General features: G+C 60.9%; 48 protein-coding genes (1 of these 48 only partly in view). 26 read left to right on the top strand and 22 right to left on the bottom strand.

The window, feature by feature from the left end; all coding sequences use genetic code 11:
• A protein-coding gene (locus tag ACIOMR_RS21160; RefSeq protein ID WP_003218992.1) for a PA1571 family protein crosses the window boundary here: on the bottom strand, window positions 1-137 show its 5' portion. Its footprint begins 37 nt before the window's first position; only the first 137 of its 174 coding nucleotides appear in the window; its start codon is at window positions 135-137; its stop codon lies beyond the left edge, outside the window.
• Window positions 138-353: 216 nt separating this feature from the next.
• Between ACIOMR_RS21160 and ACIOMR_RS21155 the strand changes: the two genes are divergently transcribed.
• Entirely contained in the window at window positions 354-2,162 is a 1,809-nt protein-coding gene (locus ACIOMR_RS21155; protein WP_401196195.1) for an ABC transporter transmembrane domain-containing protein, read from the top strand.
• Between the two features lie 62 nt (window positions 2,163-2,224).
• Here the strand turns inward: ACIOMR_RS21155 and ACIOMR_RS21150 are convergent, their stop codons facing one another.
• The gene (locus ACIOMR_RS21150) at window positions 2,225-4,153 is read right to left on the bottom strand and encodes a transglycosylase SLT domain-containing protein (RefSeq protein WP_076017232.1); all 1,929 of its coding nucleotides are present in this window, start codon (window positions 4,151-4,153) and stop codon (window positions 2,225-2,227) included.
• A gap of 212 nt (window positions 4,154-4,365) precedes the next feature.
• On the opposite strand from ACIOMR_RS21150, the gene ACIOMR_RS21145 reads away from it, so the two are divergent.
• Window positions 4,366-6,285 (top strand): ATP-binding cassette domain-containing protein, encoded by a 1,920-nt coding sequence (locus tag ACIOMR_RS21145; protein ID WP_401196192.1) that lies wholly within the window; start codon window positions 4,366-4,368, stop codon window positions 6,283-6,285.
• 116 nt (window positions 6,286-6,401) lie between these two features.
• On the opposite strand, the gene ACIOMR_RS21140 is transcribed toward ACIOMR_RS21145, so the two are convergent.
• The gene (locus tag ACIOMR_RS21140; RefSeq protein ID WP_003218985.1) at window positions 6,402-6,839 is read right to left on the bottom strand and encodes a universal stress protein; all 438 of its coding nucleotides are present in this window, start codon (window positions 6,837-6,839) and stop codon (window positions 6,402-6,404) included.
• 104 nt (window positions 6,840-6,943) lie between these two features.
• Here ACIOMR_RS21140 and ACIOMR_RS21135 point away from each other — a divergent pair, with 104 nt between their 5' ends.
• The 7 genes from ACIOMR_RS21135 to ACIOMR_RS21105 all read left to right on the top strand — a co-directional run bounded on the left by ACIOMR_RS21135 (window position 6,944) and on the right by ACIOMR_RS21105 (window position 15,327).
• Window positions 6,944-7,381, top strand: coding sequence for a hypothetical protein (locus ACIOMR_RS21135; RefSeq protein WP_003218981.1), 438 nt, complete (start codon window positions 6,944-6,946; stop codon window positions 7,379-7,381).
• Between the two features lie 452 nt (window positions 7,382-7,833).
• Complete coding sequence (fadB, locus tag ACIOMR_RS21130) at window positions 7,834-9,981, top strand: fatty acid oxidation complex subunit alpha FadB (protein ID WP_003218979.1); 2,148 nt, start codon at window positions 7,834-7,836, stop codon at window positions 9,979-9,981.
• 29 nt (window positions 9,982-10,010) lie between these two features.
• Window positions 10,011-11,186 (top strand): acetyl-CoA C-acyltransferase FadA, encoded by a 1,176-nt coding sequence (gene fadA, locus ACIOMR_RS21125; RefSeq protein WP_003218978.1) that lies wholly within the window; start codon window positions 10,011-10,013, stop codon window positions 11,184-11,186.
• A 97-nt stretch (window positions 11,187-11,283) separates the two neighbouring features.
• The gene (locus tag ACIOMR_RS21120) at window positions 11,284-11,520 is read left to right on the top strand and encodes a DUF1653 domain-containing protein (protein ID WP_008437597.1); all 237 of its coding nucleotides are present in this window, start codon (window positions 11,284-11,286) and stop codon (window positions 11,518-11,520) included.
• 114 nt (window positions 11,521-11,634) lie between these two features.
• Window positions 11,635-14,256, top strand: coding sequence for a type I DNA topoisomerase (topA, locus tag ACIOMR_RS21115; protein WP_003218973.1), 2,622 nt, complete (start codon window positions 11,635-11,637; stop codon window positions 14,254-14,256).
• A 127-nt stretch (window positions 14,257-14,383) separates the two neighbouring features.
• A complete protein-coding gene (locus tag ACIOMR_RS21110) occupies window positions 14,384-14,905 on the top strand; it encodes a DUF6586 family protein (RefSeq protein ID WP_003218971.1) in 522 nt (173 codons plus the stop codon).
• A gap of 188 nt (window positions 14,906-15,093) precedes the next feature.
• The gene (locus ACIOMR_RS21105) at window positions 15,094-15,327 is read left to right on the top strand and encodes a hypothetical protein (RefSeq protein WP_003218969.1); all 234 of its coding nucleotides are present in this window, start codon (window positions 15,094-15,096) and stop codon (window positions 15,325-15,327) included.
• Between the two features lie 112 nt (window positions 15,328-15,439).
• Here ACIOMR_RS21105 and sulA read toward each other — a convergent pair whose 3' ends face one another.
• Together sulA and lexA are read right to left on the bottom strand one after the other, a co-directional pair.
• A complete protein-coding gene (gene sulA / locus ACIOMR_RS21100) occupies window positions 15,440-15,913 on the bottom strand; it encodes an SOS-induced cell division inhibitor SulA (protein ID WP_003218967.1) in 474 nt (157 codons plus the stop codon).
• A 10-nt stretch (window positions 15,914-15,923) separates the two neighbouring features.
• The gene (gene lexA / locus ACIOMR_RS21095) at window positions 15,924-16,532 is read right to left on the bottom strand and encodes a transcriptional repressor LexA (RefSeq protein ID WP_003172575.1); all 609 of its coding nucleotides are present in this window, start codon (window positions 16,530-16,532) and stop codon (window positions 15,924-15,926) included.
• 262 nt (window positions 16,533-16,794) lie between these two features.
• Here lexA and psrA point away from each other — a divergent pair, with 262 nt between their 5' ends.
• Both psrA and nagZ read left to right on the top strand, forming a co-directional pair.
• Complete coding sequence (gene psrA / locus ACIOMR_RS21090) at window positions 16,795-17,502, top strand: transcriptional regulator PsrA (RefSeq protein WP_003218964.1); 708 nt, start codon at window positions 16,795-16,797, stop codon at window positions 17,500-17,502.
• 170 nt (window positions 17,503-17,672) lie between these two features.
• Window positions 17,673-18,683, top strand: a complete 1,011-nt coding sequence (nagZ, locus tag ACIOMR_RS21085; protein ID WP_003218962.1) for a beta-N-acetylhexosaminidase — start codon at window positions 17,673-17,675, stop codon at window positions 18,681-18,683.
• Between the two features lie 112 nt (window positions 18,684-18,795).
• On the opposite strand, the gene ACIOMR_RS21080 is transcribed toward nagZ, so the two are convergent.
• From ACIOMR_RS21080 to mfd, 3 genes are read right to left on the bottom strand one after another with little or no spacing between them, the layout of a single operon-like run.
• On the bottom strand, window positions 18,796-21,486 hold the full coding sequence (locus ACIOMR_RS21080) for a DEAD/DEAH box helicase (protein ID WP_401196183.1): 2,691 nt from the start codon (window positions 21,484-21,486) through the stop codon (window positions 18,796-18,798).
• Between the two features lie 9 nt (window positions 21,487-21,495).
• Complete coding sequence (locus ACIOMR_RS21075) at window positions 21,496-22,065, bottom strand: CsiV family protein (RefSeq protein ID WP_003218957.1); 570 nt, start codon at window positions 22,063-22,065, stop codon at window positions 21,496-21,498.
• A gap of 11 nt (window positions 22,066-22,076) precedes the next feature.
• Window positions 22,077-25,526, bottom strand: a complete 3,450-nt coding sequence (mfd, locus tag ACIOMR_RS21070) for a transcription-repair coupling factor (RefSeq protein ID WP_087693658.1) — start codon at window positions 25,524-25,526, stop codon at window positions 22,077-22,079.
• Window positions 25,527-25,865: 339 nt separating this feature from the next.
• Here mfd and ACIOMR_RS21065 point away from each other — a divergent pair, with 339 nt between their 5' ends.
• A complete protein-coding gene (locus ACIOMR_RS21065; RefSeq protein ID WP_023659083.1) occupies window positions 25,866-27,329 on the top strand; it encodes a glyceraldehyde-3-phosphate dehydrogenase in 1,464 nt (487 codons plus the stop codon).
• A gap of 163 nt (window positions 27,330-27,492) precedes the next feature.
• Here ACIOMR_RS21065 and ACIOMR_RS21060 read toward each other — a convergent pair whose 3' ends face one another.
• Window positions 27,493-28,791 carry an MFS transporter gene (locus ACIOMR_RS21060; protein ID WP_214499227.1) on the bottom strand — a complete coding sequence of 433 codons (1,299 nt, stop codon included), beginning with the start codon at window positions 28,789-28,791 and terminating at the stop codon, window positions 27,493-27,495.
• A 286-nt stretch (window positions 28,792-29,077) separates the two neighbouring features.
• The gene (locus ACIOMR_RS21055) at window positions 29,078-29,620 is read right to left on the bottom strand and encodes a chalcone isomerase family protein (RefSeq protein WP_102605707.1); all 543 of its coding nucleotides are present in this window, start codon (window positions 29,618-29,620) and stop codon (window positions 29,078-29,080) included.
• Between the two features lie 236 nt (window positions 29,621-29,856).
• Here ACIOMR_RS21055 and sthA point away from each other — a divergent pair, with 236 nt between their 5' ends.
• Entirely contained in the window at window positions 29,857-31,251 is a 1,395-nt protein-coding gene (gene sthA / locus ACIOMR_RS21050; protein ID WP_401196178.1) for a Si-specific NAD(P)(+) transhydrogenase, read from the top strand.
• A gap of 42 nt (window positions 31,252-31,293) precedes the next feature.
• Here the strand turns inward: sthA and ACIOMR_RS21045 are convergent, their stop codons facing one another.
• The gene (locus ACIOMR_RS21045) at window positions 31,294-32,016 is read right to left on the bottom strand and encodes a glycerophosphodiester phosphodiesterase family protein (RefSeq protein WP_003218946.1); all 723 of its coding nucleotides are present in this window, start codon (window positions 32,014-32,016) and stop codon (window positions 31,294-31,296) included.
• Window positions 32,017-32,082: 66 nt separating this feature from the next.
• Window positions 32,083-32,667, bottom strand: coding sequence for a PilZ domain-containing protein (locus tag ACIOMR_RS21040; protein ID WP_003218944.1), 585 nt, complete (start codon window positions 32,665-32,667; stop codon window positions 32,083-32,085).
• Between the two features lie 94 nt (window positions 32,668-32,761).
• Between ACIOMR_RS21040 and ACIOMR_RS21035 the strand changes: the two genes are divergently transcribed.
• Genes ACIOMR_RS21035 through ACIOMR_RS21025 form a run of 3 tightly spaced genes read left to right on the top strand, consistent with a single transcriptional unit; the run spans window position 32,762 to window position 36,006 of the window.
• On the top strand, window positions 32,762-34,012 hold the full coding sequence (locus ACIOMR_RS21035; RefSeq protein WP_003218943.1) for a lipoprotein-releasing ABC transporter permease subunit: 1,251 nt from the start codon (window positions 32,762-32,764) through the stop codon (window positions 34,010-34,012).
• A 7-nt stretch (window positions 34,013-34,019) separates the two neighbouring features.
• On the top strand, window positions 34,020-34,703 hold the full coding sequence (gene lolD / locus ACIOMR_RS21030; protein WP_003218941.1) for a lipoprotein-releasing ABC transporter ATP-binding protein LolD: 684 nt from the start codon (window positions 34,020-34,022) through the stop codon (window positions 34,701-34,703).
• Between the two features lie 58 nt (window positions 34,704-34,761).
• Window positions 34,762-36,006 (top strand): lipoprotein-releasing ABC transporter permease subunit, encoded by a 1,245-nt coding sequence (locus ACIOMR_RS21025; RefSeq protein WP_003218940.1) that lies wholly within the window; start codon window positions 34,762-34,764, stop codon window positions 36,004-36,006.
• A 118-nt stretch (window positions 36,007-36,124) separates the two neighbouring features.
• On the opposite strand, the gene ACIOMR_RS21020 is transcribed toward ACIOMR_RS21025, so the two are convergent.
• Together ACIOMR_RS21020 and ACIOMR_RS21015 are read right to left on the bottom strand one after the other, a co-directional pair.
• Window positions 36,125-37,477 carry a heavy metal sensor histidine kinase gene (locus ACIOMR_RS21020; protein WP_401196173.1) on the bottom strand — a complete coding sequence of 451 codons (1,353 nt, stop codon included), beginning with the start codon at window positions 37,475-37,477 and terminating at the stop codon, window positions 36,125-36,127.
• Window positions 37,477-38,157 (bottom strand): heavy metal response regulator transcription factor, encoded by a 681-nt coding sequence (locus tag ACIOMR_RS21015; protein ID WP_003218936.1) that lies wholly within the window; start codon window positions 38,155-38,157, stop codon window positions 37,477-37,479. Before ACIOMR_RS21015 ends, ACIOMR_RS21020 begins: the two co-directional genes overlap by 1 nt.
• Before the next feature lie 156 nt (window positions 38,158-38,313).
• Between ACIOMR_RS21015 and ACIOMR_RS21010 the strand changes: the two genes are divergently transcribed.
• Window positions 38,314-38,838, top strand: coding sequence for a plastocyanin/azurin family copper-binding protein (locus ACIOMR_RS21010; protein WP_003218934.1), 525 nt, complete (start codon window positions 38,314-38,316; stop codon window positions 38,836-38,838).
• Window positions 38,839-38,895: 57 nt separating this feature from the next.
• Window positions 38,896-39,726, top strand: coding sequence for an NADPH-dependent 7-cyano-7-deazaguanine reductase QueF (queF, locus tag ACIOMR_RS21005; RefSeq protein ID WP_076017252.1), 831 nt, complete (start codon window positions 38,896-38,898; stop codon window positions 39,724-39,726).
• Between the two features lie 126 nt (window positions 39,727-39,852).
• On the opposite strand, the gene ACIOMR_RS21000 is transcribed toward queF, so the two are convergent.
• Both ACIOMR_RS21000 and ACIOMR_RS20995 read right to left on the bottom strand, forming a co-directional pair.
• Window positions 39,853-40,119: a DUF4404 family protein gene (locus tag ACIOMR_RS21000; protein WP_008437612.1), complete on the bottom strand. Its 267-nt coding sequence runs from the start codon at window positions 40,117-40,119 to the stop codon at window positions 39,853-39,855.
• A gap of 110 nt (window positions 40,120-40,229) precedes the next feature.
• Window positions 40,230-40,841 (bottom strand): HAD family phosphatase, encoded by a 612-nt coding sequence (locus ACIOMR_RS20995; RefSeq protein ID WP_401196168.1) that lies wholly within the window; start codon window positions 40,839-40,841, stop codon window positions 40,230-40,232.
• Between the two features lie 195 nt (window positions 40,842-41,036).
• Here ACIOMR_RS20995 and ACIOMR_RS20990 point away from each other — a divergent pair, with 195 nt between their 5' ends.
• The 3 genes from ACIOMR_RS20990 to rssC all read left to right on the top strand — a co-directional run bounded on the left by ACIOMR_RS20990 (window position 41,037) and on the right by rssC (window position 43,736).
• Window positions 41,037-41,726 (top strand): VacJ family lipoprotein, encoded by a 690-nt coding sequence (locus ACIOMR_RS20990; RefSeq protein WP_008437615.1) that lies wholly within the window; start codon window positions 41,037-41,039, stop codon window positions 41,724-41,726.
• Between the two features lie 346 nt (window positions 41,727-42,072).
• Window positions 42,073-43,254 (top strand): two-component system response regulator RssB, encoded by a 1,182-nt coding sequence (gene rssB, locus ACIOMR_RS20985; protein ID WP_003218921.1) that lies wholly within the window; start codon window positions 42,073-42,075, stop codon window positions 43,252-43,254.
• Entirely contained in the window at window positions 43,254-43,736 is a 483-nt protein-coding gene (gene rssC / locus ACIOMR_RS20980; protein WP_003218919.1) for an anti-sigma factor antagonist RssC, read from the top strand. The genes rssB and rssC overlap by 1 nt, the downstream gene beginning before the upstream one ends.
• Before the next feature lie 198 nt (window positions 43,737-43,934).
• On the opposite strand, the gene tal is transcribed toward rssC, so the two are convergent.
• The 3 genes from tal to ACIOMR_RS20965 all read right to left on the bottom strand — a co-directional run bounded on the left by tal (window position 43,935) and on the right by ACIOMR_RS20965 (window position 46,405).
• A complete protein-coding gene (tal, locus tag ACIOMR_RS20975) occupies window positions 43,935-44,861 on the bottom strand; it encodes a transaldolase (protein ID WP_008437618.1) in 927 nt (308 codons plus the stop codon).
• Between the two features lie 304 nt (window positions 44,862-45,165).
• A complete protein-coding gene (gene dusA / locus ACIOMR_RS20970) occupies window positions 45,166-46,161 on the bottom strand; it encodes a tRNA dihydrouridine(20/20a) synthase DusA (protein WP_177054124.1) in 996 nt (331 codons plus the stop codon).
• 106 nt (window positions 46,162-46,267) lie between these two features.
• Entirely contained in the window at window positions 46,268-46,405 is a 138-nt protein-coding gene (locus ACIOMR_RS20965; protein ID WP_167410166.1) for a hypothetical protein, read from the bottom strand.
• A gap of 227 nt (window positions 46,406-46,632) precedes the next feature.
• Here ACIOMR_RS20965 and ACIOMR_RS20960 point away from each other — a divergent pair, with 227 nt between their 5' ends.
• Window positions 46,633-46,866, top strand: a complete 234-nt coding sequence (locus ACIOMR_RS20960; protein ID WP_003218911.1) for a hypothetical protein — start codon at window positions 46,633-46,635, stop codon at window positions 46,864-46,866.
• Between the two features lie 87 nt (window positions 46,867-46,953).
• On the opposite strand, the gene ACIOMR_RS20955 is transcribed toward ACIOMR_RS20960, so the two are convergent.
• Window positions 46,954-48,141 carry an MFS transporter gene (locus ACIOMR_RS20955; RefSeq protein ID WP_102368406.1) on the bottom strand — a complete coding sequence of 396 codons (1,188 nt, stop codon included), beginning with the start codon at window positions 48,139-48,141 and terminating at the stop codon, window positions 46,954-46,956.
• A gap of 170 nt (window positions 48,142-48,311) precedes the next feature.
• On the opposite strand from ACIOMR_RS20955, the gene ACIOMR_RS20950 reads away from it, so the two are divergent.
• From ACIOMR_RS20950 to ACIOMR_RS20935, 4 genes are all read left to right on the top strand, one after another.
• A complete protein-coding gene (locus tag ACIOMR_RS20950) occupies window positions 48,312-51,119 on the top strand; it encodes an ATP-binding protein (RefSeq protein ID WP_134325968.1) in 2,808 nt (935 codons plus the stop codon).
• Window positions 51,116-52,315: an EAL domain-containing protein gene (locus ACIOMR_RS20945; protein ID WP_102368407.1), complete on the top strand. Its 1,200-nt coding sequence runs from the start codon at window positions 51,116-51,118 to the stop codon at window positions 52,313-52,315. The genes ACIOMR_RS20950 and ACIOMR_RS20945 overlap by 4 nt, the downstream gene beginning before the upstream one ends.
• 124 nt (window positions 52,316-52,439) lie before the next feature.
• On the top strand, window positions 52,440-55,337 hold the full coding sequence (locus tag ACIOMR_RS20940) for an ATP-binding protein (protein ID WP_087693699.1): 2,898 nt from the start codon (window positions 52,440-52,442) through the stop codon (window positions 55,335-55,337).
• Window positions 55,338-55,365: 28 nt separating this feature from the next.
• Entirely contained in the window at window positions 55,366-56,013 is a 648-nt protein-coding gene (locus tag ACIOMR_RS20935) for a response regulator (protein WP_017477281.1), read from the top strand.
• On the opposite strand, the gene ACIOMR_RS20930 is transcribed toward ACIOMR_RS20935, so the two are convergent.
• On the bottom strand, window positions 56,014-56,508 hold the full coding sequence (locus tag ACIOMR_RS20930; RefSeq protein WP_003218900.1) for a fimbrial protein: 495 nt from the start codon (window positions 56,506-56,508) through the stop codon (window positions 56,014-56,016).
• Window positions 56,505-56,892: fimbrial protein (locus ACIOMR_RS20925; RefSeq protein ID WP_401196162.1), on the bottom strand; the 388-nt coding region annotated here is incomplete at its 5' end. The genes ACIOMR_RS20925 and ACIOMR_RS20930, both read right to left, overlap by 4 nt.

Below are 56,892 nucleotides of genomic sequence, written 5' to 3'. Positions count from 1 at the left end.
AGTTCGGCGCACGCGCTCTGGATCATTTCTTCGGTGATTTGCACTTCGCGGCCCTGAGCGTCGATGTACGAGCAAGGCAATTGCTGCGGTTGGCGGATCACTTGAATTTTGGCGTTGCTGCTGTTTTGCAAGGACATGGCCCGTCTCCTCATCAGGTTGTGTACCTACTTTAAAACCCCCGCGTGACCGCGTTGTTACAACTCCTTGCGCGGCCCGCAGATCGAATGCCCAGTCCAGCAGAAACCGATACAAATTTCCAGCCGGTCCTTAGACCGATAGCCTCTAGGGCCTAGCTTCGGTGAGCATAATTAACCTGACTCATTGTGATTCGCTCAAGTTCCCCCCATGTAGCTATGCAGGTTCCCGTCTCCAACCTTCAGGTGAAACCCTCCATGCTCTCAGCCCGTCAACGCCGCGCGATTCGCCTGGCCAGTCGCTTCGTCGCTCCCTACCGCTGGCAGGCCCTGGGCGCCTTGTGGGCGCTGATCGTCACCGCCGGCATTACCTTGTCCATGGGCCAGGGTATTCGCCTGCTGGTGGACCAGGGGTTCATGACCCAGTCGCCGCACCTGCTCAACCAGTCCATCGGTCTGTTCATGATCCTGGTGCTGGGCCTGGCGGTGGGCACCTTTGCGCGGTTTTACCTGGTGTCGTGGATCGGCGAGCGGGTGGTGGCGGACATCCGGCGGCAAGTGTTCAACCACTTGATCTACCTGCATCCGGGCTTCTACGAAAACAACCGCAGCTCGGAAATCCAGTCCCGGCTGACCACCGACACCACCTTGCTGCAATCGGTGATCGGCTCCTCGCTGTCGCTGTTCCTGCGCAACGCCTTGATGGTGATCGGCGGGATCGTGCTGCTGTTTGTCACCAACCCCAAGCTCACCAGCATCGTCGTGATAGCGCTGCCACTGGTGCTGGCGCCGATCCTGATCTTCGGCCGCCGGGTGCGCAGCCTGTCGCGCCAGAGCCAGGACCGCATCGCCGATGTCGGCAGCTATGTGTCCGAAACCCTCGGCCAGATCAAGACCGTGCAGGCCTACAACCACCAGGTCCAGGACGAACAGCGCTTCGCGCTGACGGTGGAAGAGGCCTTCACCACCGCCCGCAAACGCATCGTGCAGCGCGCCTGGCTGATTACCCTGGTGATCATGCTGGTGCTGGGCGCCGTGGGCGTGATGCTCTGGGTCGGCGGCATGGACGTGATCGGCGGGCGCATTTCCGGTGGTGAGCTGGCGGCGTTCGTGTTCTACAGCCTGATCGTCGGCAGTGCCGTCGGTACCTTGAGTGAAGTGTTGGGCGAGTTGCAGCGCGCCGCCGGTGCGGCGGAGCGGATTGGCGAATTGCTGCAGTCGAGCAATGAGATCAAGGCGCCCGAAGCCAACGTGATCAAGTTGCCGGAGCGGGTCAGTGGCCGCCTGGAAATCCAGGATTTGCGCTTCTCCTATCCGTCGCGTCCGGATCGTTTTGCCATCGACGGCTTGAGCCTGAGCATCAATGCTGGCGAAACCCTGGCCCTGGTCGGTCCGTCCGGTGCGGGTAAATCGACGATGTTCGATCTGTTGCTGCGTTTCTACGATCCCCAGCAAGGCCGCATCCTGCTTGAAGGCCACCCGCTGACCGAGCTGGATCCGCTGGACCTGCGCCGCTGTTTCGCCCTGGTGTCCCAGAGCCCGGCGCTGTTTTTCGGCAGCGTTGAGGAGAACATCCGCTACGGCAATCCGACGGCCACCTTTGCCCAGGTCGAGGAGGCGGCGCGCATCGCCCACGCCCACGACTTCATTTTGCAAATGCCCGACGGCTACCAGACCCACCTGGGCGACGGCGGCATGGGCCTTTCGGGCGGCCAGCGCCAACGCCTGGCCATCGCCCGGGCCTTGTTGGTGGATGCACCGATCCTGCTGCTGGACGAAGCCACCAGCGCGCTGGACGCCCAGAGCGAACACCTGATCCAGCAGGCGCTGCCGCAGTTGATGGAAGGGCGCACCACCCTGGTCATCGCCCACCGGCTGGCCACCGTGAAGAATGCCGACCGGATTGCCGTGATGGACCAGGGCAAGCTGGTGGCGGTGGGGACGCATCAGCAACTGATCGCCAGCAATCCGCTGTATGCACGGCTGGCGGCGTTGCAGTTCAGTGATGGTGAGTCGACCACCCACTGATTCACCGCCCACAAAAAATGCCCGCATCTCTCAATGCGGGCATTTTTTATGGGACGCGTTACTCACTGATCATCAAAATACCGCTCATGCCAATCCACCAGCGGCTGCGGTGCATTGAGCTTCTGCCCGTAGATCACCGAATAAGACAGCACGTTCTGCACATACTGGCGGGTTTCGTCGAACGGGATGCTTTCCACCCACACATCGAAACTCAGGTGATCGGCGCCGCGCAGCCATTGGCGTACACGGCCCGGGCCGGCGTTGTAGGCAGCGGTGGCGAGCACGCGGTTGCCGTTGAACTGGGCGTGGACCTGGCTCAGGTAGGCGGCGCCGAGCTGGATGTTCTTGTCCGGGTCGAGCACCTGCTGCTGCGAAGCCAGCGGGATGCTGAACTTTCGCGCAGTCTCCTTGGCGGTACCGGGCATCAGTTGCATCAGGCCGGTGGCGCCGACGCCGGAGCGCGCGTCGTCCATGAAGGCGCTTTCCTGGCGGGTGATCGCAAATACCCAGCTGGAATGCACGCCGCGGACCTTGGCTTCGCGCACCAGGGTGTCGCGGTGGGCCATCGGGAAGCGGATGTCCAGGTCGTCCCAGTACTGCGCCTGGCTGATGGTGCGGATCGCCGGGAAGTACCACTTCATGTCATAGGCCAGCTTGGCCTGGGCGACCATTTCGTCGCGGTTGAAATGCCGGCTGACGTGGTACCACTCGCGGCGGCCATCAACGATCTGGCCACGGGCGTAGAACTCCAGGGCGCGGCGCACGCCCGGTGTGTTGCGTACCTTGTTCATCAGCGCCTGGCTCATCACCAGTGGCTTGTTGTTCAGTTGGTACGGGGACTGGGAGCGATCCGCCGCCAGGAAACCGTAAAAGTCTCGTTCCTTGGCCAGGCCCTTGTACATCACCAGGGCTTGCGGGTTCTTCGGCTCTGCCAGTTCCAGGCTGCGGGCCTGCCAGTAGCGCCAGCGGTTGGTGGTGGCCAAATCCTGGGGCAGCTTGCGGGTCAACTGGTAGGCGTCTTCCCAGCGGGCCAGGCGCAACAGCAGGCGCAGGCGCCATTCGGAAACGGTGTTGTCCCGCAATTCCGGATCGTATTTGGTCATCACGTCGAGGGCACGCGGGTCGTAGCGACGCGCCAGGGTCAGGCCGATTTCCCGGGCGATCGACACTTTTTCGTCACGAGAGAAGTGCATGCTGCTGGCATAACCGTCGAGCAGGGCCATGGCCTTGTCCGGGTCCTGGCGTGCCAGGCGGCGCAGGCCCAGGCCTACGGCGTCGGACATGGCCTCGTTGGCCGGCAGGAAGCGCGATGGGTCGCTCAGCATGTCGGGCTTCTGCGCCACGTCCACCATCAGGCGGCCCTGGGCGCCGAGGGTCGGCAGGGTCTTCACCAGGCTGTTGGCCAGCGGATAGTTGCGGGCTTCGGCGGCCAGCTTGGCGCGGTCCCAGATTTTCTGTTCGGTCAGTTGGCCGTCGGCGGCCCACTGGCCAAAGGTGGCATCACAGGCAGCAGGCTGGGATTTACCGGTCAGCCACAGCTTCTCGGTGGTTTTATAGCCTTCGGCTTTTTGGTTGTGGGTCAGCTGGAATTGGCCATGGAGGCAGTCCAGTTCGACGAAATTGAGTTTGGCGTCGTAGTACTTTTCAAAGGTTTGCCAGTCGCCACGGTCGGCCAGCCAGCGCAACCAGCGCAGTTTCATCCAGTTGGCCTGGGGCAGGTCGCCGTTCTTGGCGAGGAATTGTTCGATCTCCTCGTTGCTGGCGGTTTTCAGCCGCGCGGTCAGCTCGTCGTAGGCGAGGTACGGCGTCAACGGGTAGTCGGCCAGGGCCTGGCTGTATTGGAAATACGGGCCGCTGTCGCCTTTGGCGAGGGCTCGTTTGGCTTCATCGTAATATTGACGTTGGGTGGTGAGGTCCACGGCCTGGGCGGATTGAACGGCGGTGGCAGAAAGAAGCAGACAAGATAAAAAGCTGAAAAGGCGACTGCGCATGAGACGTCCGTGCAGAGGAATCTGGACTAGTGCCGACGTCGCCGACACTGATTGCCCCTAGCTTAGCCTTTTGCCCGCAACCGGTGAAAGCTTTGCCGGTCGCTTCGTTCAAGTTCATCTGAAATGTCCAACAGAACGTGTCAGCGGCGAAAATGCCGGCCGCCTCGAGCCCTAAGTCAGGTAGAATGCGCGCCCAGTTTTTGGAGAAGCGTATGACCCTGCTCAAATTCAGCGATGTGTCCCTTGCTTTCGGCGCTATGCCGTTGTTGGACAAGGTGTCCTGGCAGATCGCCCGTGGTGAGCGGGTGTGCATCATCGGCCGCAACGGCACCGTCAAGTCCAGCATGATGAAGCTGGTAAAAGGCGACCAGAAGCCCGATGACGGCTCTGTCTGGCGCGCCCCGGGCCTCAAGATTGGCGAATTGCCGCAAGAATTGCCGGTGGCCGACGGACGGACAGTGTTCGACGTGGTTGCCGAAGGCCTCGACGGCGTGGGCGCACTGCTCGCCGAATACCATCACCTGGCACAGAACTGCGTCACCGAAGCCGACCTGGACAAGCTGATGCACGTCCAGCAAGACCTCGAAGCCCGCGACGGCTGGCGCTTGCAGCAATTGGTCGACAGCACCCTGAGTCGCCTGCAACTGCCCGCCGACAAGACCCTCGCCGAATTGTCCGGCGGCTGGCGTCGCCGCGTCCTGCTGGCCCAGGCCCTGGTTTCCGAGCCGGATCTGTTGCTGCTCGACGAACCGACCAACCACCTGGACATCGGCGCAATCGCCTGGCTTGAAGAAGCCCTCAAGGATTTCCAGGGCGCCGTGCTGTTCATCACGCACGACCGTTCCTTCCTGCAGAACCTGGCAACCCGCATCCTCGAACTGGACCGTGGCGGCCTGATCGACTGGAATGGCGACTACGCCAGCTTCCTTGTGCATAAAGAAGCTGCACTGTCCGCCGAAGAAACCGCCAATGCGCTGTTTGACAAAAAATTGGCCCAGGAAGAAGTCTGGATCCGCCAGGGCATCAAGGCCCGCCGCACCCGTAACGAAGGCCGCGTACGTGCCCTGAAAGCCCTGCGTGTCGAGCGCAGCGAGCGCCGTGAACGCACCGGCAAGGCCAATATCCAGCTGGACACCGCCGACAAGTCGGGCAAGCAAGTGATGGTCCTGGAAAACGTCAGCTTCCATCACCCGGACGGCCCGTTCCTGATCAAGGACTTCTCCATGGTCCTGCAGCGCGGCGACCGTATCGGCCTGCTCGGCGCCAACGGTACCGGCAAGACCACCTTGCTCAAGCTGATGCTCAACGGCCTGCAACCCACCAGCGGTACCGTGGAAGAGGGCACGCGCATCGACGTGGCCTACTTCGACCAGCTGCGCCACCAGTTGGACCTGGAAAAAACCGTGATCGACAACGTCGCCGAAGGTCGCGACTTTATCGACATCGACGGCCAGAGCCGCCACGTGCTGAGCTACCTGGGCGACTTCCTATTCAGCCCGCAGCGTGCACGTACGCCGGTCAAGGCCTTGTCCGGTGGTGAGCGTGCGCGCCTGCTGCTGGCCAAGTTGTTCAGCAAGCCAGCCAACCTGCTGGTACTCGACGAACCGACCAACGACCTCGACGTGGAAACCCTGGAACTGCTGGAAGAGGTCCTGCTGACCTTCAACGGCACCGTGCTGATGGTCAGTCACGACCGGGCATTCCTCGATAACGTGGTCACCAGTACCCTGGTCTTCGAAGGTGAAGGCAAGGTGCGTGAATACGTCGGTGGTTACCAGGACTGGCTGCGCCAGGGCGGCTCGCCGCGCCTGCTGGGCGTGACCGAGAGCAAGTCCGGCAAGGCTGACTTGACCTCGGCCGTGGTTGCTCCAGTGGCTGCTGCTCCGGCACCAGCCCAGGAAGCACCTGCTGCGAAGAAGAAGCTCAGCTACAAGCTGCAACGTGAGCTGGAAGCACTGCCGGGTGATATCGACGCCAAGGAACAGCAGATTGCTGCCGTTGAAGCTGAAATGGCTGACGCGGGTTTCTACCTGCGTCCAGCTGCAGAAACCGCCAAGGTGATTGCATCCCTCGAGCAGCTTAACAGCGAGCTTGAAGCCCTGGTTGAACGCTGGGCCGAGCTGGATGCCTGAGTGATTCAAGCGCAATAAAAAACCCGGCGCTCATTTGTATGAGCGCCGGGTTTTTTGTATGAAACGCGGTTCAGATATGGGAGCGGGCCCGCTCCCACATTGGATTGCCGTTGGTCTTACGAGCTCTTGACCAGTTTCACGGCCAGCACATCGCAAGGTGCGCCGTGCAGCACGTCATTGGCGGTGGAGCCCAGCAGCAAGGCCAGGCCGTGACGGCCGTGGCTGCCGACCACGATCAGGTCGCAACCTTGCTCCTTGGCCAGGTGGTGGATTTCCTGGCGCGGCTGGCCGTAGGTCAGGTGGCTCTGGTCTTTTTTCAGGGCAGGGTACTTGTTGATCAGCCGGTCAAGGCGTTCCTTGGCCTGGTCGAACTGCTGCTGTTGCAGTTGGGAAAGGTCCATCGGCACATCGCCGCCAAAGGCCATGGCCATCGGTTCGACGATATGCACCAGGGACAGCTTCACCGAGTCGCCTGCAAGGCCTACGGCCCGCTTGATCACGGGGTCGCATTCTTCGGTCAGGTCCACGGCGACCAGAATATGTTCGTAGGGCATGAGGAGTCCTCCAAGGGAAAGCGATAAGTTCAGTATGGCTGGTTTCAAGCGGATGGGGTTGCGTCAGGTCAAATCCGCTCATCAAGAAATTCGGGAGTACACATATGACGGTCTGGATAGTGGTGTCAATCCTTGCGCTGGTTTTAAGCCCCCTGGCGTGGCTGCGTCCTTCGCGCCATTCGAGCGGGCGCATGGCTTTGCGCATGGAGGCGCGGCGCATTGGCCTGGCCATGCAACTGACGCCCCAGGAATGGCCACACTGGCTCAAGCACGAGCCGCCAAGCCCGTGTGCCCAGTATCACCGGCCACGGCGTGGCACCACGCGGGTGACCTGGAGTTACTGGCAGTTGGAGCCGGGGGTTTGGGTCAATCAGTGGCAGGAAACCTGCGTCGATGAAAAGTTGTTGCCACATTTTGCGACGCTGCCGGCGAACGTCTACAAAGTCGAAGCCGACAAGCAAATGATCACCCTGTACTGGGGCGAGAAGGGCGAGTTGAGCGTGTTGCAGGACATTGACGCAGTGCTCAAGGCGCTGGCCTGAGATTCCTGCGGGCATTAAAAAGCCCGAAAGCATCATCGGGCTGGAGTTGGCCAGGCAGGCCGGTAATTCGTTTTACGTGCCGCTAGCCTAGCCGCATATTCGGTTCTGTACAGCCCTTTAAATCAAAATTCACATTATTGATTTCGCGAATGATTAAACATCGGCGGGGCGATGCCGGCTGCCCCAGGTTCTGAAATGACTGGAAAGTCGCGTTTTTGCGGCCCTTTCGAGCGATTGACAATTCGTCGGATTTGGCTGAAGGTGACGTACCCAAATCAAACGGGCGTATGAATTGAGCGTTTGTCTTTCAGACCGTTCGTACAGAATCCCGACTATCGCGTTGGCGGGTGTGCCTGGCAAATTGGCGTTAGCATCGACGGTAACGTCAGTGCCTACGCTGAATCCTGCGTCCGACGTGTACTGTTCAGCTTCCATATCGTGGAGATCAGTTGATGATTTACGAAGGTAAAGCCATCACGGTTAAGGCTCTTGAAAGTGGCATCGTCGAATTGAAATTCGACCTCAAGGGTGAGTCCGTCAACAAGTTCAACCGTCTAACCCTGAATGAATTGCGTCAGGCCGTAGACACCATCAAAGCAGATGCTTCGGTCAAGGGCGTGATCGTCTCCAGCGGCAAGGACGTGTTCATCGTCGGCGCTGACATCACCGAATTCGTCGACAACTTCAAGCTGCCCGATGCCGAGCTTGTGGCTGGCAACCTCGAAGCCAACAAGATTTTCAGCGATTTCGAAGACCTCAACGTGCCGACCGTTGCCGCGATCAATGGCATCGCCCTGGGCGGCGGTCTGGAAATGTGCCTGGCCGCCGACTTCCGCGTGATGTCTGCCACCGCGAAAATCGGCCTGCCGGAAGTCAAGCTGGGCATCTACCCAGGCTTCGGCGGTACCGTGCGCCTGCCGCGCATCATCGGTGCCGACAATGCCATCGAGTGGATTGCCGCCGGCAAGGAAAACCGTGCTGAAGACGCGCTGAAAGTCGGCGCCGTGGATGCTGTGGTGGCTCCCGACAAGCTGGCAGAAGCCGCGCTGAACCTGATCAAGGGCGCCATCAGCGGCGAATTTGACTACAAGGCCAAGCGTCAGCCAAAGCTGGAAAAACTCAAGCTCAACGCCATCGAACAGATGATGTCGTTCGAAACCGCCAAGGGTTTCGTGGCTGGCCAGGCCGGCCCGAACTACCCGGCGCCGGTTGAAGCGATCAAGACCATCCAGAAGGCCGCGAACTTCGGTCGCGACAAAGCCCTGGAAGTCGAAGCTGCCGGCTTCGTCAAACTGGCCAAGACCTCTGCCGCGCAGAGCTTGATCGGTCTGTTCCTGAACGATCAGGAACTGAAGAAAAAGGCCAAGGCCTACGACGAAATCGCTCGCGACGTGAAACAGGCTGCCGTACTCGGCGCCGGTATCATGGGCGGCGGTATCGCCTATCAGTCGGCGTCCAAAGGCACGCCGATCCTGATGAAAGACATCAACGAGCACGGCATCGAGCAGGGTCTGGCAGAAGCCGCGAAGCTGCTGGTAGGCCGCGTTGATAAAGGCCGCATGACTGCAGCGAAAATGGCTGAAGTGCTTAACGGCATTCGTCCGACCCTGTCCTACGGTGATTTCGGCCACGTCGACCTGGTGGTCGAAGCGGTTGTCGAGAACCCGAAGGTCAAGCAGGCGGTACTGGCTGAAGTTGAAGCCCAGGTGAAAGAAGACACGATCCTGGCGTCCAACACCTCGACCATTTCCATCACCTTGCTGGCCAAGGCCCTCAAGCGTCCGGAAAACTTCGTCGGCATGCACTTCTTCAACCCGGTGCACATGATGCCGCTGGTGGAAGTGATCCGTGGCGAGAAGTCCAGCGAGCTGGCCGTTGCCACCACCGTTGCCTACGCCAAGAAAATGGGCAAGAACCCGATCGTCGTCAATGACTGCCCGGGCTTCCTGGTCAACCGCGTACTGTTCCCGTACTTCGGCGGTTTCGCCAAGCTGGTCAGCGCCGGTGTGGACTTCGTGCGCATCGACAAGGTCATGGAAAAATTCGGCTGGCCAATGGGCCCGGCGTACCTGATGGACGTGGTCGGCATCGACACCGGCCACCACGGTCGCGACGTAATGGCTGAAGGCTTCCCGGATCGCATGAAAGACGACCGCCGCTCGGCGATCGACGCGCTCTACGAAGCCAAGCGCCTGGGCCAGAAGAATGGCAAGGGCTTCTACGCCTACGAGACCGACAAGAAGGGCAAGCAGAAGAAAGTGGCCGACCCATCGGTTCACGAAGTACTCGCGCCGGTCATCTACGAACAGCGTGAAGTGTCCGACGAGGACATCGTCAACTGGATGATGATCGCCCTGTGCCTGGAAACCGTGCGCTGCCTGGAAGACGGCATCGTTGAAACCGCAGCCGAGGCCGACATGGGCCTGGTCTACGGTATTGGTTTCCCTCCATTCCGTGGTGGTGCGCTGCGTTACATCGATTCCATCGGTGTGGCCGAGTTCGTTGCCCTGGCTGATCAATACGCTGATCTGGGCCCGCTGTACCACCCGACTGCGAAGCTGCGCGAGATGGCCAAGAACGGCCAGAGCTTCTTCGGTTAAGTGCCCAGACGACTAGAGCGAGAATATTTATGAGCTTGAATCCAAGAGACGTCGTGATTGTCGACTTCGGTCGTACTCCGATGGGCCGCTCCAAGGGCGGCATGCACCGCAACACCCGTGCCGAAGACATGTCGGCGCACCTGATCAGCAAATTGCTGGAACGCAACGTCAAGGTCGACCCGAACGAAGTCGAAGACGTGATCTGGGGCTGCGTCAACCAGACCCTGGAGCAGGGCTGGAACATCGCCCGCATGGCTTCCCTGATGACGCAGATCCCGCACACCGCTGCCGGCCAGACCGTCAGCCGGCTGTGTGGCTCGTCCATGAGCGCGCTGCACACCGCTGCCCAAGCGATCATGACCGGTAACGGTGATGTGTTCGTGGTTGGCGGCGTGGAGCACATGGGCCACGTCAGCATGATGCACGGTGTGGATCCGAACCCGCACATGTCCCTGTACGCGGCGAAAGCCTCGGGCATGATGGGCCTCACCGCTGAAATGCTCGGCAAAATGCACGGCATTACCCGCGAAGCCCAGGATGCATTCGGCCTGCGTTCCCACCAGTTGGCCCACAAGGCAACCGTGGAAGGCAAGTTCAAGGATGAAATCATCCCGATGAACGGCTACGACGAGAACGGTTTCCTGAAACTGTTCGACTACGACGAAACCATTCGTCCGGACACCACCCTGGAAAGCCTGGCGGCCCTGAAGCCGGCCTTCAATCCAAAGGGCGGCACCGTGACAGCCGGTACTTCGTCGCAGATCACTGACGGTGCTTCGTGCATGATCGTGATGTCGGCCCAGCGTGCCCAGGACCTGGGTATCCAGCCGATGGCCGTGATTCGTTCGATGGCAGTCGCAGGTGTGGACCCGGCAATCATGGGCTATGGTCCAGTACCGGCCACACAAAAAGCATTGAAGCGCGCAGGCCTGACTATCTCCGACATCGACTTCTTCGAGCTCAACGAAGCTTTCGCCGCACAGGCCCTGCCAGTGCTGAAAGATTTGAAAGTGCTCGACAAGATGAACGAGAAGGTTAACCTGCACGGCGGCGCGATTGCCTTGGGTCACCCGTTTGGGTGTTCCGGCGCTCGTATCTCCGGCACGTTGCTTAACGTGATGAAGCAAAATGGCGGCAACCTTGGGGTTGCAACCATGTGCATTGGCCTCGGCCAAGGCATCTCCACCGTCTTCGAACGTATCTAAACGTTTCGTTGACGGAAGCCGGGGCCCAGTGCCCCGGTTTTTGTTTTTTGGAATTTTTTATATTTTTTTTTAACAAATTTTGTAAGAGGGCCAGAGCATGAAAGTCGAACCAGGGCTCTACCAGCATTATAAAGGTCCGCAGTACCGCGTTTTTAATGTGGCGCGGCATTCCGAGACCGAAGAGGAAGTGGTGTTCTACCAAGCACTGTATGGCGATTACGGCTTTTGGGTGCGTCCCTTGAGCATGTTCCTTGAGACCGTCGAAGTTGACGGCGAACAGGTCCCGCGCTTTGCTTTGATGCAGGCCGAACCCAGCCTTTTTTCCGTGCAATAAAGGCAGGCCGCGCAGAATGCTGCGCTTGACCTCACCTTGTTGCCACTATATATAGCGTTGCCGCGTCAGGCGCCAACCGCCTTTCACTTCTCGAATTCAGGAATTTTCCGATCCATGGGCAAATCGCTGGTCATTGTGGAATCCCCGGCTAAGGCCAAGACCATCAACAAGTACTTGGGTAACGAGTACGTGGTGAAGTCGAGTATCGGCCATATCCGAGACCTGCCCACCAGCGGTTCGGCTAGCGCCAGCAAGGAGCCTGCCGCCAAGCGTGGCAAGGCGGCTGCGGGCGAAGGTCCGGTGCTCACGCCTAAAGAGAAAGCGCGCAAGCAGCTGGTCTCGCGCATGGGTGTCGATCCCGATCATGGCTGGAAAGCCAAGTACGAGATCCTCCCGGGCAAGGAAAAGGTCATCGAAGAGCTGCGCCGGCTCGCCAAGGATGCTGACACCATCTATCTCGCAACCGACTTGGACCGCGAAGGGGAGGCTATTGCCTGGCACCTGCGGGAAGCCATCGGGGGTGACGACAGCCGCTACAAGCGCGTGGTGTTCAACGAAATTACCAAGAAGGCGATCCAGGAAGCCTTCTCCAAGCCGGGCGAACTGGACATTGACCGCGTCAATGCCCAACAGGCCCGTCGCTTCCTCGACCGTGTCGTGGGTTACATGGTCTCGCCGCTGCTGTGGGCGAAAATCGCCCGTGGCCTGTCCGCCGGCCGTGTGCAATCGGTTGCGGTAAAGCTGGTGGTGGAGCGTGAACGCGAGATTCGTGCGTTCAACCCCGAAGAATACTGGGAAGTGCACGCTGACCTGGGCACCGCCAAGGGCAACAACGTGCGCTTTGAAGTGGCCCGCGAGAAAGGCGAGGCCTTCAAGCCGCTCAACGAAGCCCAGGCCATGGCCGCGCTGGAGAAGCTCAAGGCTTCCAGCTACAGCATCGTCAAGCGTGAAGACAAGCCCACCAGCAGCAAGCCGTCGGCGCCGTTCATCACCTCCACCCTGCAACAGGCCGCGAGCAACCGCCTGGGCTTCGGGGTGAAGAAGACCATGATGATGGCCCAGCGCCTGTATGAAGCGGGCTACATCACGTATATGCGTACCGACTCCACCAACCTGTCGCAAGACGCGGTGGCGATGGCGCGTACTTATATTGAAAGCGAATTCGGCAAGAAGTACCTGCCGGAGAAGCCGAACGTCTATAGCAGCAAGGAAGGCGCACAAGAGGCTCACGAAGCGATTCGTCCCTCCGACGCCAACACCGAGCCAAGCAAGCTGAGCGGCATGGAGCGCGACGCTGAGCGCCTCTATGAGCTGATCTGGCGCCAGTTCCTGGCGTGCCAGATGCTGCCGGCGCAATACCTGTCGACGACTGTCAGCGTGGGTGCTGGTGACTTCGAGCTGCGTGCCAAGGGCCGTATCCTCAAGTTCGACGGTTACACCCGCGTAATGCCGCAAATCGCCAAGCCGGGCGACGACGATGTGCTGCCGGACATGGCTCAGGGCGATGTGTTGAAGCTGATCAAGCTCGACCCGTCCCAGCACTTCACCAAGCCGCCGGCGCGTTATTCGGAAGCCAGCCTGGTCAAGGAGATGGAAAAACGCGGTATCGGTCGTCCTTCGACCTATGCGGCGATCATCTCCACCATCCAGGACCGCGGCTACGTGGCCTTGCACAACCGTCGTTTCTACTCGGAAAAGATGGGCGACATCGTCACCGAGCGCCTGTCCGAGAGCTTCTCCAACCTGATGGACTACGGCTTCACCGCCGGCATGGAAGAGAACCTCGATGACGTGGCCCAGGGCGAACGCGACTGGAAAAACGTGCTCGACGAGTTCTACGGCGACTTCAAGAAGAAACTTGAAGTGGCTGAAAGCGCCGAGAACGGCATGCGGGCCAACCAGCCGGTGATGACGGACATTCCGTGCCTCACTTGCGGCCGCCCGATGCAGATTCGTACCGCCTCCACCGGTGTATTCCTCGGTTGCTCGGGTTACAGCCTGCCGCCGAAAGAGCGCTGCAAGGCCACCGTCAACCTGGTGCCGGGCGATGAAATCGCGGCCGATGACGAGGGTGAATCTGAGTCTCTGGTATTGCGTGGCAAGCACCGTTGCCCGATCTGCAGCACGGCAATGGATGCCTACCTGCTGGACGAGAAGCACAAGCTGCACATCTGCGGTAACAACCCGGATTGCAACGGCTACGAGATCGAAGAAGGCACTTACCGCATCAAGGGCTACGAAGGCCCGAGCCTGGAATGCGACAAGTGCGGCAGCGAGATGCAGCTCAAGACCGGCCGTTTCGGCAAGTTCTTCGGTTGCACCAACCCGACGTGCAAGAACACCCGCAAACTGCTGAAAAGCGGTGACGCGGCGCCGCCGAAGATGGACCCGGTGAAGATGCCTGAGCTCAAGTGCGAGAAGGTCAACGACACCTACATCCTGCGTGATGGTGCTTCGGGGCTGTTCCTGGCTGCCAGCCAGTTCCCGAAAAACCGTGAGACCCGTGCACCGCTGGTGATGGAGATCGTTCCCCACAAGGACGAGATCGATCCGAAGTACCACTTCCTCTGCGAAGCGCCGAAGAAGGACCCGGACGGTCGTCCGTCCGTGATCCGCTACAGCCGCAAGACCAAGGAGCAGTACGTGCAGACCGAGGTTGAAGGCAAGCCTACCGGCTGGAAAGCGTTCTACGACGGTGGCAAGTGGAAGGTCGAGGACAAGCGCCAGGGCGCTTGATACGATCAGCTACATGCACAAAGGCCGCCTTGATAGGCGGCCTTTTTTTTGCGCTTGCAGTGGCCTTGGCTGATCCGTGACACTGTTCAGCCAGCATCACGCCTTATTCGTTGTGGAGACTGCCTTCATGGCCAACGAACTCTATACCCGTACCAACCAGAAAATTTACTTCGCGGGTTTGTCCCTGGAAGCCCTTGGCCGTGCCGAGGAAGGGAAGGAGATGAACGCTATCGCGCTGGTACAGGCCGGGCGTGAAGCCGCGCTGTTCCACCTGTATGGCGCCTTGCTTGGCTTGTGCCATGAGATCGCCGGGTTCTACCGTCTGCCGCAGGCCGGCTCGCCGCGTGCGGAAATGATCATCCACCGGGATGTGCTGGAGTCCATGGCCATCCCGGAGTTGGCCGAACTGGTGGAGATGGCGCAAAGCCCGGACAGTTGGCTGGCGCGCTTGCTGGTAGCCCACGCGGAGATGTTCCAACCGCCACGGGTGAAGCACACGCCCAAAGGCGATGTGACCCAGCCGCTGATCGTGGCCGTAAGCCTGGACGAAGAAGGACCCGAGCCGTTGAGCCGGGAAGAGCTGGAAAGCTGGCGGCAGGAGCTGAAGAAGTTGGCCATTCGGTTTCGGGATGGATTGAACGAGTGCTGAAGGCTTTTCGCTGACAACTACCGCTCTTGTGGCGAGGGAGCTTGCTCCCGTTGGGTTGCGAAGCAGCCCCAAGGCTTTTCAGGCCTGGCAGTGTCAGCTGTCGGAGGGCCGCGGCTCAGCCCAATGCGGGCAAGCCCGCTCGCCACAAGACTGATATAATGCCGGCCTTTCGTGGAGAACAGACTTTTATGCCAACGTCCTTTCTGGAAATTGTTGAGTTGCCCGACGGCCGAATCGAGCTGCGCCGGGCTGAGGACGAGGGTTCTCTGGTGATCTTGGATTTTTCCGAGGACGCAAAAGCGTTCCTACAGGGCCAGCACGTGGAAGTGGCAAAAGCCATGTTGAGCGTAGGTGTGCAGATGGCGGGGCGCCTGGCTGAAGGCGAACCGGAAAAGGAAGACGGCCCGCGGATTCTTCACTGAGTCCGTCTGTCGACTTTTTTACAGGCTTCAATTGTGCAGATCGGCTTCTCAATTCTGAAGAAGCCTCGCGTCATGGCGGATCCTGACAGCTGTCAGTTACCCGCGTATCGTTTTATCCCAACCGAATGTTCAAGCTTTGCGCATCACCTGTGCGGGCGGCGCTGATCAGTTGCTGCCTGGCCGCTGTGGTCAGCGGGTTCAGCCAGCTGACCACCGTATGGCTACGGCCCAGGCGCAAGGCTTCGCAGGTCAACTGCTGGGCGCTTTGAGCACCACGGGGTTGCAGCAACAGGATGCGTTCGCGGTTCAGGCCGGCATCCCGCAACCAGGCCTGGGTCAGGCTGGACGGCGGGGCGATCAGCGTCAGCCAGCGGGCGTCCTGTTCCTCGCTCAATTCGCGAAGGATCGGCGCCAACAGGCTCAGGCAGTTCCCGGCAGCACCGCGCAACGACAGTTCACTGAACGCCTCGGGTTCGGCGCTCCAGGGCGCTTCGACCACTTCCTTGAGGATGGGCGCAAGGGGCTGGGCCATAAAGGCCTCAAACAGCGACAGTTGAGTGTGTTGTGGGGTCTGTAGGAACTGCATGATGCCTCCGTTAGCGGCGAATAACGCCGACGCTCAAGCCTTCAATCACCAGGTCCTGATCCTTCAGGTTCACTTCAATCGGCGCGAATTCGGGGTTCTCGGCCAGGAGCCAGACCTTGCTGCCTTCGCGCTTGAAGCGTTTGACCGTCACTTCATCGCCGATACGGGCGACGACGATCTGGCCATTGCGAGCTTCACGTGTGGTGTGGACGGCCAGCAGGTCGCCGTCGAAAATGCCCACGTCCTTCATGCTCATGCCATGGACCCGCAACAGGTAGTCGGCACGGGGATGGAAGAAGGTCGGGTTGATGTTGCAGGATTCCTCGACGTGCTGTTGCGCCAGGATCGGCGCACCGGCTGCGACGCGGCCGATGATCGGCAGTGTCGACTCGTCGGCCTTGGCTTCGAAGCCAGGGATGCGAATACCGCGTGAAGCACCCGGGGTCATCTCGATCGCGCCTTTGCGGGCGAGGGCCTTTAGGTGTTCTTCAGCGGCGTTGGGTGACTTGAATCCCAGTTCCAGCGCAATTTCCGCCCGGGTCGGCGGGTAGCCGTTGTCATCGAGGCAGCGCTTGATAAAAGCCAGAATCTCAGCTTGGCGTGGCGTCAGTTTTAGCATGTTGATCGCTCTGTCTTTTTATACAGTGACTGGGATTATATACAGTGGACTGCGCTTGGCAATCACCGTTTTCAGTCACTCCGCTGGACGGTCATTTATCACCTGTCCTACACACTGGAGACAGCGCTGCCTACAGACCTTGGCGAATGTGATTAAATGGCCATGAAATAGCTGACCGGCCAGCCGCAAACCGACCTGCAGGCTTGACAAGACATAGCTTGAAACGTATGTTTCAAACAAGTGTTTGTCAGGCGGAGTAGCCATGGCCCAGTCGGAAACCGTTGAACGCATTCTCGATGCTGCCGAGCAGTTGTTCGCGGAAAAAGGATTTGCTGAAACTTCATTGCGGCTGATTACCAGCAAGGCCGGGGTCAACCTGGCGGCAGTGAACTACCATTTCGGCTCCAAGAAGGCGCTGATCCAGGCCGTGTTCTCACGTTTCCTGGGGCCTTTCTGCATCAGCCTCGACCGTGAGCTGGAGCGTCGCCAGGCCAAGCCTGAAAACAAGCCAAGCCTGGAAGACCTGCTGGAGATCCTCGTCGAACAAGCCCTGGTGGTTCAGCCACGCAGCGGCAACGACCTGTCGATCTTCATGCGCCTGTTGGGCCTGGCGTTCAGCCAGAGCCAGGGCCACCTGCGCCGCTACCTTGAAGACATGTACGGCAAGGTGTTCCGCCGCTATATGTTGCTGGTCAACGAAGCCGCCCCGCGTATCCCGCCAATCGAACTGTTCTGGCGCGTGCACTTCATGCTCGGTGCCGCGGCATTCAGCATGTCCGGGATCAAGGCACTGCGTGCGATTGCCGAGACCGACTTCGGCGTCAACACCTCCATCGAGCAGGTCATGCGCCTGATGGTGCCGTTTCTCGCCGCCGGCATGCGTGCCGAAACCGGCGTCACCGACCAGGCCATGGCCGCCGCCCAATTGCGCCCGCGCAGCAAGTCAGTACCGGTCCCGGCCAAGGTTTAACCCCTCCCGGGTGTGCGCGGCCGCTTGCATCCGCTAAGCTAGCCGCCCATGCCGATTTCAGCTATTTATCCACAGCCCGTTGCGCTCGCTGAGCGTCCGTCTCCAGATTCAATCCTGGCGATGCGATCTCGCGGGGGCTTCGGGCTGCGTGCGTTATTTAAGGAAGCTATATGACCCAAGCCCTGCAAGGCTCTTTGATGGTGGACGTTGCCGGCACCTGGCTGACGGCTGAGGATCGCCACTTGTTGCGTCAGCCCGAGGTGGGCGGCCTGATCATTTTTGCACGCAATATCGAGCATCCTCGGCAGGTGCGTGAATTGAGCGCGGCGATTCGCGCCGTGCGCCCGGACCTGTTGCTGGCGGTCGATCAGGAAGGCGGCCGAGTGCAACGCTTGCGTCAGGGGTTTGTGCGTCTGCCGGCGATGCGTGCCTTGGCCGACAACCCGAATGCGGAGCAACTGGCCGAGCAGTGCGGTTGGATCATGGCAACCGAAGTGCTGGCGGTTGGCCTGGACCTGAGCTTCGCCCCGGTGCTGGACCTCGATTACCAACGCAGCGCCGTTGTGGGCACTCGCGCCTTCGAAGGCGACCCCGAGCGCGCCGCCGTGCTCGCGGGCGCCTTCATCCGTGGCATGAACAGCGCCGGTATGGCGGCCACCGGCAAGCACTTCCCCGGCCACGGCTGGGCCGAAGCCGATTCCCACGTCGCCATTCCCAACGACGAGCGCAGCCTGGAACAGATTCGCGCCAATGACCTGGTGCCTTTCGCGCGCCTGAGCAAGCAACTGGCAGCCGTCATGCCGGCCCATGTGATTTATCCACAAGTGGACGCGCAACCGGCCGGCTTCTCCCGGCGCTGGTTGCAGGACATCCTGCGTGGCGAGTTGCAGTTCGACGGGGTGATCTTCAGTGACGACCTGTCGATGGCGGGGGCTCATGTGGTCGGTGATGCTGCCAGTCGTATTGAGGCGGCGTTGACTGCCGGTTGCGACATGGGCCTGGTGTGCAACGACCGCGCCGCCGCCGAGCTGGCCCTGAGTGCCGCCCAGCGCATGAAGGTCACTCCGTCGGCGCGTATCGCGCGGATGCGTGGCCAGGCTGTGGCGTCGACCGAGTACAAGCAGGATCCGCGTTGGTTGGCGGCGTTGGGTGCGCTGCGAGATGCTCAGTTAATCGACTGACAACTGCGGTGCGCCCTTCGCGAGCAAGCCCGCTCCCACATCCGACCGCATTCCTCCAGGGTATATGCGGTCAAATGTGGGAGCGGGCTTGCTCGCGAAGGCGATCTAACAGTCAGCGCTTTTCCTGCTTATGAGGCAACGGCGCAAACAACGCCTCGATATCCTCATTCCCCAACTTCCAATCCCCCGTCGTCCGCCCATCCAGAACGCCCGCCGCCAGATCAGACTTTTCCTTCTGCAAATGCTGGATTTTCTCTTCCACGGTGCCCCGGGCAATCATCTTGTAGACGAATACCGGCTTCTCCTGGCCGATGCGGTACGCACGGTCGGTGGCCTGGTTTTCCGTGGCCGGGTTCCACCACGGGTCGTAGTGAATCACCGTGTCGGCTTCCGTCAGGTTAAGTCCGACGCCGCCTGCCTTCAGGCTGATCAGGAAGATCTGCAGCTTGCCGCTCTGGAAGTCTTTCACCGGCGTGCGCCGATCCCGCGTCTGACCGGTAAGCAGCGCATAAGCCACGCCACGCTTCTTCAACTCGGCCTCGATCAGGCTCAGCATCGAAGTGAACTGGGAAAACAGCAGAATCCTGCGGCCTTCGGCAAACAGCTCTTCGAGCATCTCCATCAAGCTGTCGAGTTTGCCCGAGCTACTGCCCTTTGCCGGCAGGGTTGCATCATTGACCAGGCGTAAATCACAGCACACCTGGCGCAACTTGAGCAGCGCCTCCAGGATGATGATCTGGCTGCGCGCCACACCCTTGCGGGTAATCTCGTCGCGGACTTTCTTGTCCATCGCCAGGCGCATGGTTTCGTACACGTCGCGTTGGGCTTCGTTGAGGTCGACCCAGTGGATGATCTCGGTCTTGGGCGGCAGCTCGGTCGCCACCTGCTCCTTGGTGCGACGCAGCAGGAACGGCTTGATCCGACCATTAAGGTGCTGCAATCGCACATCGCTGCCGCGCTTTTCGATCGGTACGCGGTAATCGCGGTTGAAGCTCTTCACGTCCCCCAGCCAACCCGGCAGCAGGAAGTGGAACAGCGACCACAGCTCGCCCAAGTGGTTTTCCAGCGGTGTACCGCTGAGGCACAGGCGCTGGCGGGCGTTCAGCTCGCGGGCCGCCTGGGCGGCCTTGCTGTTGGGGTTCTTGATGTACTGCGCTTCGTCAAGGATCAGCACGTGCAAGGGCAGGGCGGCCAGTTGCTCGATGTCCTTGGGCAGCAGGGCGTAGGTGGTCAGCAGCAGGTCGTAGTCCTGCAACTGAGGGAAATGTTTCTTGCGCCCCGCGCCGTACAAAGCCATGACTTTGAGCTGCGGCGTGAAGTGCGCCGCTTCGTCGAGCCAGTTCGGGATCAGGCTGGTGGGCATCACCACCATGCACGGGCGGTCCAGGCGTCCGGCGATTTTCTCGCTGAGAATATGCGCCAGGGTTTGCAGGGTTTTGCCCAGGCCCATGTCATCCGCGAGAATCCCGCCGACGTCGAGTTGGCGCAGCGACTGCATCCAGCTCAGGCCTTCCAGTTGATAAGGGCGCAACGTTGCGTTCAAGCCTTCCGGCGCTTCGCAGCTGAAATCCTTGATGTCCCGCAGGCGCTGGGCGAAGTTGCGGATCTTTTCGCCGCCTTCCCATTGCAGCGGCAGGTCTTCCAGCGGGTTCAGGCGAATCGCGTCGGCCTTGGCCAGGCGCAGCGCGGTGGTGCCGGGCTCTTGCAGGTAGAACTCGCCCAGGGTCGCCAGTACCGGTTTCAGCCGGCCGTAAGGCAGCGCGACTTGCAGCGGGCCGTGGCCGTTGGGCAGGCCGGGAATGTTCACCAGGATCAGTTCGTCATCGCGACGCCGGGCGAGTTTTTCCGGGTTGAGGATCTCGGTGTGAGAGCGCATCAGGTTCAACAGGATCGGCAGAAGACTCAGGCGTTCGCCGTTGACGATGATCCCCAGTTCCAGATCGAACCAGTCGCGCTCCGGCATCTCGTCGACGCTGGCGTACCAGTCGTCGACGGCGCTCAGGTCAAAACCGAAATCTTCGTCGATCTGTAGTTCCCAACCCTGGGCGCGCAGGTTCGGCGAGGCATTCAGGGTGAAGTTCAGCCACGCGCTGTCATTGACCATCTCGAACAGCTCGCCGGCGCTTTCCGGCAGGGCCTTGCTCTGGCGGGTGGCGATCTTGAAGCCCAGCAGGCGCAGCTGTTCGCGAAACTGCTGCTCCACCTCGGGGTGGCGCTTGATCCGCAGGCTCTGCTGTTCCTGGCGCACGATAATGTCGGCGTTCTTCTGGCCGCTGACGTAGTTGCCCAAATAGTTGAAGGACAACGCCGCGCGATGCTGGATATAACGCTGCATCTTGCCGTTGCGCGGCTCGAAGGCACTGAACTCGATACTCGCCAGCCACAGGCGCGGCACCGGTTGCACGTCTTCCATCACCACTTGCGGCAACACCACGCGGTTATCCAGCACCGCCTGGAGCTTCTCCAGCAACTCGGCATCCTGGGCCGCCTCCGGGTAGGCCAGGGTTTCCTGGACCTTGAGCAGCACGGCGGCGATGTGTTTGCAGTTGGTGTGCACGGGGCAGGTGCAGCGGCTGTCTACCAGGATCAGCGTGCCCTTGGCGGATTCGCGCAGCGAAATGGTCTGGCGGTAGACATTGCCACCCGAGCCTTCGCAGCTGGCAATGATGGTGCTGTCGCCGGACTCGACGATACGCACGCGGTTTTCCAGGGCGTAGCGTCGGCCACGCTCGAGGCTTTGCTCTTTAAAGCGATTGGCCCACGAAGGGGCCAGGGGTTTGGTCAACGACGACGTCAGGGGCATGGTGCTGGATCAGTCCTGGACATCGGGCGGTGGAGCGCTGGGCGGCTTGGCGGTCAGCGAAGTGATCTTGATCAGCAGGGCGAGGTGGCCGCCGTCCAGGTAGTTGAGCTGGTTGTTCTTGGTGCGCACGTCTTGCTGGCTGAGGTGTTCGCTGGCGATGACGCTGCCGTTGGCGTCGAACTGGTTGACCCAGAAGTCTGCGTCGATATCGGTAAAGCGTCCAAGCTGCAGGTTCAGGGTGCCTTCGATGGGGAACTGGCCGAACTGTTCCTGGCCATCGCTGATGGCCAGCTTCACCGGTTGCTCACCGAGATTCTGTTCCCAGGACTTGTGCAGCAATACGGTGTAGTCGCTGCTGGCTTGCAGCTTCTCGACAATATTGCCCAGTCGTGGCGGGCTCATTTTGTCAGTCCCCAGGCGTGGTGCGCCGGCGTCCCAGTTTTCCGGCGCCGCACGGCTGTTGATCACCGGCTCGGCGTTCTGGCGCACCAGGATCATCTCCACTAGGTACGGGCTGTCGGCGAACGCCGAAGGCGCAACGACCACCAACAACAAGCTCAAAATGCGGAACAGGCGCATTGGGGCGTCCTTCAAGCAGATTTCGGGATGAGGCGCTCAAACAGCGCCTCCAGTGTATTAAAGCGTTCTTCGGCGCGTTCCATCGGCACCATGAATTTGAACAGCGTAGCCCCTTCGAACTTGTAGCGATTGGGCTGGCCCTGAATCAGCTTGATCAGCACCAGTGGGTCCACCGGCGTCTGCGCTTCGAATTCGATACGCCCACCTTGCGGCCCGGCGTCGACCTTCTTGATGCCCAGTTGCTCGGCCTGCAGTTTGAGCAGGGTCAGGCGCACCAGGTTCTTGGTCGGCTCCGGCAACAGGCCGAAGCGATCGATCATCTCCACTTGAAGGTCCTTGAGACCTTCTTCGTCGGTGGCCGAGGCGATGCGCTTGTACAGGATCAGTCGCGCGTGCACATCCGGCAGGTAGTCTTCGGGGATCAGCGCCGGCAGGCGCAGGTTGATCTCCGGGCCGCCACCCAGCGGTTGGTCGAGGTTCGGTTGTTCGCCCTTGCGGATGGACTTCACCGCGCGCTCGAGCATTTCCATATACAGGGTGAAGCCGACGGCCTGGATCTGCCCGCTCTGGCCGTCGCCCAGCAGTTCGCCGGCGCCGCGGATTTCCAGGTCGTTGGTGGCCAGCACAAAGCCGGCGCCGAGGTCCTGGGTGTTGGCGATCGCTTCCAGGCGCTTCTCGGCGTCGGAAGTGATCTGCTGGCGCGGCGGCGTCAGCAGATAGGCATACGCCTGGTGGTGGCTGCGCCCGACCCGGCCGCGCAACTGATGCAGCTGCGCCAGGCCGAACTTGTCGGCGCGCTCGATGATGATGGTGTTGGCGCTCGGCACGTCGATGCCGGTCTCGATGATGGTCGAGGCGATCAGCACGTTGAAGCGCTTGTGATAGAAGTCGCTCATCACCTGTTCGAGTTCGCGCTCGCGCATCTGCCCGTGGCCGATGGCGATCCGTGCTTCCGGCACCAGTTCGGCGAGGTCGGCGGCGCATTTCTCGATGGTTTTTACATCGTTGTGCAGGTAGTACACCTGGCCGCCGCGCAGCAACTCACGCAGCAGGGCTTCCTTGACCGTGCTTTTGTTCTGCTCCATGACGAAGGTGCGCACCGACAACCGGCGCGCCGGCGGCGTGGCGATGATCGAGAGGTCGCGCATGCCCGACACCGCCATGTTCAGCGTGCGCGGAATCGGCGTGGCGGTGAGCGTCAGGATGTCGACTTCACTGCGCAGGGCCTTGAGCTGTTCTTTCTGGCGAACCCCGAAGCGGTGTTCTTCGTCGATGATCACCAGCCCGAGGTTCTTGATCTTCACGTCATCCGACAGCAGCTTGTGAGTGCCGATGACAATGTCGATCTTGCCTTCCGCCAGGTCGGCGATGGCCGCATTCACTTCCTTGGCCGATTTGAAGCGGCTCATCACCTCCACAGTCACCGGCCAGTCGGCAAAGCGGTCGCGAAAGCTGTTGTAGTGCTGCTGGGCGAGCAGGGTGGTGGGGACGAGGATCGCCACTTGGCGGCCACCGTGCACCGCAATAAACGCTGCGCGCATTGCCACTTCGGTCTTGCCGAAGCCCACGTCGCCGCACACCAGGCGGTCCATCGGCTTGGGCGCCAGCATGTCGGCGCGCACGGCATCGATGGTGGTTTGCTGGTCCGGGGTTTCTTCGAAGGCGAAGCCGGCGCTGAAGGTGGCGTAGTCGGCTTTTGGGTCGGCAAACGCATAACCTTCGCGGGCGGCGCGACGGGCATAGATGTCGAGCAACTCGGCGGCCACATCGCGTACCTGTTCGGCGGCCTTGCGCTTGGCTTTCTGCCAGGTCTCGGAGCCCAGGCGGTGCAACGGCGCGAGGGCGTCGTCGCTGCCGGTGTAGCGGGCGATCAGGTGCAGGTTGGCCACGGGCACATAAAGCTTGGCGCCCTCGGCATATTCCATGGTGAGGAATTCGGCGGCCTGGTTGTCGATCTCCAGGGTCTGCAGGCCCAGGTAACGGCCCACGCCGTGGTCGATATGCACCACCGGCGCGCCTTCGCGCAGTTCGGTGAGATTCTTGATCACCGCATCGTTGTTGGCATCGGCGCGCTTTTCGCGGCGGCGACGCTGCATCACCCGTTGACCGAACAGCGGGCTTTCGGCAATCAGTGCCAGGGCCGGGTCGTCCAGCAGCAGGCCTTCGTCCAGCGGTGCGATGGTGATCGCCAGGCGGTCCTTGCTCGCGACAAAGTCCGGCCAGCTATCGACGGTTTTCGGCCGCAGCTTCAGGCGTTCCAGCAACTCCAGCAGCACCTCGCGGCGCCCGGCGGACTCGGCGGTAAACAGCACGCGGCCGGGGAAGTCACCGAGGAAATTCGACAGCGCTTCCAGCGGCTGGTTAGCCTTGGCTTCAATCGCCAGGTTCGGCAGCGCTTGCGCCGGAAAGCGCTCGCGGCCGGCGCCTGCATCCACGTCCTGCTGGCTGGCGACTACCCGCGGCCAGTTTTTCAGGCGGGCGAAGCAGTCTTCCACCGGCAGGAACAGCTCGGCCGGTGGCAATAAAGGACGGGACGGGTCGACGCGGCGTTCTTCATAACGGTTGCGCACGTCATTCCAGAAATTCTCCGCTGCCTGTTCGATGCCTGGCAGCGAGAACACCTGGGTGTCCTGAGGCAGGTAATCGAAGAGCGTGGAGGTTTCGTCGAAGAACAGCGGCAGGTAATACTCGATACCGGCGGGGGTAATCCCGCTGCTCAAGTCCTGGAAGATCGGGCAGCGACGGAAGTCCACGTCGAAGCGCTCGCGGAAACGTGCCTTGAAGCGCGTGACCGCGTCTTTTTGCAGCGGGAACTCCCGGGCCGGCAGCAGCTTGATCGACTGCACCTTGTCGATGGAGCGCTGGTTTTCCGGATCGAAGGTGCGCAGGGTTTCGATTTCGTCGTCGAACAGGTCGATCCGGTAGGGCAGTTTGCTGCCCATCGGGAACAGGTCGATCAACGCGCCACGCACGGCGAACTCACCGTGCTCGTACACCGTGTCGACGCAGCGATAGCCGCTGGCCTCAAGCCGGGTGCGCATTTGCTCCACATCGAGCTTCTGGCCGATATCCAGCACCAGGCTGCTGCCCAGCAGGAACTTGGTCGGTGCCAAGCGGTGCAGGGCCGTGGTGATCGGCACCACCAGCACGCCGTGGGCCAGTTCCGGCAAGCGGTACAGGCTGGCGATGCGCTGGGAAATGATGTCCTGGTGCGGCGAGAACAGATCGTAGGGCAGGGTTTCCCAGTCCGGAAAATGCAGTACCGGCAAATCGGGGGCGAAGAAACTCAGCTCCTGTTCCAGCCGCTCGGCACTTTGGCTGTCGGCGGTGAGCAGCAGGGTAAAGCGCTTGGCAGCGCTGGCAGCCTCGGCGATGGCCAGGCTCAGGGCGGCACCGGGCAGATTGCCCCAGTGCTGTTTACCTGCCGCGGCAGGGAGAAGCGGTAGACGCAGAACGGGCACGGAAGGTTGAGCTCCAAGCGTTGCGACAAAGTCGGTAATTGTAACGGCCCGGAGTGCCGCCTGTCAGTTGCTGACTGAGCCTATTACGGTTTGTAGGAAATGTAGTGGCTAAGACAAACAAAGGTGCCTTTTGACTCATTATGTAGTGCCGAAATCGGTGTATGTTTCGGAGGGTTACGGACACTTTGTCACATTGGTCCAACAGGGGGTGCGCTGGAAGCCGCGTATTTACTGGGCTGCAGAGGGGCGATATTTTTTTGCAAGGGGTTTTGTTGCGGGCCGCGCATTGCTCCGAGGGCGGTCGGGCGGCATAATGTAGCCCCTTTTTTCTGCCCCTACATGTGGAAGGTTCCCGTGACTCAGAAGCCCGACCAGTGTCTTGGTGAATGGATCGACCGTGAAGCACTCGCTGAAGCGATGATTCCGCTTATCGGTCAGCTATACCGCAATAACAACGTGGTGAGCTCGATCTATGGCCGCAGCCTGATCAACCAATCAGTCATCGCGATTCTCAAGGCTCATCGCTTTGCTCGCCATCGTTCTGCCGACGATAGCGAACTCTCCGTCCACGAAACATTCCCTCTGCTTAAAGCCATGAGCGAGCTCAAGCTCGGCGCGGCTTCGGTAGACCTGGGCAAGCTGGCCTATAAATTCCGCAAGGAAGGCGCTGGCCGCACCGCCGAGCAGTTCGTACGTGAAGAAATGGCCGACGTGGTTGGCCAGCAAAACGCCGCAGCCCGCAAAGGCACCGACGTTGTGCTGTACGGTTTCGGTCGTATCGGCCGCCTGCTGGCGCGCATCCTGATCGAAAAAACCGGTGGCGGCGACGGCCTGCGCCTGCGTGCCATCGTGGTGCGTAAAGGTGCTGAAAACGACCTGACCAAGCGCGCGAGCCTGCTGCGTCGTGACTCGGTCCACGGTCCGTTCAACGGCACCATCGTCATCGACGAAGAAAACAACACCATCACCGCCAACGGTAACCTGATCCAGGTGATCTACGCGAAGAACCCGTCTGAGGTGGATTACACCCAGTACGGCATCAAGGACGCACTGCTGGTGGACAACACCGGTGTGTGGCGTGATGCCGAGGGCCTGGGCCAGCACCTGGCGTGCCCGGGTATCGACCGCGTTGTCCTGACTGCGCCTGGCAAGGGCAAGCTGAAGAACATCGTGCACGGCATCAACCACGGTGAAATCACCGCTGACGACAAGATCGTGTCCGCCGCTTCCTGCACCACCAACGCCATCGTGCCGGTGCTGAAGGCTGTGAATGACAAGTTCGGCATCGTTAACGGTCACGTTGAAACGGTTCACTCGTACACCAACGACCAGAACCTGATCGACAACTTCCACAAGGGCGATCGCCGTGGCCGTAGCGCCGCGCTGAACATGGTGATCACCGAGACCGGTGCTGCCACCGCTGCTGCCAAGGCCCTGCCTGAGCTGGCCGGCAAGCTGACCGGTAACGCGATCCGTGTGCCGACGCCGAACGTGTCGATGGCCATTCTCAACCTGAACCTTGAGAAAGCCGCCACCCGTGAAGAGATGAACGAGTACCTGCGCTACATGGCGCTGCACTCCGATCTGCACAAGCAAATCGACTTCGTCAACTCGCAGGAAGTGGTTTCCACCGACTTCGTGGGCTCGCGCCACGCCGGTGTGGTGGACGCTGAAGCGACCATCACTCAAGACAACCGCGTTGTTCTGTACGTCTGGTACGACAACGAATTCGGTTACAGCTGCCAGGTGGTTCGTGTGATGGAAGACATGGCCGGGGTTAACCCGCCAGCATTCCCGCGCTAAGCATCAGCGGTAAATGAAAAAGCCCCGACTGATTCGGGGCTTTTTTATGTCTGTTGTTTTTGTGTTGCTTGTACCGGCCTCATCGCAGGCAAGCCAGCTCCCACATTTTGATTTGTGAATACATTTCAAATGTGGGAGCGGGCTTGCTCGCGAAAGCGGCCTATCAAGCGCCGCCGACTACAGAGGCCTGCGCGGTACGCAGTTCATGCCGGTTGCCCTTGAACAGAATCAATGTGGCGATCAAGCCCAGCACCGCCGCGCCGCTGAGCCAGATGCCCGGTGCGGCCTTGTTGTCCAGCACGTGGATCAGGTAGGTACACGCCGCTGGTGTGAAACCACCAAAGGTCGCCGTTGCCAGGCTATAGGCCAGGGAGAAGCCGGTGGTGCGCACTTCTACCGGCATGATCTCGGTCAGCGCTACAACCATCGCGCCGTTGTACGAGCCATACAGGAACGACAGCCAGAGCAGCACGATCAGCAGATGGCTGAAGCTCGGATTGGCCACCAGCCAGGACAGCGCTGGATAAGCGGTGAGGATCGCCAGAATAGTCGCCCCCAGCAGCAGGGGTTTACGCCCGATCTTGTCGGACACCGCGCCCATCACCGGCAGCCAGATGAAGTTCGAGATGCCCACGCACACAGTGACCAGCAGCGCGTCGAAGTCCGACAGGTGCAGTTCGGCCTTGCCGAAGGTCGGGGTGTAGGCGGTGATCAGGTAGAACGACACGGTGGTCATCACCACCAGCGCCATGCCGGCGATGACGATGCCGAAGTTCTGGCCGATCGAGCGGACGATTTCCTGCAGGGTAGGGCGGTGTTTGCGCGCCTGGAATTCCGGGGTTTCTTCCAGGGAGCGACGAATCACGAAGATCACCGGCACGATCAGGCAGCCGATCAGGAACGGCACGCGCCAGCCCCAGTCACCCATTTCTTCCGGGCTGAGCCAGTGGTTGAGGCCTACGCCCAGCAGGCCGGCGAATACCACGGCGGCTTGCTGGCTGGCGGACTGCCAGCTGACGAAGAAGCCTTTACGGCCCGCAGTGGCGATTTCCGCCAGGTACACCGACACGCCGCCCAGTTCGACACCGGCGGAGAAGCCTTGCAGCAGGCGGCCGAACAGCACCAGCAACGGCGCCGCGACGCCCAGGGTGGCATACCCGGGAACGCAGGCGATCAGCACGGTACCGGCGGCCATCATCGCCAGGGTGATCACCAGGCCCTTTTTACGGCCGTGACGGTCGATATAGGCACCGAGGAAAATCGCGCCCAGCGGACGCATCAGGAACCCGGCACCAAAGGTCGCCAGGGACAGCATCAGGGACGCGAACGCGCTGTCGGTGGGGAAAAATGTCTTGGCAATGGCCGTGGCGTAGAAGCCGTAGACCATGAAGTCGAACATCTCAAGGAAGTTACCGCTGACAACGCGAAAGATCGCCTTGCCCTTGCCCGTTGTAGTGGACATGTCATGCACTCATTTTGGCTATCTTATTAGTAATCCCTGGTCGCAACCGTCCTTGCTGTTGAAGCTCTGGCACGAGGCTGGCGCTGAACAGTTTTGTAACGATATGTGTATAAGCCACCACAGGCAACAAAAAACCGATAGCAAGCTGGCAAATTGCCGCAGGCCTCCCGGTGATGAAAATCCAATGCGGGAGCGGGCTTGTTCGCGAATGCGGTGTGTCAGTCAGCTTATGAGCCACTGACACACCGCATTCGCGAGCAAGCCCGCTCCCACAGGGTTTTTGCGATCAGTTGAGGAGGGTGTTACGCAGGCTGTCGGACAAGCCTTTTGGTGCCAGCCAGATTCCCAGGTAAGCCTTGGCCAGCTCGTCATTGCGACTGCTGAACACCACCGTGCCGTTGATTTCCAGGTTCAGGCCGCGCTGAGGCTGGAAGTCCAGCGCATAACGGTCGCCGCTGCGGATGTTGCGGAAGCTTTTGTGCAATTGATCCAGTTCAGGCTTCAGGCGGGCGAGGGTGGCGGGTGTTTGCTGACGTTCGAGGGTGGCAGTGGCGGCCTTGATCACATCGTTGCGGTCGATATCGCGAAAGTAATACAGCTCCAGGCGCAGGTCTTTTTGCTGATCCAGGGCTTGTTTGGCGCTCAGGTCAGCCGGGGCGAACAATGCCGCCGCATAGACGTCTGCCCACAGGTAGGTCAGGACGGCCTGGTTTTTCAGCACCAGTTGATGAGATTGCGGCGGAAAATCGGCTTGTTTGAGGCGATCAGCCTCATTCGCCAGAACCGGGACCGAAAACATCAGCAATAAACAAATGACGACATGCTTCATAATGGCCAGTCCTGAAAAGGTGCTTGCCTACAGGTTAATTCAATAACGAGCGCCGTGTAGTAAAGGCAAAACTGGCCTACGACGCGACCAAGGGTTAATGTGCGCGACGTTGAGCGTTCTATAGACTGTGCCCCGGCTCACACACTTGAGCCACATTGATCCTTCATGACCGCTGGCCGCGGCATGATTTAGCCAGGCGTCCAACCGTGCGCCCTGGCCTGTTCTGAGGAGTACGCATGGCTGTCTACAACTACGACGTGGTGGTACTGGGTTCCGGCCCAGCTGGAGAAGGTGCGGCGATGAACGCCGCCAAAGCAGGGCGCAAGGTGGCGATGGTCGATAGCCGTCGCCAGGTCGGCGGTAACTGCACCCACCTGGGTACCATCCCGTCCAAGGCCTTGCGTCACTCGGTGCGCCAGATCATGCAGTTCAACACCAACCCGATGTTCCGGGCCATTGGTGAGCCGCGCTGGTTTTCGTTCCCGGACGTGCTCAAGAGCGCTGAAAAAGTCATTTCCAAACAGGTTGCCTCGCGTACCGGCTTCTATGCCCGTAACCGCGTCGACCTGTTCTTCGGCACCGGCAGCTTCGCCGACGAGCAAACCGTCGAAGTGGTCTGCGCCAACGGCGTGGTCGAGAAGCTGGTAGCCAAGCACATCATCATCGCCACCGGCTCGCGTCCGTATCGCCCGGCGGATATCGATTTCCACCACCCGCGTATCTACGATAGAGACACCATCCTCAGCCTGGGCCACACCCCGCGCAAACTGATCATCTACGGCGCCGGCGTGATCGGCTGTGAATACGCCTCGATCTTCAGCGGCCTGGGTGTATTGGTCGAGCTGGTGGATAACCGCGACCAGTTGCTGAGCTTCCTCGACTCGGAAATTTCCCAGGCGTTGAGTTACCACTTCAGCAACAACAACATCACCGTGCGCCACAACGAAGAGTACGAGCGGGTCGAAGGCCTGGACAACGGTGTGATCCTGCACCTGAAATCCGGCAAGAAGATCAAGGCCGACGCCTTGCTGTGGTGCAACGGCCGTACCGGCAACACCGACAAGCTGGGCATGGAAAACATCGGTGTGAAGGTCAACAGCCGTGGCCAGATCGAAGTCGACGAGAACTACCGCACCTGCGTACCGAACATCTACGGTGCCGGTGACGTGATCGGCTGGCCAAGCCTGGCCAGTGCCGCCCATGACCAGGGCCGCTCGGCCGCTGGCAGCATTGTCGACAACGGCAGCTGGCGCTACGTCAACGACGTGCCGACCGGGATCTACACGATTCCCGAGATCAGCTCGATCGGCAAGAACGAGCACGAACTGACCAAGGCCAAGGTGCCTTATGAAGTCGGCAAGGCGTTCTTCAAGAGCATGGCGCGTGCGCAGATCGCCGGTGAGCCCCAGGGCATGCTGAAGATCCTGTTCCACCGCGAGACTCTGGAAGTGCTGGGCGTGCATTGCTTCGGCTATCAGGCGTCGGAGATCGTGCACATCGGCCAGGCGATCATGAACCAGCCGGGTGAGCTGAATACCCTCAAGTATTTCGTCAACACCACGTTCAACTACCCGACTATGGCTGAAGCCTATCGGGTAGCGGCCTACGACGGCCTCAACCGGCTTTTTTGAGCGGCTCCGGCCGGTGGCCTGAGCCGGCCGGGGAGACCGATTTCAGTAATTCCCGAGGGTGGCAGTGGCCAAACCGGGAAAGTCTGTAATCAGGCTATCTACGCCGAAGTCGGCGAGCCTGCGCATCAGCGCGGGTTCGTTGACGGTCCATACGGACACGTGCAAACCCTGGCGCTGGGCTTTTTCCAGACGCTCAGGGGTGCACAACGTCCAGTTCAACGCCAGAATCTCACAGCCATAGTTGGCCGCGACCTTCAACGGGTCGAGCCAGGCGTATTCGGCTACCAGCCCGCGGGACAGGTCCGGGGTGAGGTCCAGCGCCGCTTTCAACACTTCCCGCGAGCTTGAGGTCACGGTGACCTTGTCCATCAGCCCGAAACGCTGAGCCATTTCACGGATCGCCAGCACGGTGGTTGCCGCACGGGTGCGCGATGCGCTTTTGACTTCCAGTTGCCAGTGGTCGAAGTCGCACTGTTCGAACAGCTCTTCCAGGCGCGGGATCGGGCAAGGGTTGACCCAGCCTGGGCCGCCTTTGCGCGCGTCCATCTTCACCAGGTCGGCGGCTGAATACTCGACGACCTTGCCGCGCCGGTCGGTGGTGCGCTTGAGCGTCGGGTCGTGGATGACCATCAGCTCGCCGTCCATGGACAGGTGCAAATCCAGTTCGCAGCGGCGCACGCCGTGCTTGAGGCATTCCTGGAAGCTGGTCAGGGTGTTTTCCGGTGCTTCGCCTTTGGCACCGCGGTGGCCATAAATCAGGGTCACAGTTGCTCCTTTACGCCAGGGTTCCTGGCTGGATGGATGACGCGACGCGCCATTCAATGATCGTATTCAGGTGTCGGATTCGTCGCTTTTTTCCCGCGCCAGGCGCCGTTCCTGGGCCTGTTTCTGCAGGATATAGCGTGCCAGCAACTGGCGTTGGGCATCGGTCATGGCTTCGAATTCCGTGCCGATTTCAAAGCCACCGGTCTTGGCATCGCAATGGGTAACCTTGGCTCGCAGCAACAGCCCGAGGGCTTGCGGCATCAGCACCAGCTTGACCGCCAGGTGGCTGTCGGGCTGGATCGCCGTGGGGTTCAGGAACTCGATGCCGCCTTCGGAAATGACCACGGGCTGCGGCGTACCGATCTCGCCCAGCAGGCTTTGCGCCATGATCTGGCTGAGCAAATCCATGCGTTTGTTCTGCACTTTGAGGAAGGCGGCCAAGGTGCGGTCCCGCTCGCCGATCTGGCGCAGCAAGTGCTGGGATTCAAATTCACTCAGGTGCAACTCGCTGAGCAGATTGAACAGCGGCGAATCATCCAGCAACACTTCCTTGCTCAGCGCTTCCGGGCCCGACAGTGGGGTAATTTCCAGTGCGATCATGTCCTCGATACGGTAGTATTCGCGGCGATCTTCTTCATCTAATGTCGACATGGCGAACCCAAGGCAGCGGTGATGGTCTGAGTGTAAAGCTGCTTACCTGACCCCGCCACAAGGACGTCTTCTTTTCCTCCGAACAAGCCCCGACATGTTCAGACCTCTCTTCGTATTTATTGGCACGCGTTATACCCGTGCAAAACGTCGCAATCATTTTGTGTCGTTCATTTCCCTGACCTCGATGATCGGGCTCGCCCTTGGCGTTGTCGTGATGATTGTGGTGCTGTCGGTGATGAACGGCTTCGATCATGAGATGCGTACCCGCGTGCTGGGCATGGTGCCCCACGCGACCATCGAGTCGGGTGAGCCCATCAGCGACTGGCAAAGCCTGGCCGCGAAGGTCAAGCAGAACCCCAAAGTGCTGGCGGTTGCGCCCTTCACCCAGATGCAGGGCCTGTTGACCAATGACGGCAAGGTGCAGAAAGTCCTGCTCAATGCCATCGACCCGGCGCAGGAACGCAATGTCTCGATCATCGATAACTTCATGCAGCAGGGCAAACTGGACGACTTGTCGCCCGGCAGCTTTGGCATCGCTATCGGCGACAAGGCGGCGGCCAAGCTCGGCGTGGGCATCGGCGACAAGCTGACCTTCGTCGCGCCGGAAGTCACCGTGACTCCGGCGGGCATGTTCCCGCGCATGAAGCGCTTTACCGTGGTTGGCATCTTCCATGTCGGCGCCGGTGAGATCGACGGCTACCTGGGCCTGACCAACCTGACCGACCTGGCCCGCCTGCATCGCTGGAAGCCGGACCAGGTCCAGGGCTTGCGCCTGAAATTCAACGACCTGTTCGACGCGCCGCGTACCTCGTGGGAAATCGCCCAGCACCTGGGTGAAAACCAGTACTACGCCCGCGACTGGACCCGTACCCACGGCAACCTGTACCAGGCCATCCGCATGGAAAAAGCCATGATCGGCTTGCTGTTGCTGCTGATCGTCGCCGTCGCCGCCTTCAACATCATCTCCACGCTGGTGATGGTGGTGAACGACAAGAAGGGCGACATCGCGATCCTGCGCACCCTTGGCGCCACGCCGGGGCAGATCATGGCGATCTTCATGGTCCAGGGCACGGTGATCGGCGTCGTCGGCACCTTGATCGGCACCGTGGTGGGGATTCTCGCCGCGCTGAACGTCAGCGCTGCTATCGCCGGGCTGGAAGTGTTGATCGGCCACAAATTCTTGAACTCCGACGTCTACTTCATCGACTACTTGCCGTCCCAGGTGCAGAGCCAGGACGTATTGATGGTCGGCGGCGCCGCGTTGGTCCTGAGTTTCCTTGCCACCCTGTATCCAGCCTGGCGCGCGGCACGTACCCAGCCGGCGCAGGCTTTACGTTATGAGTGAATCGGGCATGAGTGAAAAAGCAATCCTGAGCTGCCGCAACCTGGGCAAATCCTACGAGGAAGGCCCGGAGTCCGTGGTGGTGCTGTCCAACCTGCAGCTGGAACTGCACCCGGGCGAACGCGTGGCGATCGTCGGCAGTTCCGGTTCCGGTAAAAGTACCTTGCTCAACCTGTTGGGCGGCCTTGATACGCCGTCCCAGGGCAGCGTCTGGCTGGCCGGCGAAGAGTTGTCGGCCCTGGGCGAGAAGGCCCGTGGCCAGTTGCGCAACCGTTCGCTGGGTTTTGTGTACCAGTTCCACCACTTGCTGCCCGAGTTCACCGCCCTGGAAAACGTCTGCATGCCGCTGTTGATCGGCAAGACCGCGATCCCGGAAGCACGCCAGCGTGCCCAGGCGTTGCTGGAGCGCGTCGGCCTGGGCCATCGCCTGGAGCACAAGCCGGCTGAGTTGTCCGGCGGCGAGCGCCAGCGTGTGGCGATTGCCCGTGCCCTGGTCAACAACCCGGGGCTGGTGATGCTCGACGAGCCGACCGGCAACCTCGACTCCCACACCGCCCAGGGCATCAAGGACTTGATGCTGGAGTTGAGCACCCAGATGCGCACCGCGTTCCTGGTGGTGACCCATGACATGAGCATGGCCCGCCAGATGGACCGTGTGTTGCACCTGCAGGAAGGTCATCTGGTCGCCATCTGACCTGTTTCAAGCCCGGCGCCCGGCGCCGGGTTTTCTATTTTTTCAACGGTGCCCGCGAATGTTCAGACCGTTATCGATTTTCATCGGCACGCGCTATACCCGCGCCAAGCGCCGCAACCGTTTTGTTTCGTTTATCTCGATGACCTCGATGATCGGCCTCGCCCTCGGCGTGCTGGCGATGATCGTGGTGTTGTCGGTAATGAACGGTTTCCAGCGGGAAATGAGCTCACGCATCCTCGGCATGGTGCCCCACGCGACCATCGTTGGCGTGAAGCCCATCAGCGACTGGCAGCCGGTGGCAGATGCCGCGATGAAGAATCCGGAAGTCACCGCTGCCGTACCGTTCACACAGATGGACGGCATGCTCTCCTACAAGGGCGCGATGCAGCCGATCGAGATCAGTGGCGTTGATCCGGCCCAGGAAGGCAAGGTGTCGATCGTGGCCCAACATATTGTCCAGGGCCATCTGGAAGACCTGAAACCGGGCGAGTTCGGTGTGGTGATCGGCGAAATCACCGCCCGGCGTTTCCGCCTGAACGTCGGCGACAAGCTGACCCTGATCGTGCCGGAAATCAGCAGTGCGCCCGGTGGCATCACCCCGCGTATGCAGCGTTTGAACGTGGTGGGTGTGTTCAAGGTGGGCGCGGAGCTGGATGGCTCCATGGCCCTGATCCACATGGCCGACGCCGCCGAGATACAGCATTGGGAGCCGAACCAGGTGCAAAGCGTGCGCCTGGCGGTGAAAGACTTGTATGCCGCACCCAAGGTATCGGCGGATATCGCCGCCAGCCTCGGTGCCGACTACAAGGCCGACGACTGGACCCACACCCAGGGCAGCCTGTTCAGTGCGATGAAGATGGAAAAAACCATGATCGGCCTGCTGTTGCTGATGATCGTCGCGGTGGCGGCGTTCAACATCATCGCGACCTTGATCATGGTGGTGAACGACAAGGGCGCCGACATTGCGATCCTGCGCACCATTGGCGCCACGCCGCGGCAGATCATGGCGATCTTCATGGTGCAGGGGACGGTGATCGGGATCGTCGGTACCTTGATCGGTGGCATCCTCGGCGTGATTGCGGCGCTGAACGTCAGTGAACTGGTGGGTTGGCTGGAACGGGTGACCGGGCAGCATATCTTCAGTTCGGACGTGTATTTCGTCAGCAACCTGCCTTCGCAGTTGCAGGGTGGGGATGTGTTGCTGATTTGCTCGGCGGGGTTTGTGTTGAGCTTTTTGGCGACCATCTATCCGGCGTATCGGGCGGCGAAGATTGAGCCGGCGCATGCCCTCAGGTATTCGTAATTCTTAAGACCGCCTTCGCGAGCAAGCCCGCTCCCACATTTTGACCGCGTTCTTCCTGAATGCACTCGGTCAAAATGTGGGAGCGGGCTTGCTCGCGAAAGGGCCGGTAGAGCTTGCATCAATACCCCTGCGGCAACTCCATCACAAACCTCGCCCATCCCGCCCCCGACTCACAGAAAATCCGCCCCCCATGGGCCCGCACAATCGACTGGGTAATCGCCAAACCCAGCCCCGCATGCTCGCTGCTCCCTTCATGACGCGCCGGATCTGCCCGGTAAAACCGGTCAAACAACCGTGGCAACAATGCCTCGGGAATGCCTTCCCCGGTGTTTTGCACACTCAGCGTCACGCCTTGCATCCCCTCGACAATCCGCACGCTGACTTCGCCACCCGGCGGGGTGAACCGCAACGCGTTATCCAGCAGGTTGGAAATCGCCCGGCGCAACATGCTGCGGTCACCTGAAGTGCTGGCGTTGCCTTCCCGAACCAGCCGCACCTGGACGTCCTCCGCCAGCGGTGCGAAAAACTCCAGCAATGCCTCCACCTCGTCCGCCAGCACCAGGGTTTCGCGCTTGGGCACCAGCAGCCCATGGTCCGCCTTGGCCAGGTACAGCATGTCGTTGACCAACTGCGCCATCCATTGCAGTTCTTCCAGGTTGCTGTGCAGGGCTTCGCGGTAGTCCTCCAGCGCCCGTGGCTGCGTGAGGATGACTTGGGTCTGTGTCAGCAAATTCGACAGTGGCGTGCGCAGTTCATGGGCGATGTCGGCAGAAAACGCCGAAAGGCGCTGGAAGGCATCGTCCAGGCGGCCAAGCATCGCGTTGAAGGACTGGGCGAGTTCCGCCAGTTCGGCGGGCATTTGTTCCTGGGGCAGGCGCTGGGTCAGGGAGTGGGCAGAGACGCCGCTGGCGACTTCGCTCATGCGCCTCAGCGGTCGCAACCCGCTGCGGGCGGCCCAAGCGCCGAGCAGGGCGGTGGCCAGGGCGGAAAGGCCGACGGTCAGCCAGATCAGATGCTGCATGCGTTGCAGGAAGTGTTGGTGATGGGTGATGTCGAGCATCAGCGTCAGGCGTGGCGAGTCAGCGTTTCCAGGAATCAGCGGCGCGTTGTACACGCGGTAATTGGTGCCGGCGTTCTGCACGCTGTGCAGGCCAGGCGCCTGGGGCAGGGTGATGCCGGGAGCGCCGTCGAACCAGCGCTGATCGCCGGTGGTGATGCGCAGGGCCAGGTCGGGCTGGCGATTGAGTTCTTCTCGCAGCGTTGTTTCTCGTAAGGCAAATCGTTCTGGCGTGTCGGCACCTTGCAATGTGCTGCGCAGCGCTATCATCTTGCCGTCGAGCAACTGCTGGTCCAGCTCGATAAAGTGCGCCTCGCTGGCATGGTTGAACAGCACGCCGGCCAGCAATGAAACCACGGCGGTACAGCCAGCAAACAGCAGTGCCAGGCGGCTGGCCAGGGAAATCCGTTTCATCAACTGAACCGCTCCTCAAGCACGTAGCCCATGCCGCGTACCGTATGGATCAGCTTGTTGGGAAAGTTGTCGTCGACCTTCAGGCGCAGGCGGCGGATCGCGACTTCGATGATGTTGGTATCGCTGTCGAAGTTCATGTCCCACACCTGGGAGGCGATCAGCGACTTGGGCAGTACTTCGCCCTGGCGGCGCAGCAGCAGTTCCAGCAGGGAAAACTCCTTGGCCGTCAGGTCGATGCGCTGGCCGTCGCGCTCTACCCGGCGGCGGATCAGGTCCATGCGCAGGTCGGCCAGTTGCAGGCTGGTTTCCTGGGGGGGGCTGCTGCCACGGCGCAACAGGCTGCGCACCCGGGCCAGCAGTTCGGAGAAGGCGAAGGGCTTGACGAGGTAATCGTCGGCGCCCAGTTCCAGGCCATGCACCCGGTCTTCCACGGCGTCCCGCGCGGTAAGGAACAGTACCGGCATGTCGAGCCCGGCGTTGCGTACGGCCTGGAGGATCTGCCAGCCATCGCGACCTGGCAGCATCACATCGAGGATCAACAGGTCGTAGTCACCGGTCAGCGCCAGGTGCTGGCCGCTGGTGCCGTCGGCCACCAGCTCGGTGTTGAACCCGGCCTCGGCCAGCCCCTGGCGCAAGTAGTGGCCGGTTTTCGGTTGGTCTTCGACGATCAGCAGTTTCATGGGCGGCTCATGGTTTTACGGGAACACAGACGTTATACCGCGCACATCCGGCAGCAGGCTCAAGCTGACAAAGTTGTAATCTGGCAGTCAGCTGGCTGGCAGCGGCGCGTTCGTAAAGTGTCCCACAGACTGATTCCGAACCTTTGGAGTGTGAGCATGTTTTTACGTAAATCCTGGTTGTTGGCGGGCTGCCTGATGGCGATGAGTCTTCCGGTGCTGGCATCCCCGGCTGAAACCTTCGCCTTCGGTGAGGCCGCGCCCGCCGCCAAGGCCACGCGCACCGTGGAAGTGGTACTGCAGGATATTTCCTTTTCGCCCAAGGCTATTGATGTAAAAGCCGGTGAGACGGTGCGCTTTGTGCTGGTCAACAAAGGCCAGTTGCTTCATGAATTCAACCTTGGCGATGCCGCCATGCACGCAGCGCATCAGAAAGAGATGCTGCAGATGCAGGCCAGCGGCATGCTGACGGCGACCGGCATGGGCAAAATGGACCACAGTGCGATGGGGCATGGTGATATGGCAGGCATGAAGCACGACGACCCCAACAGCGTGTTGGTAGAGCCAGGCAAGACCGCCGAGCTGACCTGGACCTTCACCAAGGCCACCGGCTTGGAGTTTGCCTGCAACATTCCGGGGCATTACCAGGCGGGCATGGTCGGCAAGCTGACCGTCAGCCAGTAAGCCATTGACGGGCAAAGGCGGGTAGAATGGCGGCGTTTATTTAGCCAGGTTTCCGCCATGCATCCCGCAGCCGAACATTCGCCGCTGGGCAAGTCCAGTGAATACATCTCCACCTACACCCCGTCGTTGCTGTTCCCGATTCCTCGCGCCGCCAAGTGGGCCGAGCTGGGCCTGAGTGCCGAGACCCTGCCGTATAAAGGCGTGGATTTCTGGAACTGCTTCGAACTGTCCTGGCTGCTGCCATCCGGCAAACCCGTGGTGGCCATCGGTGAATTCAGTATCCCGGCCGACTCGCCGAACATCATCGAGTCGAAGTCGTTCAAGTTGTACCTCAACTCGCTGAACCAAACCGCGTTTGCCGATGTGCAAAGCCTTGAAGCGACGTTGCGCACCGACCTGAGTGCAGCGGCCGGCAAGCCGGTTGGCGTGCGCATCCGCAGCCTGGGCGAGGTTGAAGCCGAAGGCGTGGTCGCGTTGCCGGGTGTGTGCATTGATGACCTGGACATTACCGTCAGCAACTACGAGCACCCGCGCCCGGAACTGTTGCGTTGCGACGATTCGCGCGTGGTGGAGGAGAGCGTCCACAGTCATCTGCTCAAGTCCAACTGCCCGGTGACCAGCCAGCCTGACTGGGGCAGTGTGGCGGTGGAGTACCGCGGCGCGGCGCTGGATCATGCCAGCCTGCTGGAATACCTGGTGAGCTTCCGCCAGCACTCGGACTTCCATGAACAGTGCGTGGAGCGGATCTTTCTCGATCTGCAGCGCTTGCTCAAGCCGGAGAAACTGACGGTGTATGCGCGCTATGTGCGGCGTGGCGGGCTCGATATCAACCCGTACCGCAGTACGGAAGATCTGCAGTTCCAGAACCTGCGGCTGGCTCGACAGTAGCCTTCACACAAAATAAATGTGGGAGCGGGCTTGCTCGCGAAAGCGGTGTATCAGCCAGCTTATGTATCAGCTGACGGACCGCATTCGCGAGCAAGCCCGCTCCCACATTTGAGAGGTGTCGGGCTGTTAAATCCCGATGTTACCCAGGGTCACCACAATATTGCGCAAGGTCCCGGCAATGCCCGGGTGCTCCAGTTCGAAGCGTTCTACGGCCAGGTTCACACCGTCGGCGATGCTTGGATCCTGAATGGCACCTTCCAGTGGCTCCTGAACTTCCAGTTCAGCAATCAAATCTCGCAGCTCTTCGCGCTGTTCGAGGGGCATTTCTGGATTCTGATCCAATTGCTCGCGCAAAATTTTGACCTGTTCTTGCAGTTGTTCGCGGGCAGGCATGGCGTTCTTCCTTTTATCGATAGGCACTGACATAGACCGCGGCACGCCGGGAAAGGTCTATGGGCTGACCTGTAGATTAATCCACTGGCGCCTACTGTGCATGATCTCGATCAGGGCTTCTCGCCTTTGAGCTGGCGCAGGCTGATGTCGGCCAGGCAGGTCTGCAGTTCGCCCAGGTGGTCAATCACCGAATGCACGCCCAGGCCATAGAGCGCGACAGTGGCTTTGGCGCGCTTATGCTCGCGTTCCTTCTCGGTGAGTGCTTGCCATTGCTGCGGCGAAAGCCCGCACAGTGAGCCACAGGACGCCAGGCCGATGGTCCACAGCCCGGCATTGAGCCCCGATTGCAGCAGGCGTGGCTCGCCGCTGACCAGGACGCAGCCTTCCAGGCGTTCGATATTCAGTTCCATCAGGGCCTGCCAGCAGGCGTGGGGCGCCGGCCAGCGGGTGGGGGAGGGCTTGGCAGCCTTGATCCAGCGGGGTAGCCCGGCGGCCAGCGGTGTGGAAACCGACGCCGGCAACTCGTCCAGCCATGCACAAGGGACGCGCTGTTCTTCGAGGCTGCGCAGGATCTTCAGAGCGCCGACAGTGGCATGGGTATCGCTGGAAGGCGCGGAATCGGCGCGGGCCTGGGAACCAAAGTCCACCAGGCAGCCACTAAGCCCGAACAGTACGGCCGTCAAGGACGGGGTGCTGGCACTAACAATCTCGGCGTGTGGCATTTCGACGTCCCTGAAATAGCAGTGACGCTACCGGACTTGGGTGACAAGCAAGTTACACCCGCAGCAATTGTAGGAATTTTGTGCATTTGCTGAATGACATTTCTGCAAGGCTGCCTAATCTGACACTTCCGTCATATACTGACGGCCTCATTCAGGGCATAGCGCCCATGACAGACCATTCAAGGAGTTCAAGCTATGCGCTGGAGCCAATGTCTAGCTCAGCTGTCCGTATGTGCGAGTATTTTGCTGGTTCCTTTCGTAGCCCAGGCGGCCTCGGAAGATGATCCATGGGAAAGCGTCAACCGCCCGATCTTCACCTTCAACGATACCGTTGATACCTATGCCCTCAAGCCATTGGCTCAAGGCTATCAGTTCGTGACCCCGCAGTTCGTGCAGGACGGGATCCACAACTTCTTCCGCAACATCGGCGACGTCGGCAACTTTGCCAACGATGTGCTGCAACTCAAGCCCCACGCTGCAGGCGTCGACACTGCCCGTTTGCTGATGAACACCACGTTCGGCGTGCTGGGTTTCGTTGATGTCGGCACCAAAATGGGGCTGCAACGCAACGACGAAGACTTCGGCCAGACTCTCGGCTACTGGGGCGTCGACAGCGGTCCTTACGTGATGCTGCCACTGCTGGGCCCAAGCACCCTGCGTGACGCGCCGTCCAAATACGTGGACAGCTACACCCAGCCATACCGCTACATGAACGATATCGGCTGGCGCAACAGCACCTTCGGCCTGAATATCGTCGACACGCGTGCCAGCCTGCTGTCCTCCGAGAAGCTGATCAGCGGCGACAAATACACCTTCATCCGTAACGCCTACTTGCAGAACCGCGAGTTCAAGGTCAAGGATGGCAAGGTTGTAGACGACTTTTAAGCCCCAGGCTTGAAAGAAGAAGGCGGCCCTCGGGTCGCCTTTTTTGTGGGCGGCATTCGAGGTTTATCCGTGGGTTACGTGCTTACTTTAAGTCGCGGTTTTATGCGTTCTTATAACTACTGGTGATTTGCGATGTAAAGACGCCCGGCGACCATCGCCGTGAGCTTGAAACCCCTGGCGGATGGGAGTACCGTCTGCGCCTTAGAAGGGCACCTCTGCTTTACCTTTGTGCGTCGGCAATAACTCGGCGTTTTGTAGGACAGAGAGGCTAGAAAGCGAATCCAGTAGTAAGCCCGGCCATTGTCGAGCTGCCTACGCCAACCTAATTCTGGCGCCGTTTGCCCACATGCAGAAAACCAGTGCCACGCTGCTGATAATCGATGACGACGAAGTAGTGCGCGCGAGTCTTGCGGCCTATTTGGAAGACAGTGGCTTCAGCGTCCTGCAGGCCAGCAACGGCCTCCAGGGTCTCCAGGTATTCGAGCGCGACAAGCCCGACCTTGTGATCTGCGACCTGCGCATGCCCCAGGTGGGCGGCCTTGAGCTGATCCGCCAGGTGACCGACATCGCCCCGCAGACGCCGGTGATTGTCGTGTCCGGTGCCGGCGTGATGAACGATGCCGTCGAGGCCTTGCGCCTCGGCGCTGCCGACTACCTGATCAAGCCCCTGGAAGACCTGGCTGTGCTGGAGCACTCGGTGCGTCGTGCCCTGGATCGTGCACGGCTGCTGCTGGAAAACCAGCGTTACCGTGAAAAGCTCGAAACCGCCAACCGCGAACTCGAAGCCAGCCTGAACCTGCTCCAGGAAGACCAGAACGCCGGTCGCCAGGTGCAGATGAACATGCTGCCGGTGAGCCCGTGGAGCATCGACGAGTTCAAGTTTGCCCACCAGATCATCCCGTCGCTGTACCTGTCGGGTGATTTCGTCGACTACTTCCGCGTTGATGAGCGGCGTGTCGCGTTCTACCTGGCCGACGTTTCCGGCCACGGCGCCTCCTCCGCATTCGTGACCGTGTTGTTGAAGTTCATGACTACACGGCTGTTGTTCGAGTCCAAGCGCAATGGCACCTTGCCGGAGTTCACCCCTTCGCAAGTGCTGGGCCACATCAACCGGGGCCTGATCAGCTGCAAGCTGGGCAAGCACGTGACGATGGTCGGCGGCGTGATTGATGAAGAAACAGGTCTTTTGACCTACAGCATTGGCGGTCACCTGCCATTGCCGGTTTTATACACTCCAGACAGTGTGCGCTACCTGGAAGGGCGTGGTTTGCCGGTTGGCTTGTTCAATGAAGCCACCTACGAAGACCACATCCTGGAATTGCCGCCGACGTTCAGCCTGACGCTGATGTCCGACGGTATCCTGGACCTTTTGCCAGAGCCTACACTCAAAGAGAAAGAAGCCGCCTTGCCCCAACGGGTCAGGTCGGCGGGCGGCAGCCTGGATGGCCTGCGGCAGGTTTTTGGATTGGCCACGCTAGGGGAGATGCCGGATGATATCGCCCTATTGGTGTTGAGCAGGAATCTTTGATGAGTACCGGAAGAATCCAATTCGCCGAGCAAGACGGGACTTTTGTCCTGAAGTTTGTCGGTGAAGTGCGCCTGACCTTGTGTTCGGCGCTGGATGCGACGATTGAGCGGATCTTCACAGCCTTGAATTTCTCGGCGATCGTGATCGATCTGACCGAAACCCGCAGCATCGATAGCACCACCCTTGGGCTGTTGGCCAAGTTGTCCATTCTGTCTCGGCAGAAGGTCGGACTGCTGCCGACCGTCGTCACCACCCACGAAGACATCACCCGTCTGTTGCAGTCCATGGGCTTCGATCAAGTGTTCAACATCGTTGACCGCCCGATCCCGTGCCCGGAATGCCTGACCGACCTGCCGTCCCAGGACCAGTCCGAGGAAGTGGTACGGGTCAAGGTACTGGAAGCCCACAAGATCCTGATGGGCTTGAACGACTCCAACCGCGAGGCGTTCCACGACCTGGTGAATGCGCTGGAGCGGCACTAATTTCCAGCTGAAACACTGTCAAAGTGTGGGAGGGGGCTTGCTCCCGAAAGCGGCGGGTCAGTAGTGAATGTAGCGACTGACGCCTGTATTCGGGAGCAAGCCCCCTCCCACATTTTTAACTGAGTTCGGCTCGAAATCGGCTAATACAAAAAAAGGGCGGCACCCTCACAGGTGCCGCCCTTTTTGTCGCCGCCGTTTTTAGAGCTTGGCGGTCAACAGCGCTTCGAGTTTTTCCTGGTCGCGGGCGAACTGACGAATGCCCTCGGCCAGTTTCTCGGTGGCCATCGCATCTTCGTTGGATTCCCAACGGAACTGCGCTTCGGTCAAGTGCACACGAGCTTCGCCCGCATGGCCTGGCGACAATTTGCGTTCCAGCTTGCCGTTGTCGGCTGCGAGTTTTTCCAGCAGGTCCGGGCTGATGGTCAGACGGTCGCAACCAGCCAGCTCTTCGATCTGGCTCAGGTTACGGAAGCTTGCACCCATTACTACGGTCTTGTAGCCATTGGCCTTGTAGTAGTTGTAGATGCGCGTCACCGACTGCACGCCCGGATCCTCGGAGCCGGTGTAATCGTTACCGTTGGCCTTCTTGTACCAGTCGTAGATACGGCCCACGAACGGCGAAATCAGGAACACGCCGGCTTCGGCGCAAGCCACGGCCTGGGCGAAGGAGAACAGCAGCGTCAGGTTGGTCTGGATGCCTTCCTTTTCCAGCTGCTCGGCGGCGCGGATGCCTTCCCAGGTGGAAGCGATCTTGATCAGCACGCGGTCACGGCCAATGCCGGCCTTGTCGTACAGGTCGATCAGGCGATGGGCGCGCTTGAGGACGGCGTCAGTGTCGAACGACAGACGGGCATCCACCTCGGTGGAAATGCGGCCGGGCACCACTTTCAGGATTTCCTGGCCGACGGCTACCGCAAAACGGTCGCTGGCCAGGCCTACATCGCCGTTGCAGTCGGCAACAGCCTCATCCAGCAGCTTGGCATAGCCTGGGATCGACGCGGCCTTGAGCAGCAGGGAAGGGTTGGTAGTGGCGTCTTGCGGCTTGAGCTTGGCGAGGGTAGAAAAATCGCCGGTATCGGCTACTACAGTGGTGAATTGCTTGAGTTGTTCCAGCTTGGAAGTCATGGGCGTGCTCTGTCCTGTGGGTCTGATGACATTACCCGAGCGCTGACAGCCGCTCAAGGGCGCAAATGCATTCGATCGTTTGCGAGGGCAACAACCTGAAAACAGCCGTTTGAATCACCGGCCAATGCTCAATAGGAGGCCAAAACAGCCAGCAGGTTCAACCCAACTGCCCGATGACCACCCGATCAAACGGTGGGAGCAGCCTTGCCCCATCTTCCTGACATCCCCCCCCATCCAAATGTGGGAGCGGGCTTGCTCGCGAAGGCGTCGTGTCAGCCACCCAATAAACCCACTGACACCCAAATCACCGCCCCTCCAACAACTCCCCGGCCATATCCAGCAACGCCAGCGGATCACTGGCCTTATGAATATCCACCGACAACAACTGCCGAAACTTCCGCGCCCCCGGGAAACCCGTCCCCAGCCCCAGCGCGTGGCGCGTGATGTGATGCATCGAGCCACCTGTCGCCAGGTGTTCGGCAATATAAGGACGCAACTGCGCCAACGCCTCGGCGCGGGTGATCACAGGTGTCGTGCTGCCAAACAGCTGCTGATCCACCTCGGCCAGCAAATACGGATTGTGATAAGCCTCGCGGCCCAGCATCACGCCATCGAAGGTCTGCAGATGCTCCTGGCACTGTTCGAGGGTCTTGATGCCGCCGTTGAGGATGATCTCCAGTTCAGGGAAATCCTGCTTCAACTGGGCGGCAACGTCGTAGCGCAAGGGCGGGATGTCCCGATTTTCCTTCGGTGACAGCCCTTCCAGAATGGCGATTCGCGCATGCACGGTAAAACTGGTGCAGCCCGCGTCCTTCACTTGGCCAACGAAATCGCACAGCTCGGCGTAACTGTCCCGGCCGTTGATGCCGATGCGGTGCTTCACCGTCACCGGGATCGAGACCGCGTCCTGCATCGCCTTAACGCAATCCGCCACCAAGGCCGGGTGGGCCATCAGGATTGCGCCAATCATGTTGTTTTGCACCCGGTCGCTGGGGCAGCCGACGTTGAGGTTCACCTCGTCGTAGCCGGCGTCCTGGGCCATGCGGGCGCAGGCGGCCAGGTCGGCGGGGACGCTACCGCCCAACTGCAGGGCGAGTGGATGCTCGGCCTCGTTATGGCGCAGGAAACGTTCGTGGTCGCCGTGGAGGATTGCGCCGGTGGTGACCATCTCGGTGTAGAGGAGGGCGTTTTTGGACAGCAGGCGCAGGAAGAAGCGGCAGTGTCTGTCCGTCCAATCCATCATCGGAGCAACGGAGAAGCGACGGGAGAACGATGGCGTTGGTGCTATAGGTGAGGACATTAGGATCTGAGATGGATAAGGCGAAGGGCGGACAGTTTAACAGGAATGGGCGTGGTGCCGTGGTGGCCAGTGCCAGAGCTCCAGCCACCCTGGCACGGTTTTCAGCTTATTTCTTCTTTTTGTCGGGCGCCTGAGTCAGCGCCGAAGCCGCCACAGATTTCACATCCGGCGGAGTGGTGGGATCCGCCAGCAGCTTGGCTGCTTTTGAAGCGACGCTTTCACTGGTTTTTTCGTCTTTAGCCATTACTTGAGCTTCCCTCTACGTAGGCCGCAGGTTCATCTGAATTGATGCCTGGTCGGCTTTAATATGTAGGGGCTAACTGTTGATATCGCCAATCAGAATATGTGCCTGGATAATTCGTCGCCAAAACGACATCAACCTGAACCGATCCTGTCCTACGGCAAAGTTTCATAATTCTCACCGGCATTGAGGCCTACGCTCAGCCCATAAGCCCAAAGGGAACTGAAAAAATGATCTCCAACCTCGTCAAAGTCGTGATGGTCGCAGGCACGTTGCTCTTGGCCGCTTGTTCGTCGGGTTCATCTGGCATGAGTAGCGACCTGAGTAGCGACCCTTGTTATTCAGGGGGATGCCAAGCGTTTGGCGACCACAGCCCCAGCAAGGCCGCCAAGATGAATTTTGGCGGCAACGCGCTGGGGAGCAGTTACGGGGAGTATGGTTCGGGGTTGATGCATGATGACTGACTGAGCGGGTGGGGCAGTCATTTACTCAGTGACTGACCCACCGCTTTCGCGAGCAAGCCCGCTCCCACATTGGATCGTGGGAGGGCTTTAGTGACCGCCTTTCATACGGCGGGCGATCAGGTAGATGCCCAAGCCTACCAGCGCCGTAGCCGCGCCAATGTAGCCCGTGCTGGTCCACCCATACCCCGCCGTAATCGCCATCCCACCGAACCACGGCCCCAGCGCATTCGCCAGGTTGAACGCCGCGTGGTTGGACGCCGCCGCCAGGCTCGGTGCTTCATGCGCAATGTCCATCAAGCGGATTTGCAGCGGCGCGGCCATGGCGATCATGGTGCCGACCAGGCCGATGCCCAGCAGTACGCTCCACAGCGAACTCGCGGCGAAGGTGAAGAAGATCAGCACGGCCATCGACCACACCATAATCCAGCCCACTGCGCGAAATTGCAGGCGATCAAACAGCTTGCCGCCGGCGATGTTGCCGATGATGCCGCCTACGCCAAACGCGGCCAGACCGAAGGGAATCCACTGCGGCGAGACTTTGGTCACTTCGAGCATGGTCGGCGCCAGGTAGCTGAACACGCAGAACATCCCGGCAAACCCAATAGCGCCAATGGACAGCGCCATCCACACCTGCGGTTTGGTGAAGGCACGCAGTTCTTTGCGCGGGTCGCTGCGGGGTTCGTCGTGGCGATCCGGTACGAATTGCCAGACCAGCGCGATGGTGCACAGGGCGATAGCACTGACCAGCGCGAACGCCGAGCGCCAGCCAAAGTGTTGACCGAGGAAGGTCGCGATGGGGTTGCCGAGCAGCATGGCCAGGGTCAGGCCCATCATCACGCGGGCGACGGCGCCAGCGCGTTTGTCGTTGGGCACCATGCTGGAGGCGACCACGGCGGCGATGCCGAAGTAGGCGCCGTGGGGCAGGCCGCTGATAAAGCGGAAGGCCACCAGCGAACCGAAGGTCGGGGTAAACGCCGTGGCGAGGTTGCCCAGGGCATAAAGGCCCATCAGCAATAGCAGCATGTGTTTGCGCAGCAACTTGGCGCCGAGGATGGCCAGCAGCGGGGCGCCGACCATCACGCCCAGCGCGTAGGCGCTGATGGCGTGGCCCACTTGCGGTTCGCTGAGATTGAGGTTGTGGGCGATGTCGGGCATCAGCCCCATGATGGCGAATTCGCCGGTGCCGATCGCAAAGGCGCCCACGGCCATGGCCGCTTCCATTTTGGCGGCGCTGCGCGCGGGCAGCACGTGCCCGGGTGTTTGCTGGATAGTCATGGGTAACTCTGTTTGATGAAGTGCACGAAGGACAGCCGCCGATGCTACGCAAGCAGCGACGAAGGTGTCTAGAACAGCGTGTTGCGCGAGAGTTCCATCGGCGCAAGCAGTGCGGGGCTTTGAGATCCGTCTTATTCAACTACCCTCTCGCCACGCTTACTCTTTTGGCGATGAAGCTCAAACATTTCCTGCAACCACTCGACTCTTCTTTTTCGACGCCCAAGGCCGCGCGCAAGTTGTTGCGGCTGTTTGCCCTGGCATTGGTGCTCGGCGTGTATGTGGGTGCCTACAGCTACTTGCGTGCGGCGTTGAATGAGGAAATTTCGCTACGGCGCAGTTATATGAATGAGGCGATTTCCGATGCGCAGAGTTTTTTTGTCAGCCGCCAGACGCTGCTCAAAAGCCTCGGCCTGTCGACGGTTCGTCATGTCACGCCACCCGTGGGCAACCTCAATAATGTGCCGGCCGAAGAGTTGCACATCACCTTGGGCGAGGCGGGCAATATCTGGAGCCTTTGGCTGACTAGGCGCCTGCTTGATTACCTGCAGGTCAACCAGGTCAACCTGATCTACGTCGCGCAGCGCGCCGAGCCGGTGGTGGAGCGCCTGTTTACCGTTGGGGCGGCCCCGGAGAATGTGCCGCAGCCGGTATTGCAGCGGTTGATGGCGGTGGACACCGGCAAGGTCTCGGTCAGCGATGAGTTGTGGCTGACTGAGCAGAGCCGCCTGGATTCACCGCTATACATCTTCACCCGCCTCGACGACCGTAGCCCCACGTCGGGTTGGCTCGGGCTGGAGGTGGACGGCCCGGACCTGATCAACGCCCTGCAGCATGAAAAAGCCGGGGACTTCATGTTGCTTGACGGCGCCGGGCAGCTGATTTTCAGCAGCACGCCTCATCAACCGTCGGCTGCGCAGGTGCTGCGCCAGTATCACGCCACGGCCAGCTTTGGTTGGGAAGGCAGCCGCTGGCTGCCGGATCGCTTGGCCATTCGCAAGCACCTGGGTTACTCCCAGTGGCAGATCGTCTACAGCCTGGAGCTGAGTTCACTGTTGCCCAGCCTGGCCATGCCGTTGCTGCTGTGCCTGCTGTTGTGCGCAGCGGCCAGCTTGTTGATGGTGCGGTTGGTGCGGCGCATCGATCAGCGTTTGATTATCCCGGCAGCCAATCGCATCGAAGCGCTGGTGGAGAGTGAGGCATTCAGCAGCGCGGTGATTCGTATCGCGCCAGTGGCCTTGTGCGTGCTGCGCCGCAGCGACGGCGAGGTAGTGCTGGAAAACCCCCTGTCCCGGCAATGGCTGGGCAACGGCCACGAGCGCCAGCAACTGTGTCACGGCTGGATTCGCCGCGCGTTCGATGAGTCGGAACAAAGCAGCACCGACGAGCTGCAAATGGCCGACGGTCGTCACCTGTACTTGAGTTTCGCGCCAACCCGTTACCAGCGTGAGGAGGTGCTGATCTGCGCCTTCAGCGACATCACCGAACGCAAGCAGGTGGAGTTGGCCCTGCAGCAGGCGCGCACGCTGGCGGACGCGGCGAATGAGGCCAAGACCCTGTTCCTGGCAACCATGAGCCATGAAATCCGCACGCCATTGTATGGCGTGCTGGGCACCCTGGAATTGCTTGCGCGCACCGACCTTAACAGCCAGCAGCGTGGCTACCTGAATGCCATCGAGGGCTCGTCGGCGAACTTGCTGCAAATGATCTGCGATGTGCTGGACGTGTCGAAAATCGAAGCGGGACAACTGTCCCTAGAGTTCAGCACGTTCTCACCGATCGAGTTGGTGCAGGAAGTGATCCAGGGCTACGCAGGCGCCGCCCAAAGCAAGGGCCTGCAGTTGTTCGCCTGCCTCGACCCGCAGTTGCCCGACCACGTGAGCGGGGATGTCACACGCATCCGCCAGATCCTGAATAACCTGCTGAACAACGCGCTGAAATTCACCGAAAGCGGCCGGATTGTCTTGCGTCTGCGCCTGGAAAGCCGTGAAGGCGAGCGCACGATGTTGCAGTGGCAGGTAGTCGACACCGGCAAGGGCATCGCCGAGGAAGACCAGCGGTACCTGTTCGAGCCGTTCTTCCAGGTCAGCGGCAATGCGAATGTGGTCGCCGGCAGCGGCCTGGGCTTGTCGATCTGCAAGCGCCTGATGCACTTGATGAACGGCACCTTGCGGGTGGTCAGCGAACCGGGCCTGGGCAGCAGCTTTTCCTTCACCTTGCCGCTGGAGCAAGTCAACGACGACGACCAGGCTCCCTGGGCGCAGCCGCTGCTCGGCGAGCGGGTGTATGTGGTGTCGCCGGTGCGTGAGCTGGCGGAAAGTGTTGGCGGCTGGTTGCGTCGCTGGGGCGCGCGCGCGCAACTCGGTGCGCCGGAGTCCGCCGAGGCCGACCCCGGCGCGGTATTGGTCGAGCTGTATCCCGGCCCGACCGAGCCCGACCAGTTGCTGCATTGGTCCGGGCCGCGGGTGATGGCCGCGGTCGACGAGCATGGCGCTTATCCCTGGCAGATCGGCCTGAACAACCTGCAGGCGCTCAACCGCGCGGTCAGCCGCGCCCAGGGCAGCGAAGAGTTGTTGTCGCCGAGGATCAGCGAGAAGCCCACCGAGTTCAGCCTCAACCTGCGCCTGCTGGTGGCCGAAGACAACCTGATCAACCAGTTGATCCTGCGCGACCAGTTGGAAGAGCTCGGCTGCAGCGTGGTGCTGGCCGGCGACGGCATTGAAGCGCTGTCATTGTGGGGTGATACCGCGTTCGACATGATTCTCACCGACGTCAACATGCCACGCATGAACGGCTATGAACTCACCGAACAACTGCGTCGCCTGGGTTGCTCACTGCCGATCATCGGGGCCACCGCCAACGCGATGCTCGACGAAGCCGAGCGCTGCCTGAACGCTGGCATGGATCATTGCCTGGTCAAGCCGTTCACCCTGCGCGCCCTCTACCAGTGCCTGCATCGCTATCAGAGGAGGGTGCTTTGAGCGCCTATCGCGTACTCATCGTGGAAGACCATCCTTTCCAGCATGAGTACTTGATCAACGTCTTCCAGGCCATCGGCGGGTTTGACGTCGATGTGGTCTGGGATGGCGCCACCGCGCTGCAACGCCTGGCCCGACAGCGCTACGATCTGCTGCTCAGCGACTTGATGATGCCGGGGATGGACGGTGTGCAACTGATCCAGCACTTGGCCCGCATGCACGCGCCGCCTGCGCTGGCGCTGATGAGCGTGGCGTCGCGGCGCATGCTGGTGGGCGCCGGGCAGGTGGCCGGGAACCTCGGCCTGACCGTCGCCGGGCTAATCTCCAAGCCGGTGCGCGAACGCGAGGTGCGCACCCTGCGCGATTGCCTCGACAAACTCGCCGAGCAGGCGCGCACGCCGTGTTGCCACCGGGGTGTCAGCCATGCCCGGGAGAACCTTGAGCGCGCCTTGGCCAATGGTGAAATCCAGGCGTGGTTCCAGCCGAAAAAATCCCTGCATGACGGGCGCATCGTGGGCGCCGAAGCCCTGGCACGCTGGGTGCACCCGGTGGAAGGGTTATTGATGCCCGGCGCGTTTCTTGACGACATCGAGCGCCTTGACCTGGAAACCCGCTTGCTCACCTGCATTCTCGGCCAAACCCTCATCGCCCAGGCCCAGTGGGCGCAACTCGGTTACCGGCTGCCGGTGTCGATCAACCTGCCCACGCATTTGCTCGACCAGAGCGACCTGGTCGACCGCCTGCTTGCCCAGGTGCAAAGCCGCGACGCCGAACCCCGGCAAATTACCTTCGAATTGATGGAAAGCTCCACCACACGGCTGCCCAGTAACTACTACGCTGGAGCATGTCGCTTGCGCATGATGGGCTTTGGGTTGGCGCAGGATGACTTCGGCAAGGGGTTCAGTTCCTACTTCAACCTGGTGTCGACGCCGTTCAACGAGGTCAAGATCGACCGGTCACTGGTGCATGGCTGTGCCGAGAACGAAAGCCTGGCGTCGGCCTTGCAAAGCATTGTCGAGCTGGGCCGCAAACTCGGGCTGACCACCATCGCCGAGGGCGCCGAGACCCAGGCGGAGCTGGCGATGTTGCGGCGTATCCGCTGCGATCAGGTGCAGGGTTTCCTGATCTCCCATGCCGTGGCGGCGGAAAAATTCAGCGCCCTGTTAATCGAGGATGGCCCTGCGCCAGCACTTATGTGAGTGGCCAGGGTCACACAGTCAAGAAGCCCGAAGGAAGGGTCGCCCGGTCAGCAGGGCGTTATTGGCCAATGCCGGGATCAAGCATAGGCCCCATATCCTGATTCAGGCTTCTGCGGTACTGACGATGAAACATGCAAGTCTGCGCCTGGACAAGCTGGCGCAAAGCTCTCAACGCTTGAACAAAGCCCTGTTATTGCTCACGGGGCTCGCCTTGTTGCTGTCCAGCAGTTGCTATTGGGCGGTGTCGCGGTTGCTCGACGCTGAACAGGAAAAGGTCGAGTTCCACTTCGCCCGCGTGGTGGAGATCATCCATGAGCACGAGGCGTTCCTGCGCAACGTGGCCAGTGGCTACAGCCGCAGCAACGCGCCGCCGCTGCCGGCCGTGCAGTCGACCTCGGTGGTGGAGTTGCAGCACGAAGGCGGGCAGGTGGTGTTGCAGGCCAAGGGGTTTGCGATGTCGCTACCCTTCACCTTGTCCCACGCCGAGACGTTCTCGGCGGATGACACGCGCCGGGCACTGGCGTTTGGCGTGCAACTGACTGACTACTACGGCGGCTACTGGGCCAGCTCGTTTTACGCCTCGCCGCAGCTGTTCGTGTTCACCCCCAATGCCGTCGCCAGCCTGGCCGTGCCCGGCGTGGGCGGCTTGCGCCAGCACCAGCCATTGTTGCGCGAGCAGTACCGCGACGTGGTGAGCCGCTTGCAGCAACTGCAACAGAGCCAAAGCCTCCTGCTGACCGACAGCCGCGTGCGCTGGATGCGTGCGCCGCCGCAGTTGTACCAGAACAGCCGCAGCGTGGTCGCGATGATCGGCCTCGACGCGCCTGCCGCCGTATTGCCGGCCAATCAGCCTCAGGGCCTGCTCACGCTGGCGGCGGTGGTGGACACCTCGCAGGTCGACGAAATCGAGCGAGTACTGCAACTGTCGGTCTACAACCAGTTCACCCTGATCTCGCCCCAGGGCGACGTGTTGCTCGGCAGCCTCGGCGATGAACACATGGCGCCCCTGGGCCTGAGCTTCAACAGCCAGGGTTTGCGCTTCAAGATGCTCAGCGAGGGTGGAGAGCACTGGACCGGCCTGTACGCCATCAGCTATCAGGATTTCCTGCGCTACGCCAAATGGCCGCTGCTGGGCCTTGGCCTGACGTTTCTGGCGGCCGTGCTGCTGGGCTGGTGGATCAACCATTGGTACAAGACCCGCATCGTCAGCCCGGCGCAACGCGCGCAGGAGCGTCTGTTCGAGAGCGAGGCATTCAACCGCATCATGCTGCACAACGCCCCGGTGGGATTGTGCGTAGTGCGCCGCAGCGATCACCAGTTACTCCTGGAAAACCAGCGCGCGCTGCAATTGCAGGGCACCGCACCGCTGCTCGACGTGCTCAAGGCCAACGATGGCCCGGATACCCCCGGCGAGATGTGCCTGGCGGTGGAGGGGCGGTACTTGCAGGTCGTGGTGGTGGCGGCGCGGTACGAAGGTGAGGACGTGTTCCTCTGCGGCTGCAACGACATCACCCGACACGTGGACGAAGCCCAGTTGCTGACCCAGGCGCGCCAGGAAGCCACCGAAGCCAACGAGGCCAAAACCGTGTTCCTGGCAACCATGAGCCATGAAATCCGCACCCCGCTGTACGGCGTGCTCGGCAACCTGGAACTGATGGCCCTGACCGACATGAGCGAGCGCCAGCGCCACTACCTGGAAATTATCCAGGGTTCGTCCACTGTGCTGTTCCAGTTGATCAGCAACGTACTGGATGTATCGAAAATCGAATCCGGGCAAATGGCCGTGGAAGCGGCGCCGTTCAGCCCGGGCCAGTTGGTGGCGGAATCGGTGTTGGCGTTCAGCGCGACCGCGCGCAATAAAGGCTTGCAGATCGATGCCGAGATCGACCCGCTGCTACCGCCGCAACTGCTTGGCGATGCTGGCCGCATCCGGCAGGTCCTGCATAACCTGCTGGGCAACGCGATCAAGTTCACCGACTCCGGGCGCGTGCGTTTGCGCCTGATGGTGCAGCAACTACTTGACGATAAAGTGACCCTGCAATGGCAGGTCACTGACACCGGCGTGGGCATTCCGGAAAAGGCGCTGGACCAGTTGTTCAAGCCGTTTTATCAGGTAGCGGGCGACCAGGACGGCAATGGCGCCGGCCTGGGCCTGTCTATCTGCTCGCGCTTGAGTGAGTTGATGGGCGGCAGCATGCGCGTGGTCAGCGAGCCAGGGTTGGGCAGCAGTTTTTCGCTGTTCATCACCTTGCCGGTGCTTCAGGAAACCCTGCCCTCTGCGGAACAACCGCCGATGCCGCCGTGCCTGGACGCACCGTGCCTGAACGTGCGCGTGCTGGTCGCCGAAGACAACCCGGTCAGCCAGGCCGTGCTGCAAGAACAGCTCGAGGCCCTTGGCGCCCACCCCACCGTAGCGCGTGACGGCGAGCATGCGCTGCAAATCTGGGGTTCGCAGCCGTTCGACCTGGTGATCACCGACATCAATATGCCGCGCCTCAACGGCTACGACCTGGCCCGCGCGTTGCGTGAACAAGGCGTCCAGGTGCCGATCATCGGCGTCACCGCCAATGCCCTGCGCGAGGAGGGCGAGCGTTGCCTGGCGGTGGGCATGAACGCGTGGGTGGTCAAACCGCTGAGCCTGAGCATGCTGCGCCAGGCGTTAATGGCGCACTGCCGGCGAGCCACGGCCTTGCCGGTGGTGCAGGTGGACCGGGACCGCGAAGGCTGGATCGAGCTTTCCCCGGCCATGCGCCAACTGATGGCCGACACGTTGCTGGTGGATGTGCAGCAGATCGAACAAGGCCTGACGGCCGGCGATGCCACCCTCGTACGTGAGCGTTTGCACAGCCTCAACGGCGCGCTGGCCAGTGTGCGTGCCGGGGAACTGTCCAGCGCTTGTCAGGCATGGGAGAACACCCTGTACGACGCACCGCTGGATACATACGCCACCACGCAGATTCGAGGCGTGTGCGCACGGCTTACAGCGGTTGCGCAGTGCTTGCTGGCAGAGTCGCAAACTTGATGAAAGCCCATTACAAGGAAGATAAAGAATGCGAGAAATGAACGTTGTGATCGCCGATGACCACCCGATCGTACTGGTGGGCGTGCGCGAAATTGTGCAGCGTGATTCACGCTACAGCCTGGTGGGCGAGGCGGTCAGTTCCAGTCAACTGATCGAGCAGTTGCGCAAGCACCGGCCGCAAGTCCTGATCACCGATTTCAACATGCCGGGTGACGACACCTATGGCGATGGGTTGAAGCTGATCGAGTACATCCTGCGTCACTTTCCCGCGACCCAGGTGCTGGTGCTGACCATGATTTCCAACAGCCTGATTCTCACCCGCTTGCAGGAGTTGGGTGTGGCCGGGGTGATCCAGAAGAACCACCTGCACGGCGAGATCGAAAAGGCCCTCGGCGCGATCAGTGCCCAGCGCAGTTACCGCGCACCGGAGCCCGCCGCGACTTCGGTCTTGGCCAATGTGACCCAGGTGCAGGCGCGCTTCCAGAGCCTGTCGCCACGGGAGATGGAAGTGCTGCGTTTATTCGTGACGGGCATGAGCGTGAGCGATATCGCGCGGCAGTTGAGCCGCAGCAACAAGACCGTCAGCGCGCAGAAGATTTCGGCCATGCGCAAGCTGGAGGTGGACAGTGACCAGGCGCTGCTGACCTATTGCATCGAAGCCCGGCAGTTTCAGTAATCAGCGGTACGTCATCTGCATCAACAGGGTGGCTTTGTAGCTACCCGCCTCGGGCAGCTCGCCCAGGGACACGGGCTTGACGCGCAGGGTCAGCGCCAACGGTTCGTCTTCTACCGGCCAGGTGCCGGTTTGGCCCAGGCCGATCCCCGGCTTGTCGGTCTTGTCACGCAATTGCACCTGCAACCCCAGGGATGGGAGATTGGTGAGCAGCACCGGGCTGACGGTGAGGGCCCGGGCCATGCCCGCCGACAAACTCAGCTCGACCTGAGCGCCCGCCTGACAGTCGAAGACCAGCGGCACATCGGTGGCGACGGTGCTGCCGTCGGCCAACTGGTTGAGGTTGACCTTGCCCAGGTCCACCTGTTGCGTACTCGGAAACCTTGCGGTGCACGGCGGTGCGGTCAGCTTGCCGCTGACGTCGATCTGCGCTTCTTCCGCCGCTTGCGCAAGGGCGGTGCTGGCTACGGCCAGCAGCATCCAGGCGAGCGCTTTCATAGGTAATTGAGGGTCATGACCATCGACGAGGTGAACGCGCCCGGCGCCAGCGTGCCGCGTTCGACCAGTTGCGCCTTGAGGCTGATATCCACGTCGCCGCTGAGGTTGGTGTATTTCTTGACGGTGCCATTGAGGTTTGCCGCCGTGTTGTCCGCCCACAGCAACGACACACCGAGGTTATCCGCCGTGGTCTTGGCCACGGTGGAGGTGTAGGTGCCGTTATTGGACGTGAAGCTGACATTTAGCGAAGAACCCGACGAGCACTTCAAGCGCACCGGCACTTCCACAGTGCCGGTGGTCGCCACCTGGTCAGTACGCACGTCGCCAAATGCGGCGGTCAGGGTTGTGCCGGTACTCAATACGCACGGTGGGCGGGTGAGGGTG

The organism is Pseudomonas sp. NPDC087814 (assembly GCF_044742865.1).
Taxonomy (GTDB): Bacteria; Pseudomonadota; Gammaproteobacteria; order Pseudomonadales; family Pseudomonadaceae; genus Aquipseudomonas.
This window is presented reverse-complemented; position numbering and strand designations above follow the sequence as displayed.

Excerpts from the sequence above, each read along its gene's own strand:
- fadA (WP_003218978.1), top strand. The coding sequence starts at position 10,011 with ATGAGCTTGAATCCAAGAGACGTCGTGATTGTCGACTTCGGTCGTACT.
- ACIOMR_RS20960 (WP_003218911.1), top strand. The coding sequence starts at position 46,633 with ATGATCTCCAACCTCGTCAAAGTCGTGATGGTCGCAGGCACGTTGCTC.
- ACIOMR_RS20995 (WP_401196168.1), bottom strand. The coding sequence starts at position 40,841 with ATGCCACACGCCGAGATTGTTAGTGCCAGCACCCCGTCCTTGACGGCC.
- dusA (WP_177054124.1), bottom strand. The coding sequence starts at position 46,161 with ATGTCCTCACCTATAGCACCAACGCCATCGTTCTCCCGTCGCTTCTCC.
- ACIOMR_RS21155 (WP_401196195.1), top strand. The coding sequence starts at position 354 with ATGCAGGTTCCCGTCTCCAACCTTCAGGTGAAACCCTCCATGCTCTCA.
- ACIOMR_RS21135 (WP_003218981.1), top strand. The coding sequence starts at position 6,944 with ATGACGGTCTGGATAGTGGTGTCAATCCTTGCGCTGGTTTTAAGCCCC.
- ACIOMR_RS21000 (WP_008437612.1), bottom strand. The coding sequence starts at position 40,119 with ATGCCTGCCCGCGAACAACTGCAAGAACAGGTCAAAATTTTGCGCGAG.
- ACIOMR_RS21075 (WP_003218957.1), bottom strand. The coding sequence starts at position 22,065 with ATGCGCCTGTTCCGCATTTTGAGCTTGTTGTTGGTGGTCGTTGCGCCT.
- ACIOMR_RS20935 (WP_017477281.1), top strand. The coding sequence starts at position 55,366 with ATGCGAGAAATGAACGTTGTGATCGCCGATGACCACCCGATCGTACTG.
- ACIOMR_RS21025 (WP_003218940.1), top strand. The coding sequence starts at position 34,762 with ATGTTCAGACCGTTATCGATTTTCATCGGCACGCGCTATACCCGCGCC.
- ACIOMR_RS21015 (WP_003218936.1), bottom strand. The coding sequence starts at position 38,157 with ATGAAACTGCTGATCGTCGAAGACCAACCGAAAACCGGCCACTACTTG.
- ACIOMR_RS20940 (WP_087693699.1), top strand. The coding sequence starts at position 52,440 with ATGAAACATGCAAGTCTGCGCCTGGACAAGCTGGCGCAAAGCTCTCAA.
- ACIOMR_RS21020 (WP_401196173.1), bottom strand. The coding sequence starts at position 37,477 with ATGAAACGGATTTCCCTGGCCAGCCGCCTGGCACTGCTGTTTGCTGGC.
- ACIOMR_RS21035 (WP_003218943.1), top strand. The coding sequence starts at position 32,762 with ATGTTCAGACCTCTCTTCGTATTTATTGGCACGCGTTATACCCGTGCA.
- ACIOMR_RS21055 (WP_102605707.1), bottom strand. The coding sequence starts at position 29,620 with ATGAAGCATGTCGTCATTTGTTTATTGCTGATGTTTTCGGTCCCGGTT.
- psrA (WP_003218964.1), top strand. The coding sequence starts at position 16,795 with ATGGCCCAGTCGGAAACCGTTGAACGCATTCTCGATGCTGCCGAGCAG.
- lolD (WP_003218941.1), top strand. The coding sequence starts at position 34,020 with ATGAGTGAAAAAGCAATCCTGAGCTGCCGCAACCTGGGCAAATCCTAC.
- topA (WP_003218973.1), top strand. The coding sequence starts at position 11,635 with ATGGGCAAATCGCTGGTCATTGTGGAATCCCCGGCTAAGGCCAAGACC.
- sthA (WP_401196178.1), top strand. The coding sequence starts at position 29,857 with ATGGCTGTCTACAACTACGACGTGGTGGTACTGGGTTCCGGCCCAGCT.
- ACIOMR_RS20965 (WP_167410166.1), bottom strand. The coding sequence starts at position 46,405 with ATGGCTAAAGACGAAAAAACCAGTGAAAGCGTCGCTTCAAAAGCAGCC.
- nagZ (WP_003218962.1), top strand. The coding sequence starts at position 17,673 with ATGACCCAAGCCCTGCAAGGCTCTTTGATGGTGGACGTTGCCGGCACC.
- sulA (WP_003218967.1), bottom strand. The coding sequence starts at position 15,913 with ATGCAGTTCCTACAGACCCCACAACACACTCAACTGTCGCTGTTTGAG.
- ACIOMR_RS21040 (WP_003218944.1), bottom strand. The coding sequence starts at position 32,667 with ATGTCGACATTAGATGAAGAAGATCGCCGCGAATACTACCGTATCGAG.
- ACIOMR_RS21080 (WP_401196183.1), bottom strand. The coding sequence starts at position 21,486 with ATGCCCCTGACGTCGTCGTTGACCAAACCCCTGGCCCCTTCGTGGGCC.
- ACIOMR_RS21120 (WP_008437597.1), top strand. The coding sequence starts at position 11,284 with ATGAAAGTCGAACCAGGGCTCTACCAGCATTATAAAGGTCCGCAGTAC.
- ACIOMR_RS21150 (WP_076017232.1), bottom strand. The coding sequence starts at position 4,153 with ATGCGCAGTCGCCTTTTCAGCTTTTTATCTTGTCTGCTTCTTTCTGCC.
- ACIOMR_RS21105 (WP_003218969.1), top strand. The coding sequence starts at position 15,094 with ATGCCAACGTCCTTTCTGGAAATTGTTGAGTTGCCCGACGGCCGAATC.
- ACIOMR_RS21140 (WP_003218985.1), bottom strand. The coding sequence starts at position 6,839 with ATGCCCTACGAACATATTCTGGTCGCCGTGGACCTGACCGAAGAATGC.
- fadB (WP_003218979.1), top strand. The coding sequence starts at position 7,834 with ATGATTTACGAAGGTAAAGCCATCACGGTTAAGGCTCTTGAAAGTGGC.
- ACIOMR_RS20990 (WP_008437615.1), top strand. The coding sequence starts at position 41,037 with ATGCGCTGGAGCCAATGTCTAGCTCAGCTGTCCGTATGTGCGAGTATT.
- rssB (WP_003218921.1), top strand. The coding sequence starts at position 42,073 with ATGCAGAAAACCAGTGCCACGCTGCTGATAATCGATGACGACGAAGTA.
- ACIOMR_RS21110 (WP_003218971.1), top strand. The coding sequence starts at position 14,384 with ATGGCCAACGAACTCTATACCCGTACCAACCAGAAAATTTACTTCGCG.
- ACIOMR_RS20955 (WP_102368406.1), bottom strand. The coding sequence starts at position 48,141 with ATGACTATCCAGCAAACACCCGGGCACGTGCTGCCCGCGCGCAGCGCC.
- rssC (WP_003218919.1), top strand. The coding sequence starts at position 43,254 with ATGAGTACCGGAAGAATCCAATTCGCCGAGCAAGACGGGACTTTTGTC.
- lexA (WP_003172575.1), bottom strand. The coding sequence starts at position 16,532 with ATGCTAAAACTGACGCCACGCCAAGCTGAGATTCTGGCTTTTATCAAG.
- queF (WP_076017252.1), top strand. The coding sequence starts at position 38,896 with ATGCATCCCGCAGCCGAACATTCGCCGCTGGGCAAGTCCAGTGAATAC.
- ACIOMR_RS20930 (WP_003218900.1), bottom strand. The coding sequence starts at position 56,508 with ATGAAAGCGCTCGCCTGGATGCTGCTGGCCGTAGCCAGCACCGCCCTT.
- ACIOMR_RS21060 (WP_214499227.1), bottom strand. The coding sequence starts at position 28,791 with ATGTCCACTACAACGGGCAAGGGCAAGGCGATCTTTCGCGTTGTCAGC.
- ACIOMR_RS21010 (WP_003218934.1), top strand. The coding sequence starts at position 38,314 with ATGTTTTTACGTAAATCCTGGTTGTTGGCGGGCTGCCTGATGGCGATG.
- ACIOMR_RS21145 (WP_401196192.1), top strand. The coding sequence starts at position 4,366 with ATGACCCTGCTCAAATTCAGCGATGTGTCCCTTGCTTTCGGCGCTATG.
- ACIOMR_RS20950 (WP_134325968.1), top strand. The coding sequence starts at position 48,312 with ATGAAGCTCAAACATTTCCTGCAACCACTCGACTCTTCTTTTTCGACG.
- tal (WP_008437618.1), bottom strand. The coding sequence starts at position 44,861 with ATGACTTCCAAGCTGGAACAACTCAAGCAATTCACCACTGTAGTAGCC.
- ACIOMR_RS21065 (WP_023659083.1), top strand. The coding sequence starts at position 25,866 with ATGTGGAAGGTTCCCGTGACTCAGAAGCCCGACCAGTGTCTTGGTGAA.